This is a genomic window from Pseudomonas sp. B21-017, from assembly GCF_024749245.1.
Classification (GTDB): domain Bacteria; phylum Pseudomonadota; class Gammaproteobacteria; order Pseudomonadales; family Pseudomonadaceae; genus Aquipseudomonas.
Window position 1 is genome coordinate 1,577,613 of the sequence record NZ_CP087194.1, and the last position, 56,203, is coordinate 1,633,815.

The 56,203-nt window shown below is 60.2% G+C and carries 52 protein-coding genes and 3 pseudogenes (1 of these 55 running past the window's edge); 34 read left to right on the forward strand and 21 right to left on the reverse strand.

The window, feature by feature from the left end; translation table 11 throughout:
• The 5 genes and pseudogenes from LOY28_RS06895 to LOY28_RS06915 all read left to right on the forward strand — a co-directional run.
• Positions 1 to 127: the end of a response regulator transcription factor gene (locus LOY28_RS06895; RefSeq protein WP_018926312.1), read on the forward strand. It extends 551 nt beyond the left edge of the window; the window shows 127 of its 678 coding nt (coding positions 552–678); its start codon lies beyond the left edge, outside the window; the stop codon is at positions 125 to 127.
• The gene (locus LOY28_RS06900) at positions 124 to 1,470 is read left to right on the forward strand and encodes an ATP-binding protein (RefSeq protein WP_018926311.1); all 1,347 of its coding nucleotides are present in this window, start codon (positions 124 to 126) and stop codon (positions 1,468 to 1,470) included. Before LOY28_RS06895 ends, LOY28_RS06900 begins: the two co-directional genes overlap by 4 nt.
• 443 nt (positions 1,471 to 1,913) lie before the next feature.
• Entirely contained in the window at positions 1,914 to 2,282 is a 369-nt protein-coding gene (locus LOY28_RS06905) for a DUF6124 family protein (RefSeq protein ID WP_096480920.1), read from the forward strand.
• Positions 2,283 to 2,490: 208 nt separating this feature from the next.
• Positions 2,491 to 4,755, forward strand: coding sequence for a hypothetical protein (locus tag LOY28_RS06910; protein ID WP_258613262.1), 2,265 nt, complete (start codon positions 2,491 to 2,493; stop codon positions 4,753 to 4,755).
• A gap of 71 nt (positions 4,756 to 4,826) precedes the next feature.
• Positions 4,827 to 5,009, forward strand: a pseudogene (locus LOY28_RS06915) (DUF6124 family protein); the annotation flags it as partial.
• Between the two features lie 188 nt (positions 5,010 to 5,197).
• On the opposite strand, the gene LOY28_RS06920 reads toward LOY28_RS06915, so the two are convergent.
• On the reverse strand, positions 5,198 to 6,196 hold the full coding sequence (locus LOY28_RS06920; protein WP_230139469.1) for an AraC family transcriptional regulator: 999 nt from the start codon (positions 6,194 to 6,196) through the stop codon (positions 5,198 to 5,200).
• Positions 6,197 to 6,533: 337 nt separating this feature from the next.
• Between LOY28_RS06920 and LOY28_RS06925 the strand changes: the two genes are divergently transcribed.
• Together LOY28_RS06925 and LOY28_RS06930 are read left to right on the forward strand one after the other, a co-directional pair.
• Positions 6,534 to 7,868, forward strand: a complete 1,335-nt coding sequence (locus LOY28_RS06925; RefSeq protein WP_111455173.1) for a dicarboxylate/amino acid:cation symporter — start codon at positions 6,534 to 6,536, stop codon at positions 7,866 to 7,868.
• Positions 7,869 to 8,012: 144 nt separating this feature from the next.
• Entirely contained in the window at positions 8,013 to 9,194 is a 1,182-nt protein-coding gene (locus tag LOY28_RS06930) for a CaiB/BaiF CoA-transferase family protein (protein WP_258613263.1), read from the forward strand.
• Between the two features lie 24 nt (positions 9,195 to 9,218).
• On the opposite strand, the gene LOY28_RS06935 is transcribed toward LOY28_RS06930, so the two are convergent.
• Together LOY28_RS06935 and LOY28_RS06940 are read right to left on the reverse strand one after the other, a co-directional pair.
• Complete coding sequence (locus LOY28_RS06935) at positions 9,219 to 9,713, reverse strand: SprT family zinc-dependent metalloprotease (RefSeq protein ID WP_007937535.1); 495 nt, start codon at positions 9,711 to 9,713, stop codon at positions 9,219 to 9,221.
• Between the two features lie 149 nt (positions 9,714 to 9,862).
• Positions 9,863 to 10,465 carry a Yip1 family protein gene (locus tag LOY28_RS06940; protein ID WP_018926304.1) on the reverse strand — a complete coding sequence of 201 codons (603 nt, stop codon included), beginning with the start codon at positions 10,463 to 10,465 and terminating at the stop codon, positions 9,863 to 9,865.
• Positions 10,466 to 10,896: 431 nt separating this feature from the next.
• Between LOY28_RS06940 and ttcA the strand changes: the two genes are divergently transcribed.
• Both ttcA and LOY28_RS06950 read left to right on the forward strand, forming a co-directional pair.
• A complete protein-coding gene (ttcA, locus tag LOY28_RS06945; RefSeq protein WP_230139471.1) occupies positions 10,897 to 11,721 on the forward strand; it encodes a tRNA 2-thiocytidine(32) synthetase TtcA in 825 nt (274 codons plus the stop codon).
• Positions 11,722 to 11,788: 67 nt separating this feature from the next.
• Entirely contained in the window at positions 11,789 to 12,463 is a 675-nt protein-coding gene (locus LOY28_RS06950) for a DNA-3-methyladenine glycosylase I (RefSeq protein WP_007937540.1), read from the forward strand.
• Positions 12,464 to 12,514: 51 nt separating this feature from the next.
• On the opposite strand, the gene LOY28_RS06955 is transcribed toward LOY28_RS06950, so the two are convergent.
• From LOY28_RS06955 to arsC, 3 genes are read right to left on the reverse strand one after another with little or no spacing between them, the layout of a single operon-like run.
• Positions 12,515 to 12,940, reverse strand: a complete 426-nt coding sequence (locus LOY28_RS06955; RefSeq protein WP_258613264.1) for a DUF2069 domain-containing protein — start codon at positions 12,938 to 12,940, stop codon at positions 12,515 to 12,517.
• Positions 12,933 to 13,538 carry an NAD(P)H:quinone oxidoreductase gene (gene wrbA, locus LOY28_RS06960; RefSeq protein WP_018926302.1) on the reverse strand — a complete coding sequence of 202 codons (606 nt, stop codon included), beginning with the start codon at positions 13,536 to 13,538 and terminating at the stop codon, positions 12,933 to 12,935. Before wrbA ends, LOY28_RS06955 begins: the two co-directional genes overlap by 8 nt.
• Complete coding sequence (arsC, locus tag LOY28_RS06965; protein WP_018926301.1) at positions 13,535 to 13,888, reverse strand: arsenate reductase (glutaredoxin); 354 nt, start codon at positions 13,886 to 13,888, stop codon at positions 13,535 to 13,537. Before arsC ends, wrbA begins: the two co-directional genes overlap by 4 nt.
• 114 nt (positions 13,889 to 14,002) lie before the next feature.
• Between arsC and LOY28_RS06970 the strand changes: the two genes are divergently transcribed.
• The gene (locus LOY28_RS06970) at positions 14,003 to 14,470 is read left to right on the forward strand and encodes a TlpA disulfide reductase family protein (RefSeq protein WP_018926300.1); all 468 of its coding nucleotides are present in this window, start codon (positions 14,003 to 14,005) and stop codon (positions 14,468 to 14,470) included.
• A gap of 69 nt (positions 14,471 to 14,539) precedes the next feature.
• On the opposite strand, the gene LOY28_RS06975 is transcribed toward LOY28_RS06970, so the two are convergent.
• Both LOY28_RS06975 and LOY28_RS06980 read right to left on the reverse strand, forming a co-directional pair.
• Positions 14,540 to 14,944 carry an META domain-containing protein gene (locus tag LOY28_RS06975; RefSeq protein WP_007937547.1) on the reverse strand — a complete coding sequence of 135 codons (405 nt, stop codon included), beginning with the start codon at positions 14,942 to 14,944 and terminating at the stop codon, positions 14,540 to 14,542.
• Positions 14,944 to 15,378, reverse strand: a complete 435-nt coding sequence (locus LOY28_RS06980; protein WP_258613265.1) for a hypothetical protein — start codon at positions 15,376 to 15,378, stop codon at positions 14,944 to 14,946. Before LOY28_RS06980 ends, LOY28_RS06975 begins: the two co-directional genes overlap by 1 nt.
• Before the next feature lie 134 nt (positions 15,379 to 15,512).
• On the opposite strand from LOY28_RS06980, the gene LOY28_RS06985 reads away from it, so the two are divergent.
• Positions 15,513 to 15,908, forward strand: a complete 396-nt coding sequence (locus tag LOY28_RS06985) for a hypothetical protein (RefSeq protein ID WP_258613266.1) — start codon at positions 15,513 to 15,515, stop codon at positions 15,906 to 15,908.
• A gap of 5 nt (positions 15,909 to 15,913) precedes the next feature.
• On the opposite strand, the gene LOY28_RS06990 is transcribed toward LOY28_RS06985, so the two are convergent.
• Both LOY28_RS06990 and LOY28_RS06995 read right to left on the reverse strand, forming a co-directional pair.
• Positions 15,914 to 16,903 carry a 2-hydroxyacid dehydrogenase gene (locus LOY28_RS06990; RefSeq protein ID WP_018926297.1) on the reverse strand — a complete coding sequence of 330 codons (990 nt, stop codon included), beginning with the start codon at positions 16,901 to 16,903 and terminating at the stop codon, positions 15,914 to 15,916.
• A 97-nt stretch (positions 16,904 to 17,000) separates the two neighbouring features.
• A complete protein-coding gene (locus tag LOY28_RS06995; protein WP_018926296.1) occupies positions 17,001 to 19,751 on the reverse strand; it encodes a response regulator in 2,751 nt (916 codons plus the stop codon).
• A gap of 215 nt (positions 19,752 to 19,966) precedes the next feature.
• Here LOY28_RS06995 and LOY28_RS07000 point away from each other — a divergent pair, with 215 nt between their 5' ends.
• The 8 genes and pseudogenes from LOY28_RS07000 (at position 19,967) to LOY28_RS07035 (ending at position 28,824) form a co-directional block, all read left to right on the forward strand.
• Entirely contained in the window at positions 19,967 to 20,689 is a 723-nt protein-coding gene (locus LOY28_RS07000; RefSeq protein ID WP_258613267.1) for a response regulator transcription factor, read from the forward strand.
• Positions 20,690 to 20,702: 13 nt separating this feature from the next.
• Positions 20,703 to 21,419, forward strand: a pseudogene (locus tag LOY28_RS07005) (sensor histidine kinase); the annotation flags it as partial.
• Positions 21,420 to 21,564: 145 nt separating this feature from the next.
• On the forward strand, positions 21,565 to 22,587 hold the full coding sequence (locus LOY28_RS07010; protein WP_018926293.1) for a YhcG family protein: 1,023 nt from the start codon (positions 21,565 to 21,567) through the stop codon (positions 22,585 to 22,587).
• A 104-nt stretch (positions 22,588 to 22,691) separates the two neighbouring features.
• Positions 22,692 to 23,594: a cysteine synthase CysM gene (cysM, locus tag LOY28_RS07015; protein ID WP_258613268.1), complete on the forward strand. Its 903-nt coding sequence runs from the start codon at positions 22,692 to 22,694 to the stop codon at positions 23,592 to 23,594.
• Positions 23,594 to 24,946, forward strand: coding sequence for a 23S rRNA (uracil(1939)-C(5))-methyltransferase RlmD (gene rlmD, locus LOY28_RS07020; RefSeq protein WP_258613269.1), 1,353 nt, complete (start codon positions 23,594 to 23,596; stop codon positions 24,944 to 24,946). Before cysM ends, rlmD begins: the two co-directional genes overlap by 1 nt.
• A gap of 121 nt (positions 24,947 to 25,067) precedes the next feature.
• Positions 25,068 to 27,311: a GTP diphosphokinase gene (relA, locus tag LOY28_RS07025; RefSeq protein WP_018926290.1), complete on the forward strand. Its 2,244-nt coding sequence runs from the start codon at positions 25,068 to 25,070 to the stop codon at positions 27,309 to 27,311.
• A 111-nt stretch (positions 27,312 to 27,422) separates the two neighbouring features.
• Positions 27,423 to 28,256: a nucleoside triphosphate pyrophosphohydrolase gene (gene mazG / locus LOY28_RS07030; protein ID WP_018926289.1), complete on the forward strand. Its 834-nt coding sequence runs from the start codon at positions 27,423 to 27,425 to the stop codon at positions 28,254 to 28,256.
• A 25-nt stretch (positions 28,257 to 28,281) separates the two neighbouring features.
• Positions 28,282 to 28,824: a DUF2058 domain-containing protein gene (locus tag LOY28_RS07035; protein WP_018926288.1), complete on the forward strand. Its 543-nt coding sequence runs from the start codon at positions 28,282 to 28,284 to the stop codon at positions 28,822 to 28,824.
• 66 nt (positions 28,825 to 28,890) lie between these two features.
• On the opposite strand, the gene LOY28_RS07040 is transcribed toward LOY28_RS07035, so the two are convergent.
• The 6 genes from LOY28_RS07040 to LOY28_RS07065 all read right to left on the reverse strand — a co-directional run bounded on the left by LOY28_RS07040 (position 28,891) and on the right by LOY28_RS07065 (position 36,300).
• A complete protein-coding gene (locus tag LOY28_RS07040) occupies positions 28,891 to 29,079 on the reverse strand; it encodes a hypothetical protein (protein ID WP_018926287.1) in 189 nt (62 codons plus the stop codon).
• 278 nt (positions 29,080 to 29,357) lie between these two features.
• A complete protein-coding gene (gene fabB / locus LOY28_RS07045; RefSeq protein WP_007937568.1) occupies positions 29,358 to 30,578 on the reverse strand; it encodes a beta-ketoacyl-ACP synthase I in 1,221 nt (406 codons plus the stop codon).
• Positions 30,579 to 30,589: 11 nt separating this feature from the next.
• Positions 30,590 to 31,105, reverse strand: a complete 516-nt coding sequence (fabA, locus tag LOY28_RS07050; protein WP_018926285.1) for a 3-hydroxyacyl-[acyl-carrier-protein] dehydratase FabA — start codon at positions 31,103 to 31,105, stop codon at positions 30,590 to 30,592.
• A 245-nt stretch (positions 31,106 to 31,350) separates the two neighbouring features.
• On the reverse strand, positions 31,351 to 33,252 hold the full coding sequence (locus tag LOY28_RS07055; RefSeq protein WP_018926284.1) for an ATP-binding protein: 1,902 nt from the start codon (positions 33,250 to 33,252) through the stop codon (positions 31,351 to 31,353).
• Positions 33,249 to 34,181 (reverse strand): ABC transporter substrate-binding protein, encoded by a 933-nt coding sequence (locus LOY28_RS07060; protein WP_258613270.1) that lies wholly within the window; start codon positions 34,179 to 34,181, stop codon positions 33,249 to 33,251. Before LOY28_RS07060 ends, LOY28_RS07055 begins: the two co-directional genes overlap by 4 nt.
• 1 nt (position 34,182) lies before the next feature.
• The gene (locus LOY28_RS07065; protein WP_192350862.1) at positions 34,183 to 36,300 is read right to left on the reverse strand and encodes a TonB-dependent siderophore receptor; all 2,118 of its coding nucleotides are present in this window, start codon (positions 36,298 to 36,300) and stop codon (positions 34,183 to 34,185) included.
• A 196-nt stretch (positions 36,301 to 36,496) separates the two neighbouring features.
• Between LOY28_RS07065 and LOY28_RS07070 the strand changes: the two genes are divergently transcribed.
• From LOY28_RS07070 to LOY28_RS07115, 10 genes are all read left to right on the forward strand, one after another.
• Positions 36,497 to 37,519, forward strand: coding sequence for an NAD(P)H-dependent glycerol-3-phosphate dehydrogenase (locus LOY28_RS07070; protein WP_018926281.1), 1,023 nt, complete (start codon positions 36,497 to 36,499; stop codon positions 37,517 to 37,519).
• A gap of 35 nt (positions 37,520 to 37,554) precedes the next feature.
• Positions 37,555 to 37,905 (forward strand): DUF4389 domain-containing protein, encoded by a 351-nt coding sequence (locus LOY28_RS07075; RefSeq protein ID WP_018926280.1) that lies wholly within the window; start codon positions 37,555 to 37,557, stop codon positions 37,903 to 37,905.
• A complete protein-coding gene (sixA, locus tag LOY28_RS07080) occupies positions 37,902 to 38,354 on the forward strand; it encodes a phosphohistidine phosphatase SixA (RefSeq protein ID WP_018926279.1) in 453 nt (150 codons plus the stop codon). Before LOY28_RS07075 ends, sixA begins: the two co-directional genes overlap by 4 nt.
• 100 nt (positions 38,355 to 38,454) lie before the next feature.
• On the forward strand, positions 38,455 to 40,122 hold the full coding sequence (locus LOY28_RS07085) for an AMP-binding protein (RefSeq protein WP_018926278.1): 1,668 nt from the start codon (positions 38,455 to 38,457) through the stop codon (positions 40,120 to 40,122).
• 32 nt (positions 40,123 to 40,154) lie between these two features.
• Complete coding sequence (locus LOY28_RS07090) at positions 40,155 to 40,598, forward strand: hotdog fold thioesterase (protein WP_018926277.1); 444 nt, start codon at positions 40,155 to 40,157, stop codon at positions 40,596 to 40,598.
• 188 nt (positions 40,599 to 40,786) lie between these two features.
• Complete coding sequence (locus tag LOY28_RS07095; RefSeq protein ID WP_018926276.1) at positions 40,787 to 41,593, forward strand: alpha/beta fold hydrolase; 807 nt, start codon at positions 40,787 to 40,789, stop codon at positions 41,591 to 41,593.
• Positions 41,590 to 42,444, forward strand: coding sequence for an alpha/beta hydrolase (locus tag LOY28_RS07100; RefSeq protein WP_018926275.1), 855 nt, complete (start codon positions 41,590 to 41,592; stop codon positions 42,442 to 42,444). Before LOY28_RS07095 ends, LOY28_RS07100 begins: the two co-directional genes overlap by 4 nt.
• Positions 42,445 to 42,494: 50 nt before the next feature.
• Positions 42,495 to 43,154 (forward strand): glutathione S-transferase family protein, encoded by a 660-nt coding sequence (locus LOY28_RS07105; protein ID WP_018926274.1) that lies wholly within the window; start codon positions 42,495 to 42,497, stop codon positions 43,152 to 43,154.
• An 8-nt stretch (positions 43,155 to 43,162) separates the two neighbouring features.
• On the forward strand, positions 43,163 to 43,969 hold the full coding sequence (locus LOY28_RS07110) for a DUF4892 domain-containing protein (RefSeq protein WP_018926273.1): 807 nt from the start codon (positions 43,163 to 43,165) through the stop codon (positions 43,967 to 43,969).
• 69 nt (positions 43,970 to 44,038) lie between these two features.
• Positions 44,039 to 45,094, forward strand: a complete 1,056-nt coding sequence (locus tag LOY28_RS07115; RefSeq protein ID WP_018926272.1) for an AI-2E family transporter — start codon at positions 44,039 to 44,041, stop codon at positions 45,092 to 45,094.
• A 38-nt stretch (positions 45,095 to 45,132) separates the two neighbouring features.
• Here the strand turns inward: LOY28_RS07115 and xopAW are convergent, their stop codons facing one another.
• The 3 genes from xopAW to LOY28_RS07130 all read right to left on the reverse strand — a co-directional run bounded on the left by xopAW (position 45,133) and on the right by LOY28_RS07130 (position 47,937).
• The gene (gene xopAW / locus LOY28_RS07120; RefSeq protein ID WP_018926271.1) at positions 45,133 to 45,984 is read right to left on the reverse strand and encodes a XopAW family type III secretion system calcium-binding effector; all 852 of its coding nucleotides are present in this window, start codon (positions 45,982 to 45,984) and stop codon (positions 45,133 to 45,135) included.
• A 142-nt stretch (positions 45,985 to 46,126) separates the two neighbouring features.
• On the reverse strand, positions 46,127 to 47,179 hold the full coding sequence (locus tag LOY28_RS07125; protein WP_018926270.1) for a HAMP domain-containing sensor histidine kinase: 1,053 nt from the start codon (positions 47,177 to 47,179) through the stop codon (positions 46,127 to 46,129).
• A complete protein-coding gene (locus tag LOY28_RS07130) occupies positions 47,179 to 47,937 on the reverse strand; it encodes a response regulator (RefSeq protein ID WP_018926269.1) in 759 nt (252 codons plus the stop codon). The genes LOY28_RS07125 and LOY28_RS07130 overlap by 1 nt, the downstream gene beginning before the upstream one ends.
• Before the next feature lie 292 nt (positions 47,938 to 48,229).
• Between LOY28_RS07130 and pyrF the strand changes: the two genes are divergently transcribed.
• Entirely contained in the window at positions 48,230 to 48,928 is a 699-nt protein-coding gene (gene pyrF / locus LOY28_RS07135) for an orotidine-5'-phosphate decarboxylase (RefSeq protein ID WP_258613271.1), read from the forward strand.
• 87 nt (positions 48,929 to 49,015) lie between these two features.
• Here the strand turns inward: pyrF and LOY28_RS07140 are convergent, their stop codons facing one another.
• Positions 49,016 to 50,020: an NADP-dependent oxidoreductase gene (locus LOY28_RS07140; RefSeq protein ID WP_018926267.1), complete on the reverse strand. Its 1,005-nt coding sequence runs from the start codon at positions 50,018 to 50,020 to the stop codon at positions 49,016 to 49,018.
• 235 nt (positions 50,021 to 50,255) lie between these two features.
• Here LOY28_RS07140 and LOY28_RS07145 point away from each other — a divergent pair, with 235 nt between their 5' ends.
• The 4 genes and pseudogenes from LOY28_RS07145 (at position 50,256) to LOY28_RS30055 (ending at position 55,044) form a co-directional block, all read left to right on the forward strand.
• Positions 50,256 to 51,017 carry an SDR family oxidoreductase gene (locus tag LOY28_RS07145; RefSeq protein ID WP_064616537.1) on the forward strand — a complete coding sequence of 254 codons (762 nt, stop codon included), beginning with the start codon at positions 50,256 to 50,258 and terminating at the stop codon, positions 51,015 to 51,017.
• Between the two features lie 299 nt (positions 51,018 to 51,316).
• Entirely contained in the window at positions 51,317 to 52,693 is a 1,377-nt protein-coding gene (locus tag LOY28_RS07150) for a PLP-dependent aminotransferase family protein (RefSeq protein WP_111455156.1), read from the forward strand.
• Between the two features lie 425 nt (positions 52,694 to 53,118).
• Positions 53,119 to 54,183, forward strand: a pseudogene (locus LOY28_RS30050) (HAMP domain-containing protein); the annotation flags it as partial.
• Complete coding sequence (locus LOY28_RS30055) at positions 54,181 to 55,044, forward strand: methyl-accepting chemotaxis protein (protein ID WP_370741109.1); 864 nt, start codon at positions 54,181 to 54,183, stop codon at positions 55,042 to 55,044. The pseudogene LOY28_RS30050 and the gene LOY28_RS30055, both read left to right, overlap by 3 nt.
• A gap of 111 nt (positions 55,045 to 55,155) precedes the next feature.
• Here the strand turns inward: LOY28_RS30055 and LOY28_RS07160 are convergent, their stop codons facing one another.
• Entirely contained in the window at positions 55,156 to 55,914 is a 759-nt protein-coding gene (locus tag LOY28_RS07160) for a hypothetical protein (RefSeq protein WP_064616541.1), read from the reverse strand.
• Positions 55,915 to 56,203 lie beyond the last annotated feature (289 nt).

Here is a 56,203-nt window from a genome sequence, read left to right on the forward strand (position 1 = left end):
GCGCGATCCAAATGTGATCGAAGTGCTGGTCGGCCGCTTGCGTCGCAAACTCGAAGGCCCGGCCGGGTTCAAGCCGATCGATACCGTGCGTGGCCTCGGCTACCTGTTCAATGAGCGCTGCACTTGATTCGTTCCCTTCGTGTCCGCTTGATGCTCGCCGCCACCACCCTGGCGGTGTTGTTCATGCTGGCGTTACTGCCGGCGATGCAGGGCGCGTTCAGCCTGGCGTTGCAGGACTCCATCGAGCAGCGCCTGGCGTCGGACGTCACCACGCTGATCTCCGCCGCCCGGGTGGATAACAACCGCTTGCAAATGCCGGCGCAGTTGCCCGATGAGCGTTTCAACCTCGCCGACAGCCGATTGCTCGGCTACATCTATGACCGCGAAGGTCACCTGGTCTGGCGCTCGAAGGCCACCCAGGAAGAGAACATCAACTACAAGCCGCGTTACGACGGACGCGGCAACGAGTTCGCGAGGATTCGCGAGGCCAATGGTGAAGAGTTTTTCGTCTATGACGTCGAGGTCAAGCTGCTCGGCGGCAAAAGCGCGGCGTTCAGCATCGTCGCGCTGCAACCGGTGCGCGAATACGAAGCCACCCTCGAAGGCCTGCGGGAAAACCTCTACCTGGGCTTCGGTGCCGCGCTGCTGGTGTTGCTCGTTTTGCTCTGGGTTGGCCTGACCTGGGGCTTGCAGGCGTTGAGCCGACTGAGCCAGGAGCTGGACCAGATCGAAAGCGGCACCCGCGAAAGCCTCAGCGAACAACACCCGCGTGAACTGCTGCGCCTGACCGGCTCGCTCAACCGTTTGCTGCACAGCGAGCGTGAACAGCGCAGCCGTTACCGCGACTCCCTCGACGACCTGGCCCACAGCCTGAAAACCCCGCTGGCGGTGTTGCAAGGGGTCAGCGAAGACATGGCGCAAAAGCCGCAAGAGCGCGATCAGGCCTGGGTGCTGCAAACCCAGATCGAACGCATGAGCCAGCAGATCAGCTATCAACTGCAACGGGCCAGCCTGCGCAAAAGTGGTCTGGTGCGCCATCAGGTACGCCTGCGCCCGGTGCTGCAAAGCCTCTGCGACACCCTGGACAAGGTCTACCGCGACAAACGCGTGCGGGTCGCCTTCGATCTGCCGGATCAGTGCTACGTACCGATCGAGCAGGGCGCCTTGCTGGAAATGATGGGCAACCTGCTGGAAAACGCCTATCGCCTGTGCCTGAACGAAGTACGCATCAGCGTGCGCGAAACCCTCAGTAGCATTGAGCTTTGCATTGAAGACGATGGCCCCGGTGTACCACCGGACCAACGCGCACGGATTCTCGAGCGCGGCGAGCGGCTGGACCGCCAGCATCCGGGGCAGGGGATTGGCTTGGCGGTGGTCAAGGACATCATCGAAAGCTACAGCGCCAAGCTGACGCTGGGGGATTCGCCGATGGGCGGCGCGGCGTTCCGGATTCATTTTCCGGTGGTTTGATGTAGGGGCTTGGCCGAAAAGATCGCAGCCTCGTTGCACTCGACAGCTCCTACAGGGATTTGCGTCCACCTGTAGGAGCTGTCGAGTGCAACGAGGCTGCGATCTTTTGATTTTAAACGTGGATGTTTAAAAGACATCTCCAGACACTCACCCAGGCTACACATCCTTGCGCCGCTGCCTACGACTACGCCAGAATCCGCCGGCTAGTGCGCCTTGAGGCCGGCCTATATCGTTTCCGGGTCGCTGACCAATCAGTGATCGGGTCTCGCAGCCCGTGTATCTCTAGACGCACAACATCCTCCGTTCATGTTATGGCGGCTGTACGTGGGAGACCTTCGGGTCTGCCGGTTCTAGAGTCCCGGTCTGCGACCCGCGTATAGCTGCCACCTTCTTTCGTCTCGCAGCGAACAGTGGCGGCTCCATGACTCTAGGAGGCTTTATCCATGTTCAAACCAACACCTAATCCACCAGCACCCGACGACGTCTCCCCCTACGAATCCCTCGATTCCAAAAAACTCCACGAAGCCGCCGACCGCGCCCTCGACCACTACCTCAAACCACCCACTCCCAAAGACACCAAGCGCAAACCCAGCACCATTTACCATGTCGGTGCGAAGGTCGATAACGAAACCCTGCTGGTCAACGCCTGCGAATCCCTGGCATCAGCCAGCGTGATGCTCAGTGAGTTCGCCGGGTTAATGGACATGCCACATCGCAACATGATGTTGGGGATTCAATCGGTGGTCATGCTCGGTGAGTTGGCTGTCAATCGAGTGCTGGATAACCTCGATCCGCAGAATACCGCTGGTTAGTCGACGGTATCTACTCCTCACAGGAAACGGCCTTCGCGGGCCGTTTTTTGGGCTTAAAAGATCAACCAATGCCCCCCCACTTGTCGACCGTTCGTCTTAATACGGTCTCTACCTGTTATTTCTGACAGTAGTCATGGGCTTTGCTCAAGTGTCTGATTGTGCTGATCCGGTCGCGCTCGCGGCCCCTGTCGACGACTAGAGGTGTCCCATGACGGTCAATCAAACAAACCTTGGTGTGCTGGCGCTTTCACCCGTGAAATTTGCGGGGGCGATACCTGGCGTTATCGTCGATCCGCCGCCGCCTGTCGACGTGCCGGTGGAGGGCCTGCCGCAAGCAAGTTTCAGGGAGGTCGTCAAAAGGGACGGCAGTCGGGAAGGGGCGGTTCAGGCTGTGGTCGATCCGCCGTTTCTTGAGGGTTATCTCAACATTGCGCTGTACGTGAAGGGGCCTCGGGATACTCAGCCGCAGTTGATCGAGCGCAAACCGGTGGCCCCGGCCGATCAGAACGATCCTGTGTATTTCAACGTCTTCCAGTCGCTTCTGAATGACGGCGTGCATGTTTTCACTTACGAGGTGGAACGCACCAGCGGCAACAGTGGCCCATCAACCGAGTCATGGGCGCTTTATCACCGCGACCTTCCCGGCGGGAATCACGTTCCCGGTACAGGGGCTCATCCCCATCTGGACATCAGCCCGCCGCCCGAACTGGGCAATCCGCCTCAGATCGGCAAGGACGAGGTGGATAAAGGTGTACGTCTCACGTTGCGCTATCCGTTCATGAACGCCTATGACGTCATCACCCTGGAGCTTAATCGCGAGCGTTTCACCTTCACGGTGCAACCCGGTGAGGAAGGCAAACCGTACGTGATCGTCATCACGCGGGCGATGTTCGAACGGGCCGGTAGTCACCCGGAGTTTGCGATCTCCTACACCGTGGTTTCCCAGGTGAACAACCCGACCGACAAGCGGCGTTGGTCGCGCACGATCAAGGCCAATGTCGATACGGAGCGCGTCACGCTGACGGCTCCGGATCTGAGCGAGAACCCGGATGATCCCTCCGATGACCCGAGCACCATTGATCTGGGCAAGGTGAAGGACTTTCTGTACGTGCTGGTCCATGTGTTTTCGCCACTCTGGATGGCCGGCGATATCGTTCGAGTGAGTTACGCATGTACGCCAGAGACTGGGCCGGTGGTGAGGCACAGTGCAGAAGCCACGGTCAGTCGACTGCCTTTTATTCAAAAATTGCCGGTACCGGTGGCCAAGATTCTTCTGGATAGCCAGGTGTCCGTGACTTATGAGCAGATCAGGGGAGGCAAGGTCATTGGTGTTTCCAAAGTGGCCGAGGCGCAGGTCATTGGCGAAGGCGCGATCAAACTGAATCCTCCAACGCTGGTCGGCACTGCCAGGCCCCTCGATCCTTTTGAGCTGGCCACCCTGCGCGTCGAGTATCTGGACGCCCGTGCCGGGGACAAGGCTCAGTTGATCGAAATCAACCCGCCGACCGGTGCCACGCCATTTCCAGCGGTGGCTTTCAACACGAACAAGCGGACGAACACTGTCCTGACCCAGGCATTTCTTGCGGAGCGGCAAGGGAGCCAACTGAGGTTTCGCTGGTTGTTGATTCGGGGTGGCAAGGCGATTGCCCGGTCAGGGGCGTTGTTGGTGACTGTTGCACGGATTGAGGACGGCGATGCCCGTTTGCCGGTAGCGGAAATTCTGCAGGCGAAGGCGGGTGGACTAAATCTCGATGATTTTGAGGTCGACGCTACCTTCCGACTTCTCCCATGGGTATCTATAGCGATCGGGCAGAGCATTAATGTAACGGTCGTGGATAGAAATCATGCACCGCTTCCGGTTTTGCAGAACCACCGTATAACAGAACAGGACGTGACAAACGGATTGACCCAGGCAATATCGCGTCCATGGCTCGATGCGTTATTTGATAATGCCGAAATAACACTCAAGGTCGAGGTAACAGTCGGCGGTCATACCGTTGTCTTCAAGGACGTTAACTACATCGTCAGCCTTAGATCGTATGCCGGCTCTGAAGACTTCGAAAGTTCACCTCTGATTGGTTTTAACCCCGGCTCCGTACATAAGTTTGCAAGTGGAATAACGCTAAAGTCACTGGGCGGAATTGTTCATTTGACGAATGTTCATACCACCGACAGAAACTACACGTCGCTACTCGGACGCGTCACGCTGAACATGCTAGGCACGGTTGAAATCACCCTTCCGGGTTTAGCCAGTCATGTCAGCTTTTTGTTCGTTTCGCACCAGTTGCACGAAGAGAATGCAGTCGTTTATATGGATGAACGAGGCAATGTCATTGGCACGATGCCATTGCCTTATACGAGTCTCTACCAATACGCCCATGTCAGTTTCAGTGCGCCGGGCAAGAGCAGAATAAAATCAATCATTATTCGTAATAGAGATGACATGTACGTCGACAAATTCGAGGTGAGGTAGATAAGGCACTTCGGTGCGCCGGGTTCTAGAGTCCTGGTCTGCTAACCAGGGTACAGCTGCCACCTCTTTTTGATAACGAAACCCTGCTGGTCAACGCCTGCGAATCCCGGGCGTCAGCCAGCGGGATGCTCTGTGAGTTCGCCGGGCTGATGGACATGCCCCATCGCAACATGATGTTGGGGATTCAATCGGTGGTCATGCTCGGTGAGCTGGCCGTCAACCGGGTGCTGGATAACCTCGATCCACAAGGCTGACGAAAGTCTGTGGTGAGAGCACTTATTGTGGCGAGGGAGCTTGCTCCCGCTCGGCTGCGAAGCAGTCGCAAAACCTGAGTTTGCGGTGTGTCTGAAAAACCGTGATTGCCGGGTTTGGGGTCGCTTCGCAACCCAGCGGGAGCAAGCTCCCTCGCCACAACAGCATGGCTGCCTGCAAAGTTGTGAAATCAGTTCTCCTGCGCCCGATAAGCCCCCGGCGTCAACCCCGTCCACTTCTTGAACGCCCGATGAAACGCCGAAGGTTCGGAAAACCCCAACTGCTCGGCAATCTGTTGCAACGATAGATCCGCCCGCCCCAGGTGATAAATCGCGATGTCCCGGCGTAACTGATCCTTCAATTCCTGAAAACTCGTGCCTTCCTCACGCAAATGCCGACGCAAGGTTTGCGGGCTGATGTGCAGGTGCGCCGCCACTGCTTCCAGGTCCAGCCAGCGTGCACTGTCGCGGCTGAGCAAGCGCCGCAATTGGCTGCTCAGGCTGTCGCCTTCGTCGGGGCGTGACAGCAGGTCGGCGGGGGAGCGCTCGAGAAAGTGCTTGAGGGTTCGTTCGTCCTGCAACAGCGGCATGTTCAGGTAGCGGCTGTGGAACAGCAGGCTACTCTGAGTAGTATCGAACGTTAGCGGGCAGGAAAACAGCAAGTCGTATTCGGCCCCGTGCTCGGGCCTCGGGTAGCTGAATGTGGCGTGCTCCAGACGAATGCGCTGGCCGATCAGCCAGCTGCCGAACCGATGCCAGATCACCAGCAGGCTTTCGCTGAGGAAGTGGTCCGGGTCCCACAGCGGCGAATCGTCGAGGCTCAGGCGAATCATCTCGCCTTCGCGGCTCAAGGTCAGACGCGGCGCCCCGGGAAACAGGCTGTAAAACAACAGGCCGCGATTGAGTGCTTTCTCCAGCGTGCGGCAGTGGATCACCGCGTGGCACATCATCGCGAAGCTGCCGGGTTTGCTCGGGGCCTGCCCGAAGCCCAGGTATTCGTCGTCCAGGGCCAGCCACAATCCCTGGATCAACCGGGTGAACTGTTCCGGCGCGATTCGGGCGCGCGGTTCTTCAAGCAACTCGGGGCTGATCCCCAGTTGCTGCAGCAGGCTCGAATAGTCGTAGCCACGTCGGCGTGCGCCGCCGAGGGCGGCACGGGCGAAATGGCTGGCGATGGTGCGTTCACGCATGGGGCAGGTCCGTCCACTGAGCAATGGATGGTAGCGGTGCCCATCGACGATGAACAAGGCGGATATCCGCCAAATTACAGGACGAGGTCAGGCGGGTTGGCGGAAATCCGCCACATAGTTGTAACTGGTTGGTGACCAAAAGAAACCTGTAACCCTTGATGTCAAAAGGCTCGCAGGCTTTTTGGCGAATGTGGCACGGGCCTTGCGATACAACCAGCAGATGCCTGCCGTTGCGCAGCTCGACAAAACAAATCCCTCCAGTGCAGGAGGGTTCGCAATTGAAGTGTCTTGGGCAACAGATGGATGTTGTCACCGGGCGCTCTTGAGGAACTTTGCAATGACGACTCGTCAGCCACTGTACAAATCCCTGTATTTCCAGGTGATCGTTGCCATCGCCATCGGCATCCTGCTCGGTCACTTCTACCCGCAGACCGGTGTAGCCCTCAAGCCGTTGGGTGACGGGTTCATCAAACTGATCAAAATGATCATCGCTCCCATCATTTTCTGCACCGTCGTCAGCGGTATCGCGGGCATGCAGAACATGAAGTCGGTCGGCAAGACCGGCGGTTACGCGCTGCTCTACTTCGAAATCGTTTCGACCATTGCACTGCTGGTCGGTCTGGTGGTGGTCAACATCGTGCAGCCGGGTAACGGCATGCACATCGATGTCACCACGCTGGATGCCTCCAAAATCGCTACCTATGTGGCTGCCGGTGCGGATCAAAGCGTCGTTGGCTTCCTGCTTAACGTCATCCCGACCACCATCATTGGTGCGTTCGCCACGGGCGATATCCTGCAAGTACTGATGTTCTCGGTGATCTTCGGTTTCGCCCTGCATCGCCTGGGTGCCTACGGCAAGCCGATCCTGGACTTCATCGACCGTTTCGCCCACGTGATGTTCAACATCATCAACATGATCATGAAGCTCGCGCCGCTCGGTGCCTTGGGTGCCATGGCGTTCACCATCGGTGCTTATGGCGTTGGCTCGCTGGTGCAACTCGGTCAATTGATGGCCTGCTTCTACATCACCTGCCTGCTGTTCATTCTGGTGGTGCTGGGTGGTATTGCTCGTGCTCACGGCTTCAGCGTTCTGAAAGTGATCCGCTACATCCGTGAAGAGCTGTTGATCGTGCTGGGTACTTCCTCTTCGGAGTCGGTACTGCCACGCATGCTGATCAAAATGGAGCGTCTGGGGGCGCAGAAATCCGTGGTAGGTCTGGTGATCCCGACCGGCTACTCGTTCAACCTCGACGGTACGGCGATCTACCTGACCATGGCGGCAGTGTTCATTGCTCAGGCCACCGACACCCACATGGACATCACTCACCAGATCACTCTGCTGGTGGTGTTGCTGCTGTCCTCCAAAGGCGCTGCCGGCGTGACCGGTAGTGGCTTCATCGTACTGGCCGCTACCTTGTCCGCTGTTGGCCACCTGCCGGTTGCCGGCCTGGCGCTGATCCTGGGTATCGACCGTTTCATGTCCGAAGCCCGCGCGTTGACCAACCTGATCGGTAACGCGGTTGCCACCATTGTTGTGGCCAAGTGGGTCAAGGAATTGGACACCGACGTGCTGCAATCCGAGCTGGCCTCGGGCGGTCGCGGCATTGCCGACGAGCCTAAAGATGATGTTTTGGGCCACGTCGAAGGGGCAACCCCGACGAACGCCAAGTAAGCCTTGTTGTAAATGAAAAACCCGCTTCGGCGGGTTTTTTGTTGCCTGCGATTTGAGCGTAACGGTCAGTGTCACTGGCACATAAGGTGATTGCTGCAATGTCCCGGGCTGCCTAGGCTTGGGGGACTGCACTGGAGAACGCTCATGCTCGGTCCACTGGCATCACTCAAGGTTCTGGATTTCTCGACATTGCTGCCGGGGCCGTTCGCCTCGTTGCTGTTGGCGGACATGGGCGCCGAGGTGCTGCGCATCGAATCGCCGACCCGCACGGATTTGCTGCGGGTGCTGCCGCCCCATGATCAGGGGGTGTCGGCCAGCCACGCGTACCTCAATCGCAACAAGCGCAGCCTGGCGCTGGACCTCAAGCAGCCCGAGGCGCTGGAAGTGATCAAGCAATTGCTTGCGGACTACGACATTGTGCTGGAGCAGTTCCGCCCTGGCGTGATGGAACGGCTGGGCCTGGGGTATGAAGCCTTGAAGGCGATCAATCCACGGTTGATTTATGTGTCGATCACCGGCTATGGCCAGACCGGCCCTTACAAGGACCGCGCCGGCCACGACATCAACTACCTGGCGCTGGCGGGCCTTTCGAGCTACACCGGCCGCGCCGACAGCGGCCCGTTGCCGTTGGGTATGCAGGTGGCAGATGTCGCGGGCGGTTCGTTGCATGGGGTGATCGGGCTGCTGGCAGCGGTGATCGCGCGGCAGCAGACCGGGCAGGGACAGCATCTGGATGTGAGCATGACTGACTGTGCCTTCAGCCTGAACGCCATGGCCGGTGCCGGCTACCTGGCCTGCGGCGTTGAGCCGGGCAGGGAAGAGCAGATGCTCAACGGCGGCAGCTTCTACGATTACTACCGGTCGCGCGATGGCCGCTGGTTGTCGGTGGGCAGTCTGGAACCGGGGTTCATGCAGCAATTGTGCACGGTGCTCGGCCGTCCGGAACTGGCGGCCGAGGGACTGTCGTCCGACCCCGCCCGGCAACGGGCGCTCAAGGACGCGCTGAACATTGAATTCGAAAAACACGACTTTGCCTGGCTGTGTGAGCTATTTGCCGGGGCCGATGCGTGTGTCGAGCCGGTGTTGAGCCTGGGCGAAGCGGTCGGGCATCCGCAGTTGCAGGCGCGGGAACTGGTGGCTGAGGTGCCGCGGGGCGATGGCTCGACCCAGGCGCAGATGGCCTGTCCGTTGAAGTTTTCAGCGGGGTTGCCTGAGCCGCGGCACATAGGCGCCCGGCTGGGGCAGCATACGGATCAGGTGTTGGGGGAGTTGGGGTTTAGTGTTGAGCGGATTGAAGCGTTGCGGCGGGCCAAGGTAGTTGTCTAGCGTCTGTCCCGGCCGAAACTCAACTTATTCGACCCGCATCTCCCCGCTGAACACCAACGTACTGCGACAGCGCCGGCACAAATACCGCCGCCCCTGGCGCACCAGGCTATGACGCTGGGCCGAAAACGGGAAATCGCTGTCGGCGCAGGGGCATTTGTAGATGTAGCGGGTCACGCTGCGACGTTTGACGTCATAGGTGTGGCAGCGGTTGGGCGGCAGTTCGTAGACGCCGCGCATGATCAGTTGCCACTCTTCGCCGTGGGGCTGGATGCGGTCGCCGAACAGTTGATGGGCGATCAGGTGCGCGACTTCGTGCGCCACGGTCTGCTTGAGGAAGTCTTCGGTGTTTTCCCGGTACAGCTGCGGGTTGAAGCGCAGCAGGTTCTCGTGCAAATGCGCGACACCGGCTTTTTGCCCGCGCAGCTTGAGGCTCACCACAGGGCGTTTGAAAGGTCGTTTGAAAAAGGATTCGGCTTGCAGGAAACAGTCTTCGACGCGGGTATTGAGTTGCTCGGGCATGCTTGATGGATCTCCAAGGATGTCGAGTATGCCGCAACCCCGAGGGCTTGCGAATCGCTCAGGCGCCGAATGGTCGTTGCTCGCATTAGAAGGCCGCCTTGCGGCGGCCTGTAGTGGCGGAGCGTGTTTTTTATGTCGGCGCTTGTTTGTCAGTTGGTATAGACCGGTCCCACGCCAAGGCCCCAGACAATCACGGTAAACGCCATGATGGCTACCAGCACCACCAATCCTACGGCGAGCACCGAGCTCGAAAACAGGAAGCCCTCGTCCGATGGAATATTCATGAACGTTGGTAGCCCTACATACAGCAGGTACACCGTGTAGCAGACAGCCGCGGTGCCGACGATCATCCCCAGCCACAAGTGCGGGTACAGCGCCGCCAGGCCGCCGACGAACAGTGGGGTGGCGGTGTACGTGGCGAATGCGATACAGCGCGCCAGGCTCGGGTTGGCGTCATAGGTACGGGCCATCCAGTGAATGAAGGCGCCCATCACCGCGACACCGCCGAGCATTGCCAGGTACGACATGATGGTCATCCATAGCGCGCTTTCCATAGTCAGCATGACCGGCGCTCGGTTACCGATGACCCAGCCGACTTGCGTAGTGCCGATAAACGCCGATATGGCAGGGATCGCCGCCAGAATCAGGGTGTGCGTCAGGTACATGTGGCTGATGCTTTCTTCCTCGTCGCCACGGATTTCTTTCCATTCCTGGTCAGGGTGGGTAAAGAGTCCCACTACGTGATGGATCATGCCAGTCACTCCTCTTGTTGTTGCCATCGCCCCCCAGCGGAGCGCTTACAGGCCAAAGTGGCCAGGTAAGAACAGGTCTGAATACGCGTGCGACCTTATGTCGCAGTATAGAAAGGAGTTACTTGCAATAGTGCGAGGGCTTTAGAGCAAATCGCGCTGTAAACAAACCTGTTAATCGCCGCAAGGTCTGTGCCGAATGGAACCTGTGGCGAGGGAGCTTGCTCCCGCTGGGGCGCGAAGCGGCCCCAAAACAGTCCACCCTGTTGTGTCAGGCAAACCGCGGCGGCAGGTTTTGCGACTGCTGCGCAGCCGAGCGGGAGCAAGCTCCCTCGCCACAGGGGTATGCTCAAGTCATATAAGTGCAGGCTTCGCCCCGCCAGGGTTTTTGCGTAAAATGCCGGCCTTTCGTCACACCTCACGGATTTCGCGTCATGGGCACTCTTACGGTCAACCAGAACAAACTGCAAAAGCGCCTTCGCCGCCAGGCCGGTGAGGCTGTTGCCGATTTCAACATGATTGAAGACGGCGACAAGGTCATGGTCTGCCTGTCCGGTGGCAAGGACAGCTACACCATGCTCGACGTGCTGATGCATTTGCAGAAAGTCGCCCCGATCAAGTTCGAGATCGTCGCCGTGAACATGGACCAGAAGCAGCCAGGCTTCCCCGAGCACGTGCTGCCGGCTTACCTCAAAGAGCTGGGCATCGAGTACCACATCGTCGAGAAAGACACCTACTCGGTGGTCAAGGAGCTGATCCCGGAAGGCAAGACCACTTGCTCGCTGTGCTCGCGCCTGCGTCGCGGCACGCTGTACACCTTTGCCGACGAAATCGGCGCGACCAAAATGGCCCTCGGTCACCACCGTGACGACATCGTCGAGACGTTCTTCCTGAACATGTTCTTCAACGGTTCGCTCAAGGCCATGCCACCAAAGCTGCGCGCCGACGACGGGCGCAACGTGGTGATTCGCCCGCTGGCCTACTGCAACGAAAAAGACATCCAGGCCTACTCGGACTTCAAGCAATTCCCGATCATCCCGTGCAACCTCTGCGGCTCCCAGGAAAACCTGCAACGCCAGGTGGTTAAAGAGATGCTGCAGGAGTGGGAACGCAAGACCCCGGGCCGCACCGAGAGCATTTTCCGCAGCCTGCAGAACGTGATCCCGTCGCAACTGGCGGACCGCAACCTGTTCGACTTCACCAACCTGCGTATCGACGAAAGCGCCGCATCGCGGTTCGTCAACGTAGTGAACCTCTGACGGTTCAAGTCACTCAGACACACGGCGCTCGCGGGCGCCGTTTTCATTTCATCCCGTAGGAGAGGGCATGCGCGATTACAAGTGGCTGCACGAATACTGTCTGAACCGCTTCGGTTCGGCGGCTGAACTGGAAGCCCATCTGCCGGTTCCCAAGACCCCGGCGCAATTGCGCAAGATCAGCGACGACCGCTACCTCTCGACCATGGCGTTGCGGGTATTCCGTGCCGGGCTCAAGCACAGCCTGGTGGATGCCAAGTGGCCGGCGTTCGAAGAAGTGTTCTTCAAGTTCGACCCGGAAAAAGTCGTGCTGATGAGCGCCGAACATCTGGAGCGCTTGATGCAGGACGCGCGAATCATCCGCCACCTGGGCAAGCTCAAGAGTGTGCCGCGCAATGCGCAGTTCATTCTGGACGTGGCCCATGAGAAGGGTAGTTTCGGTGCGTTGATCGCCGACTGGCCGGTAACCGATATCGTCGGCTTGTGGACCTACCTGAAAAAACACGGCCATCAGTTGGGCGGGTTATCCGCACCGCGATTCTTGCGGATGGTCGGCAAGGACACCTTCGTGCCGAGCTACGACGTGGTGGCAGCGCTGAATGCACAGCAGATCATCGATAAGGTGCCGAGCAGTTTGCGCGACCTGGCCACGGTGCAGAATGCGTTCAACCAATGGCACGAAGAGAGTGGTGGACGGCCGATGAGCCAGATTTCGATGATGCTGGCGTATACCGTTAACCACTGACGAAGATGATCATTCCCACGCAGAGCGTGGGAATGATCACGGTGGGGGCCGTCAGGCGACGGAAATCTCGCCTTCCCCCGCCAACTTGCGGTTCAACTGGTACCGCCACCGCACATACAGCATCGCCGAGCAGAACACCGCCAGGCTCGCGCCCATCTCCAGCAAACCGAACAGCTGCCGGTTCGGGTCATAGGCGGCCAATGCGCCCTTGATGAAATACAGATTCACCACAAAACACATCCACGAATGCCCACGGGCACTGCCGACGATCATTCCCGGTGCCAGCAACAGCAGCGGCACCAGTTCGATCAGCAGAATCACCCACGGCCGCGCGCCATGCAGGTCGGCGAACACCAGGTAGTAGGCGCAAAGCAGCCCCGCCAGGCCGAAAAAGCACAGCAGGCTGATGATGCGCATCGCCCGTACACGCGGTTCGAGCCATTCGATGGCGGGCAGAACCTTAGGCTTCTTAGCCACGATGGCTCTCCAGTTTCTGCGCAGTCTTCGCCAGGCGCAGGCCCAAGGCACGGCACAATGCGACTTCATGTTCGTTCAAACCGCTTTTGCCATCGGCCCCGGCGTGATGACTGGCGCCGTAAGGCGTGCCGCCGCCACGGGTTTCCAGCAGCGCCGATTCACTGTAAGGCAGGCCGGTGATCAACATGCCGTGGTGCAGCAACGGCAGCATCATCGACAGCAGTGTGGTTTCCTGGCCGCCGTGCAGGCTGGCGGTCGAGGTGAAGACTCCGGCCGGTTTGCCCACCAGGGCGCCGGTCAGCCACAGGTTGCTGGTGCCGTCGAGGAAGTATTTCAGCGGTGCGGCCATGTTGCCGAAGCGGGTCGGGCTGCCCAGGGCCAGGCCGGCGCAGTTCTTCAAATCGTCGAGGCTGGCGTACAGCGCGCCTTCATCGGGAATGTCCGGCGCCACGGCTTCGCATTCAGTGGAGATCGCCGGCACCGTGCGCAACCTGGCTTCAAGGCCGGCCTGCTCGACACCGCGGGCAATCTGCCGGGCCATTTCATTGGTCGAGCCGCTGCGGCTGTAATACAGCACCAGAATGTACGGCGCGCTCACGGCAGCAACTCCAGTACATTCTCCGGCGGACGGCCGATGATGGCTTTGTCGCCGACTTCGAGAATCGGCCGCTCCATGAGTTTCGGGTGTGCGGCGATGGCGGCGATCAATTGCGCTTCGCTCAAGCTGCTGTCGGCCAGGTTGAGGGTTTTGTACTCGTCCTCGCCGGTGCGCAGCAATTGCCGGGCGCTGATGCCGAGTTTGCTCAACAGGCTCTGGATTTGCGCGGCGTCCAGTGGTGTTTCCAGGTAGCGGACGACCGTTGGCGTCAGGCCACGGGCTTCGATGAGTTCGAGCGCACCGCGGGATTTCGAGCAGCGCGGGTTGTGATAAAGCGTCAGATCGGTCATGTGCGGGTCGCTTCTTGCGTAAAGTGGCGGCTATTCTAACTGTGCGGCGCGTAATCCAGAACCTTGGGAGGCGATGGGTCGCAGGTGCATTCTATTTTTGACAAGGATTGAGACATGACAAGGCGACTGGCAGCAGCATTGGCGATCATGGGGGCGTTATTGCTGGGGGGCTGTGGCAACGACTATGGCATCGACCAGAATGGTCACAAGGTCGCCGCCGAGCGTCTGGATAAACAATGGCTGGTGCTCAATTACTGGGCCGAGTGGTGCAGCCCGTGCCGGACCGAAATCCCACAGCTGAATGTGTTGGCCGAGCAGCTCCAGGGCAAGAAGATCGGCGTGTTCGGGGTCAACTTCGACAATGTGCAGGGCGAAGAGCTCAAAGGCGCCAGTGAGAAACTGGGGATCAAGTTCACCGTGCTGGCCCAGGATCCGGCCGACCTTTTCGAATTGCCGCGCAGTGAGGCGCTGCCAGTGACTTACATCATTGATAACAAGGGCAAGGTGCGGGAACAGTTGATGGGCGAGCAGACGGCGGCGGGGGTGATGGCGAAGCTTGAGGCGTTGCAGGCGACCAACTGACCGAGCACCGCCTGTGGCGAGGGGGCTTGCCCCCTCGCCACAAGTCACTTGGCTACAAACGAGGGGCAATCACCCCTCTTCAAGCCACCAACGCAATGGCTTGCCTTCGGCCGGCCAGAAGCGCATCTGGTCAATCGGTGAGACATCCCAGCGCTGGACGTTTTCCAGCGCCTGCAGGAAGCGTTTTTCCTGTTCCATCAACGCCGGCGCGCAGAGTTTGCGGGTACTGCCGATCTTGCCGAAGCTGAGCTTTTCACCTTCCAGGGAATACGGCGCGAACCAGTGGTTGCAGCCGCCGTTACCGTAGGCCCGACCGTCGTCACCGAGCGTGATGGTCAGGTGGCTGTAGTCCATCAGCGGACGTTCGCCGATCCACTCCAGAATGTAACTGCGGTTCTGTTGCAACTTTACCGGCTCGGCGGCGCAGCCCAGCAGGCTGGCACCGACCATCGTGGTCAGAGCAAGGCGTTTCATCACGCAGGCTCCTGGCACTTCGGGCACAGGTGTTTTTCGCCGTCTGCGGTCCAGCCCAGCTCGGCAATCCGTACGGTGGCGGCCGGTTTTTCAGCCTTGTTGCCCAGCTTGGCGTCGACCGCGAACTCGAAGCTCAGCTCTTTGGCGCAGCTGTCGCAGTTGACTTTCCAGGTGTGGATCGCCAGTTCGCCGAACACCGGACCACTGGCCACCGCGACCCATTGGCCGGGCGGGTTGATCAGGTGGCGAACCGTTTCGACGGTCAGGCGCATGGACAAGTCCTTGCTGCCTTTGAGGGTCACTACCAGCACGTCGTTATTGCGAATCGAACCGCCGTTGCCGGTGACTTGATAACGCCCCGGCACCAGGGCGCGGCATTCGGTGAGGGTGTGTTGCGGGTTCATCAGGCTGTAGCGGAAATCGTGTTCGACCATGGGTCCTCCAAATATGCGCGATATGCTAGCACGGGCATCAGCACAGCATGGCGTGGGCATGTGACCTTCGATCAGGTTCAAATTGCCTGCTAATCCATGGCAAACTGCCACTTTTGCATCTCTAAGGAACAGAAATGGCGTTGATCGAATGTTACGAGTGCAAGCAACGCATCAGCTCCACGGCGCCTGCTTGCATTCATTGCGGTGCGCCTGCGGCAACGGTGCACGCGGCTACTTCGACGGCAGCGCCTGTGGAAGCACCGCTTTCTTTCGGGCGTTTGCCGAGCAATGAGAGTGTGCCTCGGGTGACCCCGGCCGCCTTCGGGCGTAAACGAAAAAACGAAATCCAGGCTGAGGTCCCGGCACCGGTGCTCAATGGACCGCGTCCGGTGGAACTCTGGCTGAAACTGATGATTTTCTTTCTGCCGCCGTTTTTTGTCTGGTTCCTGCTGCGTCGCGGGCATTCGCTGGGGCAGCGCTTGCTGGGCTTCGGCTGGCTGGGCCTGATGATCCTCTTGTCCAAGGCCTGAGCCGTTCAGCGCTCGACCTGATTGTGTGGCGAACCGGCCGCCCAGGCCGCGATGTTCTGCAATGTGGTCGCGGCAATCGCACCCAGGGCTTCGCGAGTGAGGAAGGCCTGGTGTGCGGTGATGATCACATTCGGAAAGGTCAGCAGGCGCGCCAGCACATCGTCTTGCAGTGGCAGGTCGGAGCGGTCCTCGAAGAACAACTGCGCCTCCTCTTCATAGACATCGAGTCCCAGATAGCCCAATTGGCCGTTTTTCAATGCGTCGATCAGCGCCGGCGTGTCCACCAGACCGCCACGGCCTGTGTTGATCAACATCGCGCCGGGCTGCATGTGCGCCAGTGACTCGCGGTTGATCAAATGTTTGCTCTGCTCGTTGAGCGGGCAATGCAGGCTGATGATCTGAGACTCGGCCAGCAGTTGCGGCAAGCTCAGGTAGCGCGCGCCGAGGGCTTCGACCTGTGGGTTCGGATAGGGATCATAGGCCAGCAATTGGCAGCCGAAGCCGTGCATGATCTTCGCAAAGGTCGCGCCGATCTGCCCGGTGCCGACCACGCCGACGGTCTTGTTCACCAGGTCGAAACCGGTCAACCCGTGCAGGCTGAAATCGCCCTCGCGGGTACGGTTGTAGGCGCGGTGCAGACGGCGGTTGAGCGCCAGGATCAACGCCACCGCATGTTCGGCCACGGCGTGGGGCGAGTAGGCTGGGACTCGCACAACCGTCAGCCCCAGGCGCTTCGCCGCCGGGAGGTCGACATGGTTGTAACCGGCCGAGCGCAGGGCGATCAGGCGTGTGCCGCCCGCTGCCAGGCGTTCAAGCACCGGGGCGCTGAGGTCATCGTTGATGAAGGCGCAGACCACCTCGTGATGCTCGGCCAGCGCCGCCGTGTCGAGGCTCAGTCGTGCCGGCTGGAAATGCAGTTCGATGCCGGCGGGCAGGACGGCGGCGAGAAAACTCTCGCGGTCGTAGGTCTGGCTGCTGAAAAGAATCGTGCGCATGCTGTCCTCCTGGAAGTCTCAAACCCCGTAGCAGCCTTCGGCAGCTGCCATAGGGTTTAAGCTTAGCGTTCAGGCCCTCCTGCGTTATTGCGCTGCATCAGGCATTGATGCGCGCATGGGCCGCGAGGCGATTGATGGCGCGTTCGAGTTCTTCCAGTGCGACGGGGGCTTTCGGGTCCTGTTGCTTGAGCAGGGTTTCGCTGCGCTGGCAGGCGGCGCGCAGTTGCGGGACGCCGCAATAACGGGTTGCCCCGTGCAGGCGATGGACCCGCTCGATCAGGGCGTTCTGGTCGTTGGCTTCACGGGCCACGCGGATGGCCTCGCGGTCGGCTTCCAGGGAGGCCAGCAGCATGGCCAGCATGTCCGCCGCCAGATCGGCCTTGCCGGCCGCCAGGCGCAGGCCTTCTTCGTGGTCGAGCACCTGCAATTCATGACCGCTGTTGTTATCGCTATTACGCTCCGGACCCTGATTGCGCAGCGCCAGGCCCGTCCATTTCAACACCACTTGCGCCAGTTGCCGTTCGCTGATGGGTTTGGTCAGGTAGTCGTCCATGCCGCTTTGCAGCAATGCGCGTTTTTCATTGGCCATCGCATGGGCGGTGAGGGCCACGACTGGCAGTGGCGTGCAATGCCGCTCGCTTTCCCATTGGCGAATGGCTTCGGTGCTTTGGCGCCCATCCATGCCGGGCATTTGCACGTCCATCAACACCAGATCGAAAGTCTCGTTCTGTACGGCCTTGACCGCGGCGTAACCGCTTTCTACCGCGAGCACCTTGGCGCCCATGTCTTCGAGCAGGGTTTGCACCAGCAGCAGATTGGCCGGGTTGTCGTCCACGCAAAGGACCTTCGGCGCGCGGCTGGAAACGGGCTCGGCGGGGTCGCTGCGCTGCTGGCGCGGGTTGACCAGATCAGACAGGGCCCGACGCAGCTTGCGGGTGCAGGCGGGTTTGGACTGGAGCTGGCTGTGGGGGTTGGGTACCGAGAGATGGAACAGCGTCAGTTCGGTGGTCGGGCACAGCACCAACACTCTGCAGCCCAGGTGTTCAAGGTCCCAGATGTGCTGGTTGAGGCGCTCCGGCGGCATGTCGTTGCTGGTGATGCCGAGCACCGCCAAGCCGATTGCCTGATCAGTCTGGTGAGCGCCGGTCACGCCATTGGCCAGGCTTTCCAGGGTATTGAACGGCGTGACGCTCAGGCCGCAGTCTTCCAGTTGATGCTGCAATGCCTGACGGGCCAGTTCATGGTTTTCCAGGACAGCCACCCGCTGCCCGAGCAACGGTGGGCCGGGCAGGTCTTCGGCGTCGTCGCGGGTTTTGGGCAGGCTCAGGCTGATCCAGAATTCCGAGCCTTCGCCCGGCGTGCTGTCGACGCCGATCTCGCCGCCCATTTGTTCGATCAGCCGTTTGGAAATCACCAATCCGAGGCCGGTGCCGCCGGGTTGTCGGGACAACGAGTTATCGGCCTGGCTGAAGGCCTGGAACAGGGCGCGCACGTCCTGGTTCGACAGACCGATGCCGGTGTCCTGAATGCTGATGCGCAGTTGCACGCTGTCTTCATGCTCTTCTTCGAGCATCGCCCGGGCGACGATGGTGCCTTCGCGGGTGAACTTGATCGCATTGCTCACAAGGTTGGTGAGGATCTGCTTGAGTCGCAACGGATCGCCCACCAGCGACAGTGGCGTATCGCGATAAACCAGGCTCACCAGCTCAAGCTCTTTGGCGTGGGCGGCCGGGGCGAGGATGTTCAGGGTGTCTTGCAGCAGGTCGCGCAGGTTGAACGGAATATGGTCGAGCACCAGTTTGCCGGCCTCGATTTTCGAGAAATCGAGAATCTCGTTGATGATCCCCAGCAGGCTGTCGGCGGACTTTTCGATGGTGCCCAGGTAATCGAGCTGGCGCGGCGTCAGTTCGCTTTTTTGCAGCAGGTGCGTGAAGCCGAGAATGCCGTTGAGCGGCGTGCGGATTTCATGGCTCATGTTGGCCAGGAACTCGGACTTGATCCGGCTCGCCTCCAGGGCTTCCTTGCGCGCCAGATCCAGCTCGATGTTCTGGATTTCGATGGTTTCCAGATTCTGACGCACGTCTTCGGTGGCCTGGTCGACGCTGTTTTGCAATTCTTCCTGAGCGTTCTGCAGCGTCCCGGCCATGCGGTTGATGCCGGACGCCAGTTCATCCAGTTCCTGGCTGCCGAGGGGCGGCAGGCGGGTTTCCAGGTGACCGTCCTTGAGTTGCGCCACGGCCTGTTTGATCTGGCTCAATGGCCGATTGATGGTTCGGCCCATGCGTAACGCCAGCAGCGCCGCACCGGCCAGGCCTCCGCCGATCAGCAGCAGGCTGGCGAACAGGCTGCGGTAGCCGCGCAGCAGCATGCCGTTGTGGGACAGTTCGAGTTCGACCCAGCCCAGCAGGCGGTCGGCTTCATCGGGGATCAGGTCACCGGCCAGGTTGCGGTGCTTGCCGAACACCGGCAGCAGGTAACGCGTGGCGTCATTTCCACTGCGGCGCAGCAACTGTGAACCGTTGCCCAGGGGGGCCTGATTGAGCATGGTCGGGCCGGCATGGGCCAGCGGCGTGCGGTCGGGGGCGAGGAAGGTCACCGCGCGCACGTCGGTCTGTTCCAGGGACTGGGTGGCGATGCGCTCCAGCAGCTCGTTGTCTTTGCGACCCATGGCCGGGGCCACCAACGGTGCCAGCTGTTCGGCGATCATTTCGCCGCGTTGCATGAGCTGGGCTTGCAGGTCCGATTGCTGCATCCAGGTGAAATAGCCGCCCAGGACCAACGCCATCAGGGTGGTCGGCAACAGGGTCAGTAACAGCACGCGGCCTTTAATTCCCAGTTTCTTGAGCACGCATCTCTCCTGCATCCAGCTGTTTATTGACCTGCACATGCGTCCGGCACGCGCCACCTGCGCAGTGTAGCGATTTGCATGCGGGCAATCTTCGTAAAATTGATGTCGTCATTCGTCGGTCAGTTCAATGCTTTGGCCCAGGGAGACAAACCTTGGGTTGCCCCTGGAGAGGCAATCTTGAATAATCAGCAATTGAGAATTATTTGCAGATACTCATGACTCCCATCGCGATTGGCCATCCTCGCATCCTCTCTATCGAAGACGATCCAGTGCTCGGTGCTTATGTTCATGAGCATCTGGGGCGCTGCGGTTTTCAGGTGACCTGGTGCCAGAACGGGCAGGAAGGCCTGGCGATTGCGCGCCAGCAGGCCTTCGATGTGGTGTTGATGGATATTCTGTTGCCGGGGCTCGATGGCCTGGCGGTGTTGACTCAATTGCGCCAGAGCCATTCCACGCCAGTGGTGCTGATGTCGGCGCTGGGTGCCGAGGCGGATCGCATCAGTGGTTTTCGCCTCGGGGCCGACGATTACCTGCCCAAGCCTTTCAGCATGGCCGAGTTGCGGGTGCGCATCGAAGCGATCCTGCGGCGGGTGGCGTTCGACCGTCGACCAGCGCCGATACCGACGCCCTCTGCGACGGACTGCCTGCGTTTTGACGATGAACTGGGCGAGGTCTTTTGGGGCGAGTACGCGGCCGGCCTGACCCGCAGCGAGTACCGTTTGCTGGACACGCTGAACCGCAACGACGATGAAGTGTTGAGCAAGGCGTTCCTTTATCAGCAGGTATTGCAGCGCGGTTATGCGCCCCATGACCGCAGCCTCGACATGCACATCAGTCAGATTCGCCGCAAGCTCAAGGCCATCGGTTACACCGAGCGTGAAGTGCGCACGGTTTGGGGCAAAGGGTACGTATTGAGTGCGGTCGATGAAGTGGTCTGACGCGCCGGGCCGCACGGTGGTCCTGCAACAGCAACTGCTGCACGATCTGTCCCACGAATTGCGCACGCCGCTCAGCCGGTTGCGGGTGGCCTGCGAAAGCGAGCAGGACCTGGAGCAATTGCGCGAGCGCATTAGCCGGGAAGTCGACGGCATGCAGCGCCTGGTCGAGGATGCGCTGCAACTGGCCTGGCTCGACACCGAGCGCACGTCTTTGCCCGATGAAGCGATCCAGGTCCAGGCCTTGTGGGAAATGCTCACGGAAAACGCTTGCTATGAAAGCAGCTGGCCGGCGAGTCAGTTGCACTGTGCGGTGGATGCCTCCTGCTGGGTGCGCGGCCATCTCAATACCCTGGCCCAGGCGCTGGAAAACATTCTGCGCAATGCCATTCGTCATTCACCGCAGGGCGGTGTCGTGATGTTCGATGGCCGGCGTGATGGCGACTTTTGGCACCTGTGGCTGGAGGACGAGGGCGGTGGGGTGGCTGACGAGGATCTTGAGCGAATCTTCTCGCCGTTCATCCGGCTCGACGGTTCACGGCCGGGGGATGGTGGGTTCGGATTGGGGTTGAGCATTGCGAGGAATGCGGTGCAGCGGCAGGGCGGGCGGCTTTGGGCGGAGAATGCAGGGCGGGGCTTACGGCTGAATATGCTGTTACTGGCTGATCTCCATGGCGACAATGCTGACGCCCCCGCTCCCACAATTGATATGTGTCGACCACAAATTGCGTGATCAACCCCGGCCGCGAAGAGGCTTGCTGATTTTGCCGGAGCGTTCCCGTTATTTTGTACGACCTTTCTTAAAGGGTATCGCCGACACCTTAAGCCTGACTTGACGGAATAGACTCGCGTTTTTCCTCGTCCTCCAGGAGTTCGGTATGAATGCATCCAGCGTCCCCGGCAACGCACACGACGACCGTTTCAATGAAGTGCTTGCGCTGATTCAAAATGCCAAACAGCAGGCCATGCAGGCGGTGAATACCCAGTTGATCGAGCTGTATTGGCAGGTCGGTGCTTACATCAGCCGCAAGCTGGAACAGGCTGAGTGGGGCGATTCTGTGGTCAGCCAACTGGCTGAGCATCTGGCTCAGACTCAACCGGGGTTGCGCGGGTTTACCCGGTCGAACTTGTTTCGCATGCGCCAGTTCTATGAGACTTATCACGCTGAAGAGAAAGTCGCACCACTGGTGCGACAATTGTCCTGGTCGCATAACCTGATCATTTTCAGCCAGAGTAAACGGCCGGAAGAGCGGGAGTTCTACGTGCGTTTGGCAGTTCAGGAAAAATGGTCGAAGCGCGAACTAGAGCGTCAGTTCAAAACCGCACTGTTTGAACGAAGCGTGACCCAACCAGCAAAAATCTCAGCAGTGCTGAGACAAGCCCACCCGGCAGCGCTTGAGATATTCCGCGACGCCTACATGCTCGAGTTTCTCGACCTGCCGGGTGGCCATGCCGAAACTGATCTGCATAAAGGGTTGATGGCGCGCCTCAAAGAATTCCTGAGCGAGCTTGGCCGCGATTTCTGCTTTGTCGGTTCCGAGTATCCGCTTCAAGTGGGTGGGTGTGATTTTTCCCTGGACCTGCTGTTCTTCCACCGTGGCCTTAATTGTCTTGTAGCCATTGAGCTTAAGGTCGGTCGTTTTAAGCCGGAGTATTTGGGCAAGCTGAACTTCTATTTGGAAGCGCTGGATCGCAAGGAGCGCAAACCCCACGAAAACCCGGCCATCGGTGTGTTGCTCTGCGCCAGTAAGGATGACGAAGTGGTCGAATACGCCCTTAACCGCAGCCTGTCGCCAGCGTTGATCGCTGAATACCAGGTCCAGCTTCCGGACAAACAGCTGCTGCAGGCCAAATTGCATGAGTTTTATGCATTGAATATTGCACAAGGAGAAGAGGAGTGAACTGCTTATTCCCATAAGCCATAAGCCCCTTACTTTGCGTGATATGGCCTGCGCACGTTTGCCGGTATGATAGGCGCCCCCGCAGTCCGGATTGCGAATACGCCATGACCTTGCAGTACCCAACCATCGCCGATTGCGTCGGCAACACTCCGCTGGTCCGTTTGCAGCGCCTGCCTGGCGTCACCAGCAACACGCTTTTGCTCAAGCTCGAAGGGAACAACCCGGCGGGTTCGGTCAAGGATCGTCCGGCGCTGTCGATGATCACCCGCGCCGAATTGCGCGGGCAGATCCACGTCGGCGACACGCTGATCGAAGCGACTTCGGGTAACACCGGGATTGCCCTGGCCATGGCCGCCGCGATCAAGGGTTACAAGATGATCCTGATCATGCCGGACAACTCCAGCGCCGAGCGTAAAGCCGCGATGACGGCCTATGGCGCCGAGCTGATTCTGGTCAGCCAGGAAGAAGGCATGGAAGGCGCGCGCGACCTCGCCCAGCGAATGGAAGCCGAAGGCCGTGGCAAGGTGCTCGATCAGTTCGCCAACGGTGACAACCCCGAGGCGCACTACACCACCACCGGTCCGGAAATCTGGCGTCAGACCCAGGGCTCCATCACGCATTTCGTCAGCTCGATGGGCACCACCGGCACCATCATGGGTGTCTCGCGCTACCTGAAAGAACAGAACGAGAACGTGCAGATCATCGGTCTGCAACCCATGGAAGGCTCGGCAATTCCGGGCATCCGCCGCTGGCCGCAGGAATACCTGCCAAAGATTTATCAGGCTGATCGCGTGGACCGGATCGTCGACATGGCGCAAAGCGAGGCCGAGGACGTGACCCGTCGTCTGGCGCGCGAAGAAGGCATTTTCTGCGGCGTGTCTTCGGGCGGTGCCGTGGCGGCGATGCTGCGCCTGTCCAAAGAAGTTGAAAACGCGGTGATTGTCGCGATCATCTGTGACCGTGGCGACCGTTACCTGTCGACCGGCATTTTCGACGCGCCCAACTGATGGCCAAGCAAGAGAGAGGCCTGCGCTTTCAGCCCACGGGCGGCAGCAAGGCCCCGCAAGTCCCGACCGGCAAAAAGCAGCGTTTGACCATCGAGCGCCTGGCTAATGACGGTCGCGGTATCGCATTTTTTGAAGGTCGCACCTGGTTCGTCATCGGCGCCTTGGCCGGTGAAGAGGTCGAGGCGCGGGTCTTGGGTGCCCACGGTAAAGTGGTCGAGGCGCGTACCGAGCGGGTGTTCCAGGCCAGCCAATTGCGCCGCCCGGCACCGTGCGCCCATGCCGGTCGCTGCGGTGGTTGCAGCGTGCAGCATCTGCCCCACAACGAACAACTCGCCCTGAAACAGCGCATGCTCGCCGAGCAATTGTCGCGGGTCGCCGGCGTCGAGCCCGAAGAGTGGGCTGCGCCATTGAGCGGTCCTGAATTCGGCTACCGGCGTCGTGCCCGGGTGGCGGTGCGTTGGGACATGAAGGCGAAAAAACTCGAAGTCGGTTTCCGCGCTGCCGGCAGCCAGGACATCGTTGCCATCAACGAGTGCCCGGTGCTGGTACAGCCCTTGCAGCCGATCATGACCTGCTTGCCGGATATGCTCCGGCGCTTGAGCAAACCTCAGGCACTGGGGCATGTGGAATTGTTCAGCGGTTCGTCATTGGCGGTATTGCTGCGGCACATGGCGCCGTTGTCCGAAGCCGACATGACGATCCTCAAGGAATTCTGCGCGCTCCATGAGGCTCAGTTGTGGCTGCATGGCGACGGCGAGCCGCAACCGGTCGACGCCGATCAGACCCTGGGCTATCGCCTTGAACCGTGGGACTTGAACCTGGCGTATCGGCCTGGAGATTTCATCCAGGTCAACGCCGGGGTCAACGAAGCGATGGTCGCTCAGGCGCTGGAATGGTTGGCGCCGAAAGCCGATGAGCGGGTTCTGGACCTGTTCTGCGGGTTGGGCAACTTTGCCTTGCCGCTGGCCAGGACCGTTCGTGAAGTGGTGGCGGTGGAAGGTGTGCAGGCCATGGTCGAGCGGGCCGCCGCGAACGCCGCTAGTAATAATTTGCATAACGCGAAATTTTTTCAGGCCGATTTATCCCAGCCTTTGGCTGATGCCGAATGGGCCAGCGAAGGCTTTTGTGCGGTACTCTTGGACCCACCTCGCGACGGTGCTTTCGAGGTGGTGCGCAAGCTTGCGTCCCTGGGTGCCGAACGATTGGTTTATGTGTCGTGCAACCCTGCAACTCTGGCGCGCGACACGGTCGAATTGATCAAGCAGGGCTACCGGTTAAAACGTGCCGGGATTCTCGATATGTTTCCTCAAACGGCGCATGTCGAGGCCATGGCGTTATTTGAAGCGAGCTAGGATGGCTCGTCTGGTCCGACTGACCGTCCGTGCCGCCACGCATCAGCCCGGCGGGGCGCCCGGACAATGAAGGTCAGCGATTTGACGCATTGAATCTGCGTCGTAGGGAAGGTAAAGCAAGATGGTACAGGTGAGAGCACACCAGCCGATCAACACTGACGGCAGTATCAATCTCGAGGCTTGGCTCGATCACGCGGTCAGTATCGATACGGCACTGGATCGCGAAGCCTTGAAAGAAGCCTGCGAGTTCGCTCGCGAGGCCGAACAACAAGCCAATGCGGCGAAAAACCTGTGGTCCGAAGGGACCTCGAGTTTCCGCACCGGCCTTGAGATCGCCGAGATTCTCGCCGACCTCAAACTCGATCAGGATTCGTTGGTCGCGGCAGTCTTGTACCGCGGCGTGCGCGAAGGCCAGATCCAGTTGCCGGCGGTCAGCCAGCGCTTCGGCCCGGTGGTCGCCAAACTGATTGACGGCGTGCAACGCATGGCGGCGATCAGCGACAGTCTGAGTCCGCGTAAATCCATGGTGATGGGCACCCAAGGCCAGGTGGAAAACCTGCGCAAGATGCTCGTGGCCATGGTCGACGACGTGCGCGTCGCGCTGATCAAACTGGCCGAGCGCACCTGTGCGATCCGTGCGGTAAAAACCGCCGATGACGAGAAGCGTAACCGCGTCGCCCGTGAAGTCTTCGACATCTATGCGCCGCTGGCTCACCGCCTCGGTATCGGTCATATCAAGTGGGAGCTGGAGGACTTGTCCTTCCGTTACCTCGAGCCCGACCAGTACAAGCAGATCGCCAAGTTGCTCCATGAGCGACGGCTGGATCGCGAGCGCTTCATCAGCGATGTGATGACCCAGCTCAAGAACGAGTTGCAGGCCACCGGCGTCGAGGCTGACATCAGCGGCCGTGCCAAACACATCTATTCGATCTGGCGCAAAATGCAGCGCAAGGGTCTGGAGTTCAGCCAGATCTACGACGTGCGCGCCGTTCGCGTGCTGGTGCCGGAAATGCGCGACTGCTACACCGCGCTCGGCATCGTCCACACCCTGTGGCGGCACATCCCGAAAGAGTTCGACGACTACATCGCCAACCCGAAAGAGAATGGCTACCGCTCGCTGCACACTGCGGTGATCGGCCCTGAAGGCAAGGTGCTGGAAGTGCAGATCCGCACCCACGCCATGCACGAAGAAGCCGAGCTGGGGGTTTGCGCGCACTGGCGATACAAGGGCACCGACGTCAAGTCCGGCTCGAACCACTACGAAGAGAAAATCTCCTGGCTGCGTCAGGTTCTCGAGTGGCACGAAGAGCTGGGCGATATCGGCGGCCTTGCCGAACAGCTGCGGGTCGATATCGAGCCGGACCGGGTTTATATCTTCACTCCCGACGGTCATGCCATCGACTTGCCGAAGGGCGCGACACCGCTGGACTTCGCTTACCGCGTGCACACCGAAATCGGTCACAACTGCCGCGGCGCCAAGATCAACGGGCGCATCGTGCCGCTCAACTACAGCCTGCAAACCGGTGAACAGGTCGAGATCATCACCAGCAAGCACGGCACCCCGAGCCGCGACTGGCTGAACCCGAACCTGGGCTACATCACCACGTCACGGGCGCGGGCGAAGATTGTTCACTGGTTCAAGCTGCAAGCCCGCGATCAGAACGTTGCGGCCGGTAAAACCTTGATCGAGCGCGAACTCAATCGCCTCGGCCTGCCGCAGGTGGATTTCGACAAGTTGGCCGAAAAGGCCAACATGAAGACCGCCGAGGACATGTTCGCTGCGTTGGGCGCAGGCGATTTGCGCCTGGCGCAACTGGTGAACCTGGCGCAGCAACTGGTCGAGCCGGAACGCGGCAACGAACAGCTGGAGCTGATCCCGCGCAAAGCCACCGGCTATAAACCGGGCAAGCGTGGCGATATCCAGATCCAGGGCGTCGGCAACCTGATGACCCAGATGGCCGGCTGCTGCCAGCCGTTGCCGGGGGACGCCATCGTCGGTTACATCACCCAGGGCCGTGGCGTGAGCATCCACCGTCAGGACTGCGCCTCGGTGCTGCAACTGGCCGGGCGCGAGCCGGAGCGGATCATCCAGGTCAGCTGGGGGCCGGTGCCGGTGCTCACCTATCCGGTGGACATCATCATTCGCGCTTACGACCGTTCCGGTCTGCTGCGTGACGTGTCGCAGGTGCTGCTCAACGAGCGGATCAACGTGCTGGCGGTCAACACCCGCTCGAACAAAGAGGACAACACTGCGTTGATGTCCCTGACCATCGAGATTCCGGGGCTGGATGCGCTGGGGCGGTTGCTGGGGCGGATCTCCCAGTTGCCGAACATCATCGAAACCCGCCGTAACCGCACACCGTAAGGCGTTCACTTTTTTGTGGCCGCCAAGCTTTTGTGGGGCTGGCTTGTCGGATCGCGGCGGTGCGGCGATCCGACAAGCCAGGTTCCCACAGGTTCTCGCAGAGATTGATTGATGTATTCACTTGAAGACCTGCTGCACCTGATGAACCGTCTGCGCGACCCGCAGTACGGCTGCCCGTGGGACATCAAGCAAACCTACGCCACCATCGTCCCGCACACCCTGGAAGAAGCCTACGAAGTTGCCGATGCTATTGAACGCGGCGATTTCGATCACTTGCAGGGTGAGTTGGGCGACTTGTTGTTCCAGGTGGTTTATTACAGCCAACTGGCTCGGGAAGAAGGGCGCTTCGAATTCGCTGGCGTGGTCGACAGCATCACGCGCAAGTTGATCCGCCGTCATCCTCACGTATTTCCCACCGGTGATCTGTACGCGCCGCTGGACGTCCCGCGTCTGAATGAAGAGCAGGTCAAGCAACGCTGGGAAGAGATCAAGGCCGAAGAACGCGCCGAGAAGTCTTCGGCGCCGGAGCAGTTGTCCTTGCTCGATGACGTACCCGCGGCACTGCCGGCGTTGTCCCGTTCGGCAAAACTGCAGAAGCGCGCAGGGCAGGTCGGGTTCGATTGGCCGGACGCCTTGCCGGTGCTCGACAAGGTTCGCGAAGAGCTCGATGAAGTGCTTGAAGCCATGGCCGACAATGACTCGGCGGCGATTGCCGATGAAGTCGGCGACCTGCTGTTTTCCGTGGTCAATCTGGCGCGTCACCTCAAGGTCGATCCGGAAACCGCACTGCGTGGTGCGAACACAAAATTTGAAAGACGCTTCCGATTTATCGAACAGGCATTGCGCGACACCCACCGTCCCATAGAAGATTGCACCCTCGAAGAGTTGGACGCCTTGTGGGGCGAAGCCAAACGTCAGGAAAAGAATTTGCCCAGCTGCGGCTGAGCTGTTGCCTAAGTGAGTAAGCACCATGAGCCTTTCCCTTCGCGACCAGTTGCTCAAAGCAGGGCTGGTCAACCAAAAGCAGGCCAAACAGGTCGGCAAAGAAAAACAGAAACAACAGCGTCTGGCCCACAAAGGCCAGATCGAACTCGATGACTCCCAGCAGCGTGCGGCTCAGGAAGCCATGGCCGAGAAGGTCAAGCGCGATCAGGAGCTCAACCGTCAGCAGCAGGAGAAGGCCGAGCAGAAGGCCCGAGCCGCCCAGGTCAAGCAATTGATCGAAGTCTCGCGCCTGCCCAAGCTGAACACCGAGGACTACTACAACTTCGTCGACGACAAAAAGGTCAAGCGTATCTCCGTCAACACCCTGATGCGCAACAAGCTCAGCAGCGGTTCCCTGGCGATCGTGCATCACGCTGGCGGTTATGAAGTGATCCCTCGTGAAGCGGCCCTGAAGATTCAGGAGCGCGACCCACAGCGCATCGTGCAGCTGAATGTGAAGACAGAAGAAGTCAGCACCGAAGACGATCCGTACGCGGCCTATCAGATTCCTGACGATCTGATGTGGTAAGCCGTTAGCAGCTGCAACAACGACAAACCCCGCTCATGGCGGGGTTTGTCATTTTCAATGCGGTGGTTATGCAGAACGCGCTTCGCGTTGCTGCTCCAGTGATTCCAGTTCGGCCTTGTATTGGTGGGCTTCGGTCTCGGAATGGAACATCCCGACCAGCAGGTCTTGTTGATGTACATCCCAGATGCGGATACCGGCGGCGATGCCTTCATGGGACATATGTGAATCGTCGCGTTCAGTTACTTTTACAGTCATCTGCTAGCTCCAATCTCTGTTATCTGCAGCAAGGCGTGTGCAGGCCTTTGTTATAAGTTTTGTTAGCTGGCTAAGTAAACGACTGAAATCGGTAACGGACTTTTTCAAAAACGGAGAAAGTGCTGCAGCCCGCGAAATACGCGACATTCAGTCGCAGGCTGTTGAGTTCCATGACAAATGTTTCATGTTTAAAGGGCTGTCTGGCCGTAGATAAAACCTGGCCAAAAAAAACGCCCCGAACCAGTCGGGGCGTTTTTATGTGTGGCGTAGGCGGGGTATTACTTACCCTGCCAGCGCTTCAGTACCAGCGTGGCGTTGGTGCCACCGAAGCCGAAGCTGTTGCTCATCACGGTGTTGATGGTGGCGTCTTCGCGAGTCTTGGTCAGGATTGGCATGTCTGCCACTTCCGGGTCCAGTTCGTCGATGTTGGCGGAACCCGCCATGAAGTTGCCTTCCATCATCAGCATGCAGTAGATCGCTTCGTGAACGCCGGCGGCGCCCAGGGAGTGACCCGACAGGCTCTTGGTGGAGCTGATGGCCGGAGCGTTGTCGCCGAACACTTCACGCACACCTTTCATTTCCATCACGTCGCCGACCGGAGTCGAGGTGCCGTGGGTGTTCAGGTAATCGATCGGTGCGTCAACGGTGGACATGGCCATCTGCATGCAGCGGATGGCGCCTTCGCCGCTTGGGGCGACCATGTCGTAGCCGTCGGAGGTCGCGCCGTAGCCAACGATTTCCGCGTAGATCTTCGCGCCGCGGGCCAGAGCGTGTTCCAGCTCTTCGACCACGACCATGCCGCCACCGCCGGCGATGACGAAACCGTCACGCTTGGCGTCGTAGGCACGGGAAGCTTTTTCCGGGGTTTCGTTGTATTGGCTGGACAGGGCGCCCATGGCGTCGAACAGGAACGACTGGCTCCAGTGCTCTTCTTCACCGCCGCCGGCGAATACGATGTCCTGCTTGCCCATCTGGATCTGTTCCATGGCGGTACCGATGCAGTGAGCACTGGTGGCGCAGGCAGAAGCGATGGAGTAGTTCAGGCCCTTGATCTTGAACGGGGTGGCCAGGCAAGCGGAAACAGTGCTGCTCATGGTCCGCGTTACGCGGTATGGGCCGACGCGCTTGACGCCTTTCTCGCGCAGGATGTCCAGCGCTTCCATCTGGTTCAGCGTGGAGGCGCCACCGGAACCGGCGATCAGGCCGGTACGCGGGTTGGAAACTTGCTCTTCGGTCAGGCCGGAGTCTGCGATGGCATCTTTCATGGCCAGGTAGGCGTAAGCCGCCGCGTGGCCGACGAAGCGATAGATCTTGCGATCGATCAGCTCTTCGAGGGGAAGGTCAATGGAGCCGGAAACCTGGCTACGCAGACCCATTTCGGCATATTCCGGGTTGAACCGGATGCCAGGGCGGCTTGCACGCAGGTTAGCGGAGACGGTCTCTTTGTCATTGCCCAGGCACGAAACGATGCCCAGACCAGTGATAACGACGCGGCGCATGCGGATAACCCTTAGAAGTTGTCAGTGGAGGTGAAAACGCCGACCCGAAGGCCTTCGGCGGTATAGATTTCGCGGCCGTCGACAGTCACGGAACCATCGGCGATGGCCATGTTCAGTTTGCCTTTGAGGACGCGTTTGATATGGATGTTATAGGTGACTTTCTTGGCGGTCGGCAGTACCTGGCCAAAGAATTTCACTTCGCCCGAACCCAGGGCGCGACCGCGGCCCGGCAGGCCTTGCCAGCCGAGGAAGAAACCGACCAGTTGCCACATGGCATCGAGGCCCAGGCAGCCCGGCATCACCGGATCACCTTCGAAGTGGCAGGCGAAGAACCACAGGTCTGGAGTGATATCCAGCTCGGCGACCAATTCACCTTTGCCGTACTTGCCACCCTCTTCGGAGATCAGGGTGATGCGATCGACCATCAGCATGTTCGGGGCGGGCAGTTGCGCGTTACCCGGGCCGAACAGCTCACCACGACTGCAGCGCAGCAGGTCTTCCCGGGTAAAGGCGTTTTGTTTGGTCATGCGAGCTCCTCAATAGTCCATGCGGCAGGGGGGCGAATCTTCCCGGCCGATCGAAGCGTTCATGCCTCGAGTCAGCAGCCTACTCATAGACTATTGCGTTGTAGTGAAAGTCACAGTACCAAGGACATGAATGTACACTTGTGCACTGAAATTATTATTCAAGCCCCTTTTAGGGCCTGTTCGGGTGCCTAAGACTGCCGCACTTTCGTCTTTCACGCCAGTCGCAGATCGTCGAAAGGCCTGCACTACTGCACCCAACGCTGCAGAATTTGCTGCAGATCAGTGCGTTTAAAGGGCTTGGCCAGGTAATCGTTCATTCCCGCGGACAAACAGGCTTCACGATCGCCCTGCAAGGCGTTGGCCGTCAGGGCAATGATCGGCACGTCAGCGCAGCCGGGCAGTTGGCGAATCTGTCGGGTGGCCTCGTAGCCGTCAATGACCGGCAGTCGGCAATCCATCAGAATCGCTTCGAAAATCAGGCTCTCGGCGCTGCGCACCGCTTGTGCACCATCGGTGACGACGCTGACAGTAAAGCCCAGGCTGCGCAACATTGCTTCAATGACGGTGCGGTTGACCGGGTTGTCTTCCACCAGCAACACATTGCGACCTTCGCCGTGGCCATTGCCGGTATGTACTCGCGGCGTCAGCACCGGCAACGACTGCTTATACAGCGCCAAAGGAATTTCCAGGGTGAACACCGAGCCGACGCCTTCTTCGCTTTGAGCACGCAAGGTGCCGCCCATTCGTTCTGCCAGAGTGCGGGCAATCGGCAGCCCCAGCCCGGTGCCACCGTAACGTCTTGAAATAGTACTGTCGGCCTGCTGGAACGCGTTGAACATCAATTCCAGGCTTTCGGCCGGGATGCCAATCCCGCTGTCGCGCACGGTGCAGGTGAACCACAGCAATTCGTGATCCAGCGACTGCCACTGCGGTTCGATCGTGACGCGGCCCCGTTCGGTGAATTTCAGCGCATTGCCGACCAGGTTGACCAGGATTTGCCGGATCCGCGTCGGGTCGCCCTGAACCTGCAGGGCGCGCATGTCCTCGGGGATCTGCAGTTGCAGGTCAAGCCCACGTTGCACTGCGCTGTGCTGGAACGACTGGGCGCAACTGGTGATCAGGTCCGCGAGGTTGAATGCAATGTGCTCCAGCTCCAGTTCCGAGCGTTCGATGCGCGAGAAGTCGAGAATGTCGTTGATCACTTTGAGCAGGTGTTCAGTCGATTCAGAAGCCAGCGCGGCGTACTCGATCTGTTCCTCGGTCATCGCGGTGGTTTCCAGCAGTTGCAGCATGCCCAGCACGCCATTCATCGGCGTGCGCAGCTCATGGCTCATCATCGCCAGGAAATCGGATTTGGCGTTGTTGGCCTTTTCCGCTTCCTCGCGGGTCTGGATCAATTGCGCCATGGCCTGATGCTGTTCGCGGCTGGCTTGTTCAAGGCCCTGGGCAAGGTTGTTGATGTGTTGTGACAGGGCGCCCAGTTCGGTGTCATCGACAATCGGCAGGGGCGTTTTGTAGTCGCCTTTCTGGATCGCCTTGACCGCATTGCCGATGTCATGGATCGGTTGCGACAGGCTGCTGGCCAGACGCCGAGCCAGCAGAAAGGTAAACAGCAGGGCGAACAGGGCAAGGATCCCGGCCTTGAACAGGATTTCCTGCTGGCGCTGGTTGAAGGCGTCATTGGACAGACCGACGATCACCCGGCCCAGGTAATCTTCTCCCGGCTTCGTGGGGGCGGTGCGGCTGTTCTGGAAGAAGTCATTGTTGAGCGCGATGCGTTGCAGCCGCACCGGTGCCTGGAACACTTCGACCTGGTGCGAACGATTGTGGGTTTCCGACGGTTGTTCGACGTACACCAGGACCCGGTTGGTGCGGTCCTGAACCTCCAGAAAACGCACATTGGGCGTGGCCAGGGTGGCTTTGAGCAAACTCTCGAGCACGTCGTTATTACCCGAGATCACCCCGTATTCGGTGGCCGGCGCCAGTTGGTTGGCGATCAGTTGACCGGTGTGGTTGAGTTCCTGGCGCAGGTCCTGGATTCGCACGAAGGTGAAAAAACTGATCAGCAGCAACGTCAGCAGCAGCGCCGGGCCGAGGCTGATGATCTGGGTACGGGTATTGATGTCCCAACCGCTATGGAAGGTCATGGGCGATGTTCTCCTTCGGCCAGCTGTGTTGCGACAGAGGCTTCATTCATCGGTTCAATGCTTAATGAACGAGCCACTTGCGGGTTGCTCAAGACCTTGAAGTGCTGCGGATAAAGGGTGCGCGGCCAGGTGCTGGAGGGGCGGTCGAGCAGTTCGTCGAGAATCTTCAGCCAATCGCTCTGGTCGCTGTAGGTGCTGGCGAGGCTGCCCGCCCTGACGAAGGCGGCATTGGGACCGATCAGCGGCAGCTGCCGTGCGTAGCTGCTGAGCAGCAGGTTTTTCACGGTTTTGGGGTTGTACAGATCAGGATCATCCAGGCCCAGCAGCACATCGCTGTTTTTCAGCAGGGCCTGCAACGGGCGACTGTCATTGGTGTTGTCCCAACGCTCGGTGACCACTTCAAGGCCCAGGGGCAGGGCTGCCTGATGCAGTTCCTTCAGCAGGAATTCGCTGTGGCTGTCGAAAAGCACGCCGACACGTCGAGCCTCGGGCAGGACGAGTCGGGTCAGGCGCAATTGTCGATCCAGCGGCGGATCGCTCCAGAGCAGGCTCAGGTGCGGTGGCGAAACATCGCCAAAGCGTTGGTGGGCTTGCAGACGGCTGATGCGCAGCACCAGCGTTGCCGGGCCTTGGGCGTCTTGCAGGCGCCAGTCGAGGCTTTGCAAGTCGAGCAGAATCAGGCGGGTACCCGCGGGCAGTTGGCCGGGTGCCGGCAAGCTGGCGACCGGCTGGAAACGCACGCTGTCGGTGGGGCGCAACTCGCTCAGGGCCTGGACGAAAGACTGCACGCCAGGGCTGTCGTCGGCGCCGGTCAGCAGAATGTCGGCGGCCCGGGCCGGCAGATTGCACAGCAGCCCGGCAAACACCAGGCACAGCCCGGCCAGCAGGCGGCCAAGGGTTGGCGTCTTCCGTGGCAGGCAATACAGCATCTTAAAACTCCAGCTCCGCGCTGAAGTAGAGTACCCGGCGTTCGTCGTAGTTATTGTCGACGAAAGTGGTGGGCTGATTGTCGAGGCGTTGCTGGAGGATCCCGGCCAGCTCCAGATTGGCCTTGCCCAAGCCGATGCGTTTGGCGAGGCGGGTGTCGACCCGTTCGAAGCGGTAACCGTTGAGGGCGTCGGCGCCATAGTAGAAGAGCGCGCTGTTCCAGCCCTGGCCCCAGTTGCGCAGCCAACCGGCGGAGCCGCTGTTGCGCGCCGTTTGTTGTGCATCCAACGGGTTGCTCGCCTCGGCATCGACATAGGCGTACGTCAGGCGCAGACGATCGGTGCTGCTGACGCGCCAGTCCAGTTGGGTTTCCGTCCCTGAGAATCGTGAGCTGTTCGAGTTGCTGGCAATGTACTGATTGTTGCGCAGCGGTTCGCTGATCATGCCGTTGATTTCGTCGTAGAACAGCTTCACATCGACCGTCAGCCCCCAGTCTGTGAAGTAGCCGTTGTAGCCCAATTCCCGGGAACGCATGCGTTCCTGTTCGAGGTCACCCGGGCCACGGGTCCTGACGAAATAGCGGGCGCTGGTCTGGCCATAGGCACTGGGTTGCAGGTTGGTCACCTGGTAACTCCAGTTGACGCTGTTCTCGAACATGTCCGGCGAGCGGACGGCTTCCGAATACACCGCGCGCAAACCGTGGCGCGGGTTGATCAGATAGTTGACCGCCAGTCGTGGGGTCAGTGAACTGCCGGTCAATTGCGTGTCTTCGAACATCGCCCCGCCTTGCAGCAACCAGTGCTCGGTGGCGCGCCACTCGAGTTGGCCGAACGCCCGCCAGGTGGTGTCGTCGAGCGTGCCATTGAAGTAGGTCTCGGAATCGGCCCGGTCGTAACGATAGTTCATGCCGCTGACCAGCCGCAGCGTGTCGGACAGGCTGAGGGTGTCTTGCAGTTCGAGGTCGTAGCGCGACTCTCGGGCACTCTGGTCGATGTCGCCGCACAGCGTTTTGTTCGCGCCGTTTCGCCATTGCGCCAGAACCTGATTGGCCAGGTCTTGTTCTGCCGCTGTACCGGGGGGCGCGCCAGTGAAACGAGCGATGTTGCGCGCCAGGCGTTCGGTGTAATTGGGATTGAGGTGCCAAAGTTGGGTCAGCTCCGGGCTGAACGAGATCTCGGCATCGCAGGCACGCCAAGTCTGCTGACGATCCCAGTGTTGCGCCGAGCCTTGAATATAAAGGCTGTGATCAGGGTTGATGTCCAGGTTCCAGCGCAGCGAGCCGGCGTAGTCCTTGGCGATGACGTCGGAATTATTCCCAGCGGCGGTAATCCCCGAGAACACCGGGCTGTAGGTATAGGGCCGCTGGTTGGTCCCGTCCTTGGCGTTCAGTTGCCAATCGATGCTCTGATTCTCATTGAGCGTCTGGCTGACGGCGAGGCTGAAGCGATTCAAACGACGGTTGTCGCGATAATCGGCGCCGGTGCGGTCCGAGTCGAACCCATCGTCTTGTTGGCCGGACAGCGACAGGCGCAAGTCGCCGCTGTCCCAGCCCATACCCTGGCTGGCGTAGAAATCGTTGATGCCGCGTTGGCCTCGGGTGATTTTCAGCCGCGTGCCGTGGCTGTCGGCCGGTTTGCGGGTGATGATATTGACCACCGCCATCAGCGCGTTGGCGCCGTAGCTGACGGTGTTCGGGCCACGGAAAACCTCGATGCGCTCGATGTCTTCCATGGCCACCGGAATATCACTCCAGTCCACCGTGGCCAGGCCCGCGCGGTACACCGAGCGGCCGTCGATCAGCACTTGCATGCGCCGCGCTTCGCTGGCGTTGGTGCCGTGGTAGTTCACCGCTGCCTGGTTGCCGCTGATATTGCCGACCATCATCCCCGGCACCAGCCGCAGCAACTCACTGATGTCCCGCGCGCCGCTGGCGTTGATCAGTTCGCTGTCGATCACCGTCATGCTGCCCGGCACGGCCGCCGGCGACTGCTTCAGGCGCGTCGCGGTGAGCACTTGCGGCAACGGACCGTTGTCCAGGAACAGGTCGTCGGCCAGCAATGGCGAGCTGAACATCAGCGCCAGCACCAGTGGCGAGCGAGGAGAGGGAGAGCCAAAAGACACGGCACGGCCTTGATAGCGATTAATTGGCGCGCATGTTAACCGAGCGCAATGACTTTTCCAGTCACGTTGTGGGCATTTTCCTCGGTTTTCTTGGTCTTCTTCCTACAAGTGCCGGTAATTGATGTCGGGGCTGGCCGCGACTGGGCCGCTCCGTATAATGCGGGCATCGCCACTGGTATGGATTAACGGATTGCATATGACTGAACAGCGCCCAATTGCGGTCCTGGGAGGCGGAAGTTTTGGTACCGCCGTGGCTAATCTGCTGGCCGAGAACGGGCATCAGGTGCGGCTGTGGATGCGTGACCCCGAGCAGGCCGAGGCCATTCGGGTCAATCGCGAGAACCCGCGTTACCTCAAAGGCATCAAGATTCTTCCGGCGGTGGAGGCGGTCACAGACCTGCAAGCCACGCTGGAAGCCTGCGACCTGTGCTTCGTCGCGTTGCCCTCCAGCGCGCTGCGCTCGGTGCTGGCGCCTTACGCTCAGCTTTTGAGCGGCAAAATGCTGGTGAGCCTGACCAAAGGCATCGAAGCCCATACGTTCAAGCTGATGAGCCAGATTCTTGAAGACATCGCCCCGCAAGCGCGCATCGGCGTGCTGTCGGGACCGAACCTGGCCCGTGAAATCGCCGAGCACGCGCTGACCGCCACGGTGGTTGCCAGCGAAGACGAAGACCTTTGCCAGCAGGTCCAGGCCGCGCTGCATGGCCGGACCTTTCGCGTATACGCCAGCGCCGACCGCTTTGGCGTGGAGCTGGGCGGGGCGCTGAAAAACGTTTACGCCATCATCGCCGGCATGGCGGTGGCGTTGGGCATGGGCGAAAACACCAAGAGCATGCTGATTACCCGGGCACTGGCGGAAATGACCCGCTTCGCGGTCAGTCAGGGTGCCAACCCGATGACGTTCCTGGGGCTGGCGGGCGTCGGCGATTTGATCGTCACCTGCTCATCGCCGAAAAGCCGCAACTATCAGGTCGGGTTTGCCCTCGGCCAGGGCTTGAGCCTGGAGGACGCGGTGACGCGTCTGGGCGAAGTGGCCGAAGGCGTGAATACCCTCAAGGTGCTCAAGGCCAAGGCTCAGGAAGTAGGTGTATATATGCCGCTGGTCGCCGGATTGCACGCGATTCTGTTCGAAGGGCGCACGCTTGATCAGGTGATCGGGTTGTTGATGCGTGGCGAACCGAAAACCGACGTGGACTTTATTTCCCCCAGTGGTTTCTAAGCACTTAACCGATACGAGCAGGGAGCGAGACAGACATGAACGATCCGAAAGTAGAAGAAGGCAAGTACGAATCCATCCTGCTGCGGGTGCTGTGGATGATTGTCTATGTGCTGGTCTGGCAAGTGGCGCAATTGATCCTCGGCGCAGTGGTGCTGGTGCAGCTGATCTATCGTTTGATATATGGCGCACCGAGCGCCAGCCTGATGAATTTCGGCGACAGCCTGAGCCAGTTTCTGGCGCAGATCGGTCGTTTCGGCAGCTTTCACAGCGACCAGAAGCCCTGGCCGTTCGCCGACTGGCCAGCGCCGCGTACACCGGAAGGTGAAGCCCCGCACGTTGTGGCGCCGGCGCCGCATCCGGCCCGAGATGAGGAACCGAAACTATGAAACTCTGGGTATTGCGTCATGGTGAAGCCGAACCTCACGGTACCCGTCCGGACTCCGAGCGGGCCCTGACCGATAAGGGGCGCAAAGAGGTGAAGCGCATCGCGGCCAAATTGAAGGGCAAACACCTGACTGCCATTTATGCCAGCCCTTACCTGCGAGCGCAGGAGACCGCAATGCTGGTGCGTAAGGAGCTGGGTTTTGCACCGGAGATTCGCACCGTCGAATGGCTGACGCCCGACAATAATCCGCAAGCAGTGGCAGAGCAGTTGGTTTCCGTGGATCACGCACTGCTGGTCAGCCACAACCCGCTGGTCGGTAACCTGCTGGGCTATTTGCAGCATGGTCACGTGCAAGACCCGGAGCGGGTCGGCACCGCCGGGCTGGCGGAGCTTGAGGGCGATGAACTGCTGGTCGGGGCGATGAAGCTCAACGGCATCAAAACCCCGTAACCGGCTCCCACAGGACGCTGATTTTTGTGTGAAATAGTCAACCAAGCACTTGCTTGGTTGACTACGCTTGCTCCAGACCAGAAATATGGGAGCAAGTCGTATGTCTGCTGCTTTTCGTTTGCCACTGGACGTCTTCTACGAGCGCGAAGCCCGTCATCCGCGCCAGCGCTTTCTGGTTCAGCCGACAGGGGGTGGCCAGGTCGAGACGCTGACCTGGGCCGACGTCGGTCATCAGGCGCGCTGTGCCGCCCACTGGCTGCGGGCTCGTGAATTGCCGCAAGGCAGCCACATCGCATTGATCTCGAAAAACTGTGCCCACTGGATCATCGCCGACCTGGCAATCTGGATGGCCGGGCATGTCTCGGTGCCGCTGTACCCCAATCTGACCGCCGAATCCGTGGCTCAGGTGCTTGATCATTCTGAAGCTGCACTGGCGTTCATCGGCAAGCTGGATGACTGGCCGGGCATGTCCGTCGGGATTGGGCCTGAGCTGCCGACCATCAGCCTGCCGCTGTGCCCGGTGGGCACTTTCAATTTCAGCTGGGCCGACCTGCAACGCAGCTCACCGATTCAGGACGACCCCAAACCCGCCGCCGATCAACTGGCGACCATCATTTACACCTCTGGCACCACGGGCCAGCCCAAAGGCGTGATGCACAGTTTCGGCACGCTGGGATTTGCCACCACCCATGGCACCCGGTTGTTTAGCCTGAATGAGTCGGATCGCCTGCTGTCCTACCTGCCGCTGTGCCATGTCGCCGAGCGGATGTTCGTCGAGCTGGCAGCGATCTACACCGGGCAAACGGTGTTTTTCGCCGAGAGCCTCGACACCTTCCTCACCGATTTGCAGCGTGCCCGACCGACCGCGCTGTTCGGCGTGCCACGCATCTGGACCAAATTCCAGATGGGCGTGTACGGCAAGATCCCGGCAAAACGCCTCGACTTCCTGCTCGGCCTGCCTTTCATCGGCAAACGGGTAGGGCACAAAGTCCTCGCCGGGCTGGGGCTGGACGCTTTGCGCATCGCCTTGTCCGGCGCGGCGCCAGTGCCGCAGACCTTGTTGGATTGGTATCGAAAACTGGGGCTGGACGTGCTGGAGGTGTACGGCATGACCGAAAGCTGCGGTTACTCCCACATCGGCCTGCCCGGTCAAAACAACCCTGGCTGGATCGGCAAGCCCTGCCCGGAGGTCGAAGTACGGGTTGAGCCATCAGGTGAAGTGCTGGTGCGCAGCGGCGCGACCATGCTCGGCTATTTCAAGGAGCCTTTGAAAACCGCCGAAACCCTCACCGAGGACGGCTTCCTGCGCACCGGTGACAAGGGCGAGGAAGACGCCGAGGGCAACCTGCGCCTGACCGGGCGCCTGAAGGAAATCTTCAAGACCAGCAAAGGCAAATACGTGGCCCCGGCGCCGATCGAGAATCGTCTGGCGGTGCATTCGCGGATCGAACAAGTGTGCGTGGTCGGCGATGGCTTGAGCGCGCCACTGGGGTTGTGCGTGTTGTCGGCGGTCGGTCAGCAGGACGCCAGCGGGACGGCGAGGGCGGGTTTGCATTCAAGCCTGGAACAACTGCTGGAGGAGGTCAACGGCGTCCTCGACCGGCATGAACGCTTGCATCGGCTGGTGGTGGTCAAGGACAGTTGGGCGGTGGAAAACGGCTTCCTGACACCGACCCTGAAGATCAAGCGCAACATGATTGAAGCGGCTTATGGTGCGCGCTTCGAAGAATGGAGCGCGCGCAGCGAGGCGGTGCTGTGGCAGGATTGAGTCACGAACAACACCAACAAAGGAACGCAACGATGAGTCTGTGGCGCACCACTCCCAACATCGAGCAGTTGAACGCTATCCAGAAAAACACCATCGGCGAAGTGCTGGATATTCGCTTCGAAGCCTTCGATGACGAGTCCCTGACCGCGAGCATGGTCATCGACCACCGTACGCACCAGCCTTATGGCTTGCTGCACGGCGGCGCCTCGGTGGTGCTGGCCGAAACCGTTGGCTCGATGGCCAGTTTCCTGTGCATCGACGCCAGCAAGTTTTATTGTGTGGGCCTGGAAATCAACGCCAACCATTTGCGCGGTCTGCGCAGCGGGCGGGTGACGGCGGTGGCCAAGGCGATTCACATTGGGCGCACCACCCATGTCTGGGATATTCGCTTGACCAGTGATGAGGGCAAGGCCAGTTGTGTGTCGCGCCTGACCATGGCGGTGGTGCCGTTGGGGGAGAAACCGCCGGCGCGATGAGTTTCGACCTGTTCTGTGTAGCAGCTGGCGAAGCCTGCGTTCGGCAGCTGCTACAAAGGGGCGGTCTATTCTTCTGCATCCCTATAGCCCTGACCCGACTGTCATCATTCCTGTCAGTTACGGTCATTGCTGTGGGACGCCGTCTTACGGACAATCAACGTCTGTTTTTCGCACATGGATCTGCCGGTATGTCGCAACAGATATTTTTCGCCCACGCCAATGGCTTTCCTTCGGGGACCTACAGCAAGTTGTTCGCGGCGCTGGCGCCCGAGTACCAGGTGGCGCATCTGGAGCAGCACGCCCATGACCCGCGTTTTCCGGCGGACGACAACTGGAGCAATCTGGTGGATGAGCTGATTCATCACCTCCAGCAGCAGCCGGAGCCGGTCTGGGGCGTCGGCCACTCTTTCGGCGGCGTGCTGCACCTTCACGCCGCGTTGCGTTGCCCTGAGTTGTATCGCGGCGTGGTCATGCTCGATTCACCGGTGCTGACCCGCACCGATCAATGGGTGATCCGTGCCGCCAAACGCTTTGGTTTCATCGATCGCCTGACCCCGGCCGGTCGCACGTTGGGACGACGGGAAGAGTTCGCCGATCTGGAAGCGGCCCGCCTGTATTTCGCCGGTAAAACCCTGTTTCGTGGCTTCGACCCGGAATGCTTCGAAGCCTATCTTCAACATGGTTTGCAAAAGGTCGGCGACAAGTTGCGCCTGCGTTTCGACCCGGCCACGGAAATCAGCATCTACCGCGGTGTACCGCACACCAGCCCTGGCCGCGCGCGACAGTTGAAAGTGCCGCTGGCGGTGGTTCGCGGGCACAAGAGCCGCGTGGTGATGCGTCATCACGCCCGATCCGTCGGGCGCATGCCGCTGGGCGAGTCCTTGACCCTGCCCGGTGGCCACATGTTTCCCCTCGAACGTCCACAAGACACGGCCACGCTGCTGAAGAGCCTGTTCAGTCGCTGGGACAGTCGCCGCCAACAGGATTGCGCATGAGCAGCGTTGTTGAAGAAGTTCGCCTGAGCCTGCCGCATATCGAGTTGGCGGCGCACCTGTTCGGTCCCGAGGACGGTTTGCCGGTGATTGCCTTGCATGGCTGGCTGGATAACGCCAACAGCTTTGCCCGGTTGGCGCCGAAGCTCAACGGCTTGCGCATCATCGCGCTGGACATGGCCGGGCACGGTCACTCGGGGCATCGGCCGAACGGCGCCGGTTATGCGCTGTGGGACTACGCCCACGACGTGCTGCAAGTGGCCGAGCAGTTGGGATGGAAACGTTTTGCGCTGCTGGGGCATTCCCTGGGGGCGATCGTCTCGCTGGTGCTGGCCGGGTCGTTGCCGGAGCGGGTGACTCACCTGGCGTTGATCGACGGCATCATTCCTCCTACAGACAAAGGCGAAAACGCCGCCGAGCGCATGGGCATGGCACTGCAAGCGCAGCTGGACCTGCGGGAAAAACGCAAACCGGTCTACAACACCCTCGACCGGGCCATCGAAGCGCGCATGAAAGGCTTGGTGGCGGTCAGTCGCGAAGCTGCTGAACTGCTGGCCCAGCGCGGCTTGATGCCGGTGCCGGGCGGTTATACCTGGCGCACCGACAGCCGCCTGACGCTGCCATCGCCGCTGCGTCTGACCACTGAGCAGGCGATGGCTTTCGTCCAGCGCGTCAGTTGTCCTGCACACCTGGTGGTCGCGGCTGACGGCATGCTCGCCAAACATCCCGAGTTGCTGGAACGTCTACCCTTTAGCCATGAACAGTTGCCTGGCGGCCATCACTTGCACCTCAATGACGAACCCGGTGCCGGTCTTGTCGCAGACTGTTTCAATCGGTTCTTCGCCGTTCCTTGACTTGCGTCGGGCAACTGTCGAGGCTGGGCGGGTTGAAATGGGAGACAACCATGATAGATCTGTACACCGCAGCGACCCCGAATGGCCACAAGGTCTCTATCGTGCTCGAGGAACTCGGCCTGCCCTACACGGTGCATGCCTTGAGTTTCGACAAAAAGGAACAGAAGTCCGAGGAGTTCCTCAAGATCAACCCCAATGGCCGGATTCCGGCGATTGTCGACCGCGCCAATGGCGATTTCGCCGTGTTCGAGTCCGGCGCGATTCTGATTTACCTCGCCGAGATGACCGGCAAACTGCTGCCCCAGGATCCGAAAGGGCGCTCGGTGGTGTTGCAGTGGCTGATGTTCCAGATGGGCGGCATCGGCCCGATGCAGGGCCAGGCCAACGTATTTTTCCGCTACTTCCCGGAAAAGCTCCAGGGCGCCATCGATCGCTATCAACATGAAACCCGACGCTTGTATGAAGTGCTAGACACGCGTCTGCAAACCGTGGAATTCCTGGCGGGCGAGTACAGCATCGCCGATATCGCGACCTTTCCGTGGGTCCGTGGCCATGACTGGTCCGGTGTCTCGGTGGACGGCTTGCCTGCCTTGCAACGCTGGCTGGCCGCCATGGAAGCACGCCCTGCGGTGCAGCGCGGTTTGCGGGTGCCGGAGCGCATCGATGATGCCAGTGTCATCAAGGGTGCCCAGGCCATGTTGATCCGATGAACCTATCCATGCGTTCACTCACTCTGCTGGCGCTGTGCAGTTTCAGTCCCTGGTTATTGGCCGCTGACATTCCTGGCAGTCAGGACCTGCCTATCGTGCCGCGCATAACCGATGCGCAGATCGTCGACTATCGCCCGACGGTGGAACTCGAGCGGATTTACCCGCTGGGTTCGATCCGCAAGATCAGCGGCCAATTGCGTTTCGACGGCCAGGTCACCGCTCGCGGTCAAACCACCTCGGTCACCTACGAATTGCCACCGGAGCACTCCTCCACCGATGCCTTCACCGCCGCCCGCGAAGCCTTGCAGAAGCAGGGCGCCGAGCTGTTGTTCTGGTGTCAGGCCCGGGATTGTGGCGAAAGCAGCCTGTGGGCCAATGAAGTCTTCGGTAACGCCAAGCTCTATGGCGCCGATAATCAGCAGGCTTATTTGCTGCTGCGTCTGGCGGCCCCCCAAGAAAACACCCTGGTGGCGCTTTACAGCATCACTCGCGGTAATCGCAGGGCTTATCTGCACGTCGAACAGTTCGATGCCTCGGCGCCGTTGGGTGATTTGCTGCCGACGTCCGCGACGTTGCTGCGCCAGCTCAAAAGCACCGGGAAACTCGATTTCCCCAAACTCGACGGCGACCCTGACGACACCTGGCTGCGTTTGATTTCCCGAGGCCTGAACCTGGACACCACACTGCGAGTCAGCGTTTCCGGGCCCAGTGCCGAAGCCTGGCGCCAGGCGTTGATCGGCCAGGGCGTGCGCACGGCGCGGATGGAAACCGGCAGCGTCGAAGGCTCTGGCCTGCACTTCGAACTGTTGCGATAAGCTTCATTTGGCGAATGCGTTCTGCGCATTCGCCAATTCTTTGCGGACTGACTTTTTTCGGGATCTTACATGGTCAATAACGATCGGCTGTTGGTGCAGATCCTGCTGCTGGTGCTGTTTGGCGCGAGTTTATGGGTAATGGCGCCGTTCTGGTCGGCGCTGTTCTGGGGGGCGGTGCTGGCGTTTGCCAGTTGGCCGTTGATGCGTCTGTTGACCCGTTGGCTCAATGGTCGTGAATCCCTGGCGGCGCTGTTACTGACGCTTGGCTGGATGCTGCTGGTGGCGGTGCCGCTGGTGTGGCTGGGGTTCAACCTGGCGGATCACGTGCGCGATGCCACGGCGTTCATCAAGGATGTGCAGGTCGATGGTCTGCCTGAAGCGCCGGCCTGGGTTGGCGGTATTCCTTTGGTCGGCGAGCGGCTGGTGGGGATCTGGAACAGCATCGATCAGCAAGGTGCGGCGATGATGCTGGCGATCAAGCCATATCTGGGTCAGGTCGGTAACTGGTTGCTGGCACGCAGTGCGCAGATTGGCGGCGGGATCCTCGAGTTGACGCTGAGTATCGTGTTTGTGTTCTTTTTCTACCGGGACGGGCCGCGTTTGGCGGTGTTTGTCCATGGGTTGCTGGAGCGGCTGATTGGCGACCGCGCCGGGTATTACATCGAACTGGTGGCGGGCACCGTGCAACGGGTGGTCAACGGGGTGATCGGTACAGCGGCGGCGCAGGCGGTGCTGGCGTTGATCGGCTTCCTGATTGCCGGCGTGCCTGGGGCGCTGGTGCTGGGGATCGTGACGTTCTTGCTGAGCCTGATTCCGATGGGGCCGCCGTTGGTGTGGATTCCGGCCACGGCGTGGCTGGCCTGGAAGGGTGAGTACGGAATGGCAGTGTTCCTCGGGATCTGGGGCACGTTCATTATCAGCGGGGTCGACAACGTGCTTAAGCCGTACCTGATCAGCCGGGGCGGGAATTTGCCGTTGGTGATTGTGCTGCTCGGGGTGTTTGGCGGGTTGATTGCGTTCGGGTTTATCGGCCTGTTCATTGGCCCGACGTTGTTGGCAGTGGCTTACAGCCTGTTGACCGATTGGAGCAAGAGCCAGGCTCGGGTTGAAGATCGCCGGCCCTAAGTTTTTTGTTGGGTCTTAGGGCCGCGAAGTTTTTTGACTCAGGTCGCCACGTTCAGGTGTTTGCCCACGGTCGCCACGTTGTCGAGCGAGTACTGCTTGCTCAGGTTGGCGATCATTTTGTTCAGGGCTTCGGTCACGTTGAACTGATGGGTGGAGCTGTCGGAGTTCTGCTCGCGGCCGGCTTGCAGGACGGCTTTCAGTTCATCGTTGCTGACGCCACCGCTGCTGTCGCTATCGAGTACTTTGAGCAACGCGGCGCTGGTGTCGGTGGCGGTCGATGAAGTGCTGTCGCTCGCCTGCAACGCGCTGCTCAGTTCCGTGGCCGTGACGCTGCCATCGCTGTCGGTATCGAGTTGGCTGAACAGCTCTTCGCTGGACATCTGCTGAGGTGGCGGTGGCGGCGGGGTCAGGCTGGCGGCGAGTTCGTCCTGGCTGACAGTGCCGTCTTCATTCTTGTCCAGGGCCGAGAAGATTTTCGAGCTGTCGGCCGTGCTGCCGGCACTGGTCAGGCCATTGCTCAGCTCATCGCTGTTGATGGCGCCGTCGCCGTCTTTGTCCAAAGCGCTGATCAGCGCATCGGCCAGCTCGGTGTTCGGTGCCTGATCGTGCGGCGGTGGCGTCGGAGGGGCCATCGCGGCCATCTCTTCGCTGCTCAGGCTGCCGCTTTTGTCGCTGTCCAGATCGCTGAAGTTCTTGCTCAGGCTGACCAGCAGACCATCGTCGTTTTTCTGCGACAGGGCGCTCTTGAGCTCATCCTGATCCACCGCACCGTCGCTGTTGTTGTCTAGTTTGGCGAGCAGTTCTTTCTGGAATTGCTGGCTACGGGCGCTGTTGGTGGCGGTACTGTTGGTGCTGGTATAGCTCGTGTAGCTGCTGACACTACCGATCATTGTGCTCACTCCTTGGAATGGGAAACCGGTGGGTGCACCGGCTTATGCAGCCTCAAGGGGCAAGTTGTCGTGGGTATGTGGGATTTGTACCGATGGGTACACACAACTTATCCAGTCAGACCCGGATCCTGTGGGTGCGGGCTTAGACGCGGGGCAGGCGGATGACGGCGGTCAGACCACCGCCGGGCGTTTCTTCCAGGCTCAACTGCCCGCCCAAACGCTCCGCGGCTTCCCGGGCGATGGTCATGCCCAGGCCGACGCCGCCGGAGTTGCGATTACGCGAACCTTCCAGGCGAAAGAACGGTTCAAACACCGCTTCACGTTTTTCCGCCGCGATACCCGGGCCATGGTCAATGACCCGGATCACCAGTTGTTCGCGACTGTCCTCAAGCGTGATCAGCGCGTCCCCGGCATAACGCAAGGCGTTGTCCAGCAGGTTGTTGATGCACGAGCGCAAAGCCATCGGTTGAACCTGCAGCGGGGCACAATGGCCGCGGGCCTGGACGTCGGCGCCCTGGTCCTGGGCGTTTTCGCTCAGGGACTCCACCAGCGCTTGCACGTCCATCCATTGTGGCGCCTCACTGGTGCGCTGTTCGTGCAGGTAGGTGAGGGTGGAATCGAGCATGCCGATCATGTCGTCCAGGTCCTGACGCATCTGGCCTTGCAGCTTCTCATCGTCGATCTGTTCCAGCCGCAGCTTGAGCCGCGACAGCGGTGTGCGCAGGTCATGGGACACCGCGCCGAGCATGCGCGAACGTTGCTGCATTTGTTCAAGAATGCGTTTCTGCATCAGGTTGAAAGTGTGCGCCGCTTGCCGCGCTTCCCGTGGGCCGGACTCATCCAGCGGCGGACTGTCGAGATTTTCACTCAGGCGCTCGGCGGCGTCGCTCAGGCGTTGAATCGGGCGGGTCAATAGCTTGGCGCCGTACCAGGCGGCGATGATCAGCGAGACAAACTGAAAGGTCAGTGGCACCAGCGGCCCGCCGAACCATGGCCGCGGTGGTCGATTGCCGAAACGCGGGTCCATTGGTGGGGGAGGGCCGTCGAAGCGCTCGGAAAAACCCGGTGGCGGTGGGGGAGGCGGGGGCGGCCCGTAATGTTTGAACCATAAAAAAGCTAACAAGTGCGCCAGTACGATCGCCACCAACAGCACGCCGAACAGGCGGCCGAACAGCGTATCGAAGCGCGCACGCATCAGCTGATGTCTCGTGCGTCGAACAGATAACCCTCACCGCGAACGGTCTTGATCAACTGCGGGGCTTTCGGGTCGTCGCCCAGTTTCTGGCGCAGGCGCGACACCAACAGATCGATGCTGCGATCAAACGCTTCGATCGAGCGACCGCGCGCCGCGTCCAGCAGTTGTTCGCGGCTGAGCACCCGGCGCGGCCGTTCGATGAACACCCAAAGCAAACGGAATTCGGCGTTGGACAGCGGCACCACCAGGCCATCGGCGGCGATCAACTGGCGCAACACGCTGTTCAATCGCCAGTTGTCGAAGCGAATATTCGCACGCTGTTCAGTACGGTCGTCGCGCACCCGACGCAGAATGGTCTGAATCCGCGCAACCAGTTCCCGCGGCTCGAACGGCTTGGCCATGTAGTCGTCGGCGCCCAGCTCCAGGCCGATGATCCGGTCGGTGGGTTCGCAGCGGGCGGTGAGCATCAGAATCGGGATGTCCGATTCGGCGCGCAGCCAGCGGCACAGCGACAAACCATCTTCACCCGGCAGCATCAGATCGAGCACCACCACATCGAAATGCTCGGCTTGCAGCGCCTGACGCATGGCGGCGCCATCAGAGACGCCGCTGGCGTGGATATTGAAACGGGCCAGGTAGTCGATCATCAGTTCGCGGATCGGAACGTCATCGTCGACGATCAGGGCGCGAATGCTCCAGCGTTTGTCATCGGCCGGCGCTCTTTGATCGTCGTTCAGAGGTGCTGGGGAATTGTGCATGCGTGCGTTCATCTGCCAGGTAGGCTGCCAACCACAAAGATAGGCTGCGAGGTTGTGGCTTCAGCATAGGCGTCCGGCCGTGAGGCGGGAAGTGCTGTAGGACTTGTTGCGGCTGACGAGGGTAGCGTTGAAGGGTGTTGTGGGCGTGTCGTGTGTGTATCGGGGTCGACACAATTGCCGCAGCAGCTAGTCTTGCCTGAGCCGCGACGACGAATTACCGATCATCGGGTCCCGCAGCGGCGCTGGTTCCGCTACAATGCGCGCCGATTTCGACTTGCCTGAGAGCCCACTCATGTCCGCCTGCCAGACGCCTATCATCGTCGCCCTGGATTTCCCCACCCGTGACGCCGCACTGAAGCTGGCCGATCAACTGGACCCGAAACTGTGCCGGGTCAAAGTCGGTAAAGAACTGTTTACCAGTTGCGCTTCGGAAATCGTCGGCACCTTGCGCGACAAGGGTTTCGAAGTGTTCCTGGACCTCAAGTTCCACGACATTCCGAACACCACCGCCATGGCCGTCAAGGCGGCTGCGGAAATGGGCGTATGGATGGTCAATGTGCACTGCTCCGGCGGCCTGCGCATGATGGCCGCCTGCCGCGAAGTGCTCGATCAGCGCAGCGGCCCGAAACCGCTGTTGATCGGCGTGACCGTGCTGACCAGCATGGAGCGTGAGGATCTGGCGGGTATTGGCCTGGACATCGAGCCGCAGGAGCAGGTGCTGCGCCTGGCCGCGCTGGCGGAAAAGGCCGGGATGGACGGTCTGGTCTGCTCGGCCCAGGAAGCCCAGGCCTTGAAAGCCGCCCACCCGTCGTTGCAACTGGTGACGCCGGGGATTCGTCCGGCGGGCAGTGCCCTGGACGATCAGCGCCGCATCCTGACGCCGCGTCAGGCGCTGGATGCCGGTTCCGATTACCTGGTGATCGGCCGTCCGATCAGCCAGGCGGCGGATCCGGCCAAGGCGTTGGCGGCGGTCTTCGCAGAAATCGCTTAAGCGCCGATTCGCGGGCAAGTCGGATCGCCGCACCGCTCGCTCCTGTAGGAGCGAGCGGTGCGGCGATCCGACTTGCCCGCGAAGCTTTTATACCTTCAACACCAACTTCCCGAAATTCTCGCCGCTGAACAACTTCATCAGCGTCTCCGGGAATGTTTCCAGTCCCTCGACGATGTCTTCCTTGCTCTTGAGCTGCCCCTTGGCCATCCAGCCGGCCATTTCCTGCCCGGCAGCGGCGAACTGTGCGGCGTAATCCATCACCACGAAGCCTTCCATCCGCGCGCGGTTGACCAGCAACGCCAGGTAGTTGGCCGGGCCTTTGACTGCTTCCTTGTTGTTGTACTGGCTGATGGCACCGCAAATCACCACCCGTGCTTTCATGTTAAGGCGGCTCAGCACGGCGTCGAGAATATCGCCGCCGACGTTATCGAAATACACGTCGACGCCTTTCGGGCATTCACGCTTGAGGCCGGCGATCACGTCTTCGTTCTTGTAATCGATGGCACCGTCAAAACCCAGCTCATCGATCAGGAACTTGCACTTGTCCGCGCCGCCGGCGATGCCGACCACCCGGCAACCTTTGATCTTGGCGATTTGCCCGGCGATGCTGCCCACCGCACCGGCCGCGCCCGACAACACCACGGTGTCGCCGGCTTTCGGCGCGCCGACATCGAGCAGGGCGAAGTAGGCGGTCATTCCGGTCATGCCCAGCGCGGATAAATAACGCGGCAGCGGCGCCAGTTTCGGATCGACCTTGTAGAAACCTCGCGGCTCGCCAAGGAAGTAATCCTGCACACCCAAGGCACCGTTGACGTAGTCCCCCACGGCAAAGCCCGGATTGTTCGAGGCGATGACTTTGCCTACGCCCAATGCACGCATCACTTCACCAATGCCGACCGGCGGGATGTAGGACTTGCCCTCGTTCATCCAGCCACGCATGGCCGGGTCCAGGGACAGGTATTCGTTTTTGACCAGGATCTGACCTGCTGCAGGCTCACCGACTGGTACTTCTTGATAGGTGAACGTCTCGCGGGTAGCTGGCCCCACGGGACGTTTGGCGAGCAGGAACTGGCGATTGGTCTGGGTAGTCATGACAGGCACTCAAGATGAATGAAGCCTTGTTGATAGACCTTCATGGACGATGCTGCAAGGTTGGCTGACACGGCGAATGCACATCGATCCAGTGCAGTGATAGTCAGGGCGGCAGTTCCATCACTGCCACTCATGGGCGCCCAACCGGCCTTCTGATAGTGCTGCCGTGTCACAAGGCGCTGTGGCTAACTGAAAACACGTGACTCCCCACATTCTTCTCTTCGAGGACATAACAATGAGCATGACGTTTTCCGGCCAGGTCGCCGTTGTGACGGGCGCGGCCAATGGGATTGGCCGCGCAACCGCTTTGGCGTTCGCCGCCGAAGGGTTGAAAGTGGTGGTGGCCGATCTGGACGTGGCCGGTGGTGAAGGCACTGTGGCGCTGATTCGCGCTGCCGGCGGTGACGCGACCTTCGTGCGCTGCAATGTCACTGTGGAAAGCGATGTAAAAAATCTGATGGACGAGGTCGTGAATGCCTACGGCCGTCTCGACTATGCCTTCAACAATGCTGGCATCGAAATCGAGAAAGGCAAACTGGCCGAGGGCACGCTCGATGAGTTCGACGCGATCATGGGCGTCAACGTCAAAGGCGTCTGGCTGTGCATGAAGTACCAGTTGCCATTGCTGCTGGCCCAAGGTGGCGGCGCGATCGTCAATACCGCTTCGGTCGCCGGTCTGGGGGCTGCGCCGAAGATGAGCATCTACGCCGCCTCGAAACATGCGGTGATCGGCCTGACCAAATCGGCGGCGATCGAATACGCCAAGAAAAAGATTCGCGTGAATGCGGTGTGCCCGGCGGTGATCGACACCGACATGTTCCGTCGTGCCTATGAAGCGGACCCGAAGAAGGGCGAGTTCGCCAATGCCATGCACCCTGTCGGACGTATCGGCAAGGTCGAGGAGATTGCCAGCGCGGTGCTGTACCTGTGCAGCGACGGCGCGGCGTTCACCACCGGTCATTCGCTGGCGGTGGATGGTGGGGTTACGGCGTTTTAATCAGGCGTTTCGATATACCTGCTTTGTGGCGAGGGAGCTTGCTCACGCTGGGCTGCGTAGCGGCCCCAAAAATCTGACAACCATTGCCGGTTTTTGTGAGTGCTACGCACTCAAGCGGGAGCAAGCTCCCTCGCCACAGGTTTCTCAGCATTACGCACACTGCCATCGGTTCCGTGAAAACACCGGGCATTGTGTTTCAAATGGTTAGAACCGACGGTTTTGGCGGTTTTGTCGCACATCTTGTCGAGCGCTCCTGTGATTAACTGTTTTCCGCAAAACAGACAGGAGTTTGCTTGCTCATGGAGTTGAGAATCGATCGACAGGCATTGGTGCCGGTCGTGCAGCAAATCGTCGACGCGATGGCCGACTGGCTTCATCGTGGCGAGGTGTCGCCGGGGACACGTTTGCCTTCCGTGCGGCAAATCGCGCGGATCAATCTGCTCAGCCAATCCAGTGTTGTCGAGGCCTGTGAACGGTTAGTGGCCCAAGGTGTGCTGGCCACGCGTAGCGGGGCGGGTTTCTTTGTCGCGGCAACGGCGCTTGCCGCTCACGGGCAACGGGATTTTTCCTGGTTCGAGGGGGTTGAGCAGCAGAGTGGCGTCGCGGGCGATCTGAAGCTGGGTTGCGGCGGATTACCCGAAAGCTGGCGCGAGACTGACGACCTGAGCTATGCCATACGCCAGGTCAGCCGCACCGATATGGCCGGTTTGTTCAACTACAGCACACCGCTGGGCCTGCTTGCCCTGCGCCAACAGATCCTCAAACGACTGAAGCAGCTGGATATCGCGGTGGATGAAAGTCGAATCCTCACCACGGCGGGTGCCAGTCATGGGCTCGACCTGATCGTGCGCACGTTGTTCAAGCCGGGCGATTGCGTGGTGGTGGAGAACCCCGGTTATTCGATGCTGTTCGATTTGCTCAGGCTGCACGGGGTCAGCATGATCGAAGTCCCACGAACGCCTCACGGACCCGACACCGAAGCACTCCAGGCACTGTTGCTGAAATACAAACCCCGTGGCTTGTTCATCAACAGCTTTTATCACAACCCCACCGGCAGCAGTTTGACCTTGGGCGTGGCTCGGCAGGTAATGCAGCTGGCCAGAAAGCATGGCGTACTGGTGATCGAAGACGACGTCTATGCGGATTTGTACCGCGGTCCCGGGACGCGTCTTGCGGCACTGGGTATCGATGACAACGTGATCTACGTCGGCAGCTACTCCAAAACCCTCAGCAGTTCGTTGCGGGTCGGCTTTGTCGTGGCGGGTGCCGACGTCATTGCGCGACTGGCCGAGGTCAAGATGATCAGCAGCATGGGTGCTTCACGGTTCAGCGAATCGGTGCTGGCTTCTTTATTGGCCAGTGGTGCCTATCGCAAATTGGTGCAGCGTCAGCGCCAGCGTTTAAGCACCGACAGGGACGCGGCCTTGCAGGTGCTTGAAGACGCGGAATGGGAGGTTTTCGGCAAACCCGCAGGTGGCCTGTTCATCTGGGCGCGATCGCGCAAGGCCGACGCCGTTCAGGTGCAGGTTCAGGCGCGACGCTTCGGCATCCGTCTGTCATGCGCAACGGCATTCAGCCCCACCGGCGAGGCTCATGACTGGCAGCGCATCAACGTTGCCTATGCCTGTGATCCTCGTGCTCGGGCATTTTTTCAGGCTACCGCCAGGGTCTGTTGACGTTTGGTGGCGAGCCGCGTTGCGATGCCAGCGTGCGCGAGGCAAGGCGCGGGATGCCGCCAATGGTTGTTCCCTTGGCAAATCCCGCAACGCAGCCTCGCGCACGTTGGCGCGCAACCCGAAGGGACGGAGCCAACGTTGCGCAGGGCTGCGTTGCTCGGAACTTATTTGGAACAACCAAACCACGTTCCTCGCGCCTTGCCCTGCGCAACGTTGGCATCCGTCGCGGTCGTCACCAAACGTCAACAGACCCTGAGGATCGACCTCAAGCGTTCTGAAAACGACGCTGGCGTAGCTTTTGGCCATTATTCCGACGCCAGAGACTTGTGTTGGCACAAGCCCGTTGCGAATCTGCATCGACAGATAATGGCAGGGGACTAAGCGCAATGATTTCGGCCGTGCAAGGACGTTTTGCCAACCTCGGTATGGCGAAAAAACTGGGTGTCGGGTTTGTACTGGTGCTGCTGTTGACAGCCCTGGTGGCGGCCATTGGCGTATGGTCCCTGCAAACCATCAGTCATCGCTTCGACGGGCTCAAGCAGATGTCGTCGCTCAACAGCGGTTTGCTCAAGGTGCGTCTGCTTGAGCAGGACTACGTCTTGCGCGGCGACCCGAAAACCGTGGAAGCCTTGCACGCGGGGGTGGACGCGTTGATCGCGCTGGCGACCGAGCTCAAGGCTCAGTCCGCAGCCAACGTGCCGGTCATGAATGACGTCGAACAGTCTCTGGGGGCTTATCGCAAAGCCTTTGACGAGTTCGTCTCGCTGAGTCAGGCCAAGGACCTGGCGCTGGAAATGGCCAGTTGGTCGGTGTCCAGTGTGGCCAATAACCTGGATGTGCTGCAGTCCGGGCTTAGCGATGATGGCGCCTATGCCTTGAAGGAGTCCGAGGGCAAGGACGGTGCGCAATTCATCGAGCAGGCGAATCAGGTCAGCCAGGTCTCGCGACTGATGTTGCAGGCCATGAACGAAGCGCACGTACGTCTGGATCAGAGCCGCAAGGGCGACGACAGTGCCGGGCAGGGCAAGATCGAGCAAGCCGACCAGGCGCTGGCCCAGGCCGAACAGTTGAAAGCTACCGTAAAGGATGAGGGTTACCAGACGGTCCTCAATGAAGTGTCGGGTCATATCGGCAGTTTCACTGAAAAACTCGCCGAGTACACCGGCCTGTTGGCGCAGGAAAAGACTGTCTCCGAGCAACTCCACCAGCGCGCCGCGCAAGTGGTAGAGCGGGTGGATCAGGCTTACGTTGCCGAAGACCGGTCGATGCAGGCAGAGCTGAAAAAGAACTCGCTGTTGATCATCGGCTCCTCGGCACTGGCCTTGCTGGTCGGGCTGATTGCCGCGTGGGTGATTACCCGGTTGATCGTCGCACCGCTGCGCAGCGTGATCCGTGTCGCCCAGCAGATCGCCGCGGGCGATTTGAGCGCGACGATTGAGGTGACCCGCCGTGACGAGATCGGCCAGTTGATGCAAGCCATGCAGCAAATGGGCGCTGGGCTCAGCAGCATTGTCAGTGGTTTGCAGGCCGGTATCGAACAGCTGGCAAGCTCTGCGCAATCGCTGTCGGCGGTGACCGAGCAGACCAACCTTGAAGTCAGCAGCCAGAAAGAAGAAACCGAGCAGGTCGCCACTGCGATGAACCAGATGACCGCCACGGTGCACGATGTGGCACGTAATGCGGAGGAGGCCGCCCAGGCGGCGCAGACTGCCGATGGCAAGGTCGAAAGCGGTCAGCAGGTGGTGCGTCAGAGCATGGCGCGAATTGAGCAACTGGCGGACTCGGCCACCTCGGCCAGCTCCAGCATCGAAAGCCTCAGTGCAGAAATCCAGAACATCGGCACGGTGCTCAGCGTGATCAAAAGCGTTGCCGAGCAGACCAACCTGTTGGCGCTCAATGCGGCCATCGAGGCGGCGCGGGCCGGCGAGCAGGGCAGGGGATTTGCGGTGGTGGCCGATGAGGTCCGGGCGCTGGCCAGGCGAACCCAGCAATCGACCGAGGAAATCGAACGCCTGGTCAGTGCCTTGCGCTCGGCGGCGCAGTCGTCAGTGCAGCAGATTCAGAGCAGTGGCGAGTTGGTGAAGCTGGCGGTGAGCGATGCGTTGCAGACCGAAAGTGCATTGGGGAGTATTGCGGCGGCGGTGTCGCTGATTCAGCAGATGAACCAGCAGATTGCAGCGGCTGCGGAGGAGCAGAGCTCGGTGGCCGAGGAGATCAATCGCAGTGTCACGAGCATTCGCGCCAGTGCGGATCAGTCTTCATTGGCGATGCAGGGCAATGCGGCGTCGAGTATTGAACTGGCGCAGTTGGGGAGTGAGTTGAGGGGGATGGTGGGGCATTTCAAGCTGTAGCAGCTGCCGAAGGCTCGGGCTGTGTCCGGATGATCTATTGACTCTGGCGGGCATCAATCCCAACGCAAAAAAAAAGCCACCTGACCCGGTGGCTTTTCAGCATTTGCATGATCAGTCGTAGATCACTTTCTTCTTCCAGTCGGCATCAGCCTCGACGTCTTTGAGCCCTTCAGTCAGTTGGTTCACTTCGCCTTCAACCGGGGCGATCTTGTCCATGACCTGGTCGTTGGCGCGGGCCAGGAGTTTTTCCAGGTACTCGAGTTGTTCGCTGTAGACCTGGGGCTCCGGCTGTTTGCGCAGGTATTGCACGCCGCGTTCGAAGGCCAGTCGGGCCTGACCTGGCTGGTTCTGTTGCAGGGAATGCTGACCAAGGTTGTTGAAGAATTCGATGTGCAGCAGGACCAGGATGTGGCGGACCTCGCGGATCCAGTGCTTGGCTTCGTTGGTCGGCAGGTAGCCGTCCTGTGCGGCACGGGTGATCTGGCCATGCAGGGCTTCGAGCAGGAAGCGCACGTCTTTGGCCTTGGCTTCGGTCTGGATCGGTGCCGGCGGGTTGTTGACCGGGATCGATTCGCCTTGGGCAACCAAGGCACTCAGCTCGGTAATCCGTGGCTTGAGCGTGGGGCTGGTTTTTTCCAGGTTGAGCAGGCGCTGGCAGACGTTCAGTTCCAGACGGGTCAATAGCAACTTGAGCGCGGGTGTCATGAACTGACCGGGAAAGGTCTCGGTGATTTCGCCGCAGCGACGCAGGCGGTCGTTGAGTTCAACCTTGGTGCGGGCTTTTTCCAGCTTATTGTTTTCCACCACATGGTTCATGTAGCCAATGGCGATCAATAGTGCGATCCCGGCTACGACTAGCAGGGTGATCATGAGTGGTGTCACCGGTAAGACCTCTTTATGGGGTTCGCGTTCGAGTCGAGTGTAGTTGGCTTGGCATATGGGCGCATAGGGTTGCTCGACGAGTGAATCGGCTATAGCTCTTCTTATATCGGCCGCAATGCCGCTTCTATAAGTAAATAGCGTGCGAGGTGCACATTGCCATCATCTCGGCATGGACTATAGCGTCTTGGTGGATGCCAGAATATAGGCGCCAAAGGTCAGGCGACACAAAAGCCTGAATCGCTGCCAAAAGCAGGGCGAAGTCATTGATTTAAATAAA

Bases quoted from the DNA above. Each gene is read 5' to 3' on its own strand.
- LOY28_RS06905 (WP_096480920.1), top strand. From the start codon at position 1,914: ATGTTCAAACCAACACCTAATCCACCAGCACCCGACGACGTCTCCCCC.
- LOY28_RS06910 (WP_258613262.1), top strand. From the start codon at position 2,491: ATGACGGTCAATCAAACAAACCTTGGTGTGCTGGCGCTTTCACCCGTG.
- LOY28_RS06920 (WP_230139469.1), bottom strand. From the start codon at position 6,196: ATGCGTGAACGCACCATCGCCAGCCATTTCGCCCGTGCCGCCCTCGGC.
- LOY28_RS06925 (WP_111455173.1), top strand. From the start codon at position 6,534: ATGACGACTCGTCAGCCACTGTACAAATCCCTGTATTTCCAGGTGATC.
- LOY28_RS06930 (WP_258613263.1), top strand. From the start codon at position 8,013: ATGCTCGGTCCACTGGCATCACTCAAGGTTCTGGATTTCTCGACATTG.
- LOY28_RS06935 (WP_007937535.1), bottom strand. From the start codon at position 9,713: ATGCCCGAGCAACTCAATACCCGCGTCGAAGACTGTTTCCTGCAAGCC.
- LOY28_RS06940 (WP_018926304.1), bottom strand. From the start codon at position 10,465: ATGATCCATCACGTAGTGGGACTCTTTACCCACCCTGACCAGGAATGG.
- ttcA (WP_230139471.1), top strand. From the start codon at position 10,897: ATGGGCACTCTTACGGTCAACCAGAACAAACTGCAAAAGCGCCTTCGC.
- LOY28_RS06950 (WP_007937540.1), top strand. From the start codon at position 11,789: ATGCGCGATTACAAGTGGCTGCACGAATACTGTCTGAACCGCTTCGGT.
- arsC (WP_018926301.1), bottom strand. From the start codon at position 13,888: ATGACCGATCTGACGCTTTATCACAACCCGCGCTGCTCGAAATCCCGC.
- LOY28_RS06970 (WP_018926300.1), top strand. From the start codon at position 14,003: ATGACAAGGCGACTGGCAGCAGCATTGGCGATCATGGGGGCGTTATTG.
- LOY28_RS06975 (WP_007937547.1), bottom strand. From the start codon at position 14,944: ATGAAACGCCTTGCTCTGACCACGATGGTCGGTGCCAGCCTGCTGGGC.
- LOY28_RS06980 (WP_258613265.1), bottom strand. From the start codon at position 15,378: ATGGTCGAACACGATTTCCGCTACAGCCTGATGAACCCGCAACACACC.
- LOY28_RS06985 (WP_258613266.1), top strand. From the start codon at position 15,513: ATGGCGTTGATCGAATGTTACGAGTGCAAGCAACGCATCAGCTCCACG.
- LOY28_RS06990 (WP_018926297.1), bottom strand. From the start codon at position 16,903: ATGCGCACGATTCTTTTCAGCAGCCAGACCTACGACCGCGAGAGTTTT.
- LOY28_RS07000 (WP_258613267.1), top strand. From the start codon at position 19,967: ATGACTCCCATCGCGATTGGCCATCCTCGCATCCTCTCTATCGAAGAC.
- LOY28_RS07010 (WP_018926293.1), top strand. From the start codon at position 21,565: ATGAATGCATCCAGCGTCCCCGGCAACGCACACGACGACCGTTTCAAT.
- cysM (WP_258613268.1), top strand. From the start codon at position 22,692: ATGACCTTGCAGTACCCAACCATCGCCGATTGCGTCGGCAACACTCCG.
- rlmD (WP_258613269.1), top strand. From the start codon at position 23,594: ATGGCCAAGCAAGAGAGAGGCCTGCGCTTTCAGCCCACGGGCGGCAGC.
- relA (WP_018926290.1), top strand. From the start codon at position 25,068: ATGGTACAGGTGAGAGCACACCAGCCGATCAACACTGACGGCAGTATC.
- mazG (WP_018926289.1), top strand. From the start codon at position 27,423: ATGTATTCACTTGAAGACCTGCTGCACCTGATGAACCGTCTGCGCGAC.
- LOY28_RS07035 (WP_018926288.1), top strand. From the start codon at position 28,282: ATGAGCCTTTCCCTTCGCGACCAGTTGCTCAAAGCAGGGCTGGTCAAC.
- LOY28_RS07040 (WP_018926287.1), bottom strand. From the start codon at position 29,079: ATGACTGTAAAAGTAACTGAACGCGACGATTCACATATGTCCCATGAA.
- fabB (WP_007937568.1), bottom strand. From the start codon at position 30,578: ATGCGCCGCGTCGTTATCACTGGTCTGGGCATCGTTTCGTGCCTGGGC.
- fabA (WP_018926285.1), bottom strand. From the start codon at position 31,105: ATGACCAAACAAAACGCCTTTACCCGGGAAGACCTGCTGCGCTGCAGT.
- LOY28_RS07055 (WP_018926284.1), bottom strand. From the start codon at position 33,252: ATGACCTTCCATAGCGGTTGGGACATCAATACCCGTACCCAGATCATC.
- LOY28_RS07060 (WP_258613270.1), bottom strand. From the start codon at position 34,181: ATGCTGTATTGCCTGCCACGGAAGACGCCAACCCTTGGCCGCCTGCTG.
- LOY28_RS07070 (WP_018926281.1), top strand. From the start codon at position 36,497: ATGACTGAACAGCGCCCAATTGCGGTCCTGGGAGGCGGAAGTTTTGGT.
- LOY28_RS07075 (WP_018926280.1), top strand. From the start codon at position 37,555: ATGAACGATCCGAAAGTAGAAGAAGGCAAGTACGAATCCATCCTGCTG.
- sixA (WP_018926279.1), top strand. From the start codon at position 37,902: ATGAAACTCTGGGTATTGCGTCATGGTGAAGCCGAACCTCACGGTACC.
- LOY28_RS07085 (WP_018926278.1), top strand. From the start codon at position 38,455: ATGTCTGCTGCTTTTCGTTTGCCACTGGACGTCTTCTACGAGCGCGAA.
- LOY28_RS07090 (WP_018926277.1), top strand. From the start codon at position 40,155: ATGAGTCTGTGGCGCACCACTCCCAACATCGAGCAGTTGAACGCTATC.
- LOY28_RS07095 (WP_018926276.1), top strand. From the start codon at position 40,787: ATGTCGCAACAGATATTTTTCGCCCACGCCAATGGCTTTCCTTCGGGG.
- LOY28_RS07100 (WP_018926275.1), top strand. From the start codon at position 41,590: ATGAGCAGCGTTGTTGAAGAAGTTCGCCTGAGCCTGCCGCATATCGAG.
- LOY28_RS07105 (WP_018926274.1), top strand. From the start codon at position 42,495: ATGATAGATCTGTACACCGCAGCGACCCCGAATGGCCACAAGGTCTCT.
- LOY28_RS07110 (WP_018926273.1), top strand. From the start codon at position 43,163: ATGCGTTCACTCACTCTGCTGGCGCTGTGCAGTTTCAGTCCCTGGTTA.
- LOY28_RS07115 (WP_018926272.1), top strand. From the start codon at position 44,039: ATGGTCAATAACGATCGGCTGTTGGTGCAGATCCTGCTGCTGGTGCTG.
- xopAW (WP_018926271.1), bottom strand. From the start codon at position 45,984: ATGATCGGTAGTGTCAGCAGCTACACGAGCTATACCAGCACCAACAGT.
- LOY28_RS07125 (WP_018926270.1), bottom strand. From the start codon at position 47,179: ATGCGTGCGCGCTTCGATACGCTGTTCGGCCGCCTGTTCGGCGTGCTG.
- LOY28_RS07130 (WP_018926269.1), bottom strand. From the start codon at position 47,937: ATGCACAATTCCCCAGCACCTCTGAACGACGATCAAAGAGCGCCGGCC.
- pyrF (WP_258613271.1), top strand. From the start codon at position 48,230: ATGTCCGCCTGCCAGACGCCTATCATCGTCGCCCTGGATTTCCCCACC.
- LOY28_RS07140 (WP_018926267.1), bottom strand. From the start codon at position 50,020: ATGACTACCCAGACCAATCGCCAGTTCCTGCTCGCCAAACGTCCCGTG.
- LOY28_RS07145 (WP_064616537.1), top strand. From the start codon at position 50,256: ATGAGCATGACGTTTTCCGGCCAGGTCGCCGTTGTGACGGGCGCGGCC.
- LOY28_RS07150 (WP_111455156.1), top strand. From the start codon at position 51,317: ATGGAGTTGAGAATCGATCGACAGGCATTGGTGCCGGTCGTGCAGCAA.
- LOY28_RS30055 (WP_370741109.1), top strand. From the start codon at position 54,181: ATGGGCGCTGGGCTCAGCAGCATTGTCAGTGGTTTGCAGGCCGGTATC.
- LOY28_RS07160 (WP_064616541.1), bottom strand. From the start codon at position 55,914: ATGATCACCCTGCTAGTCGTAGCCGGGATCGCACTATTGATCGCCATT.